The following is a 55,665-nucleotide window of genomic DNA, read 5'->3' as shown; positions in this document are numbered from 1 at the left end:
TTTGGCGAGGCGCTTTACGAGATCAATGGCGGACTCGCCTGGGCGATGGCTTTCATCGATATCCGGTGAGCTGCACGTGAATGGCAACTGCAAGCGGGCCAGTAATTCCCGGCGATAAACCGAGCTTGAAGCGAGTAATAAAGGCAGCATGCGCATCTCCGAAAGGCAGGCGCGAATTCTAGCGGGGCTTCCAAGTGACGGACAGGGCTGAATTTCCTTTGACATGGCCGGGTGCATCCCTATAATGCTGCGCCTATGTTGAATGACCCGATTCCACCTCACGTTGACCCGCGCAAATTGGCTGACCGTGGCACCACCCTTCAAGGTGAACTGCTGCTGGCCGATTTGGAGAGACTCTGCGACCCGCTTTCCGATACTGTCGGTACGGTGCAGGCTAAATTCATTTTTGAACGAGATGAACGTAAGTCTGTGGTAATCCACAGCTTTATCGACACCGAAGTCAAAATGGTTTGCCAGCGTTGTCTTGAGCTGGTCACCCTGCCGATCCATAGCGAATGCAGTTATGCTGTGGTGAAGGAGGGTGCGAATACCCAGTCGTTGCCGAAAGGTTATGACGTGCTGGAACTGGGCGAAGATCCATTGGATCTGCAGTCACTGATCGAGGAGGAGCTTCTGCTCGCCTTGCCCATTGTGCCTGCTCATCATCCGGAAGAATGCCAGCAGCCGGCGGGTCTCGATGAGCCCGAACCGAGCGAGGACGAGGTAACGCGGTCCAACCCGTTCAGTGTATTGGCGCAGTTAAAGCGTGACCCAAACGTTTAGGAGTTAATCAATTATGGCTGTTCAGCAGAACAAAAAATCCCGCTCTGCCCGTGACATGCGTCGTTCGCACGACGCCCTGACGGCAAGCACTCTGTCTGTAGAAAAAACCACCGGTGAAATTCACCTGCGTCACCACGTATCGCCAGAAGGCGTATACCGTGGCCGTAAAGTGATCGACAAGGGCGCTGACGAGTAATCCTTGTCTGCTCAAGTCATCGCGATTGACGCAATGGGCGGGGACTTCGGTCCCCGCAGCATTGTTCAGGCCAGCCTTGCTTGCCTGTCTGCTACACCCTCGCTGCACCTGACCCTCGTCGGTCAACCCTCCCTTCTTGAAGAATTGCTCTCTGGCCAATCGGCTGTGGATCGCTCGCGCCTGTCGATTGCTCCGGCATCCGAAGTCATCACCATGGACGAAAAGCCTGCCCAGGCCTTGCGTGGCAAGTCCGACTCTTCGATGCGCGTGGCGCTCGAGTTGTTGCGTGACGGCAAGGTCCAGGCGTGTGTCAGTGCCGGTAATACCGGTGCGCTGATGGCGTTGTCGCGGTTCGTGCTGAAGACGCTGCCGGGCATTGACCGGCCGGCGATGGTAGCGGCGATACCGACGCAGAAGGGTTACTGCCAATTGCTCGATCTGGGCGCCAACGTCGATTGCAGTGCCGAGCATTTGTTGCAGTTTGCAGTGATGGGCTCGGTGGCAGCGGAAACCCTCGGCATCGTTCGTCCTCGGGTGGCCTTGCTGAACATCGGCACCGAAGACATCAAGGGCAATCAGCAGGTCAAGCTGGCTGCAACCTTGTTGCAAAGTGCCCGTGGTATCAATTACATCGGCTTTATCGAAGGCGATGGTTTGTACCGTGGCGAGGCGGACGTGGTGGTGTGTGACGGCTTTGTCGGCAATATCCTGCTCAAATCCAGCGAAGGTCTGGCGACCATGATTGCCGGGCGGATCGAAGCCTTGTTCAAGAAAAACCTCGCCTCGAAAATGGTCGGCGCGCTGGCGCTGCCGCTGATGAAACGCCTGCAAGCCGATCTGGCACCGGCGCGGCATAACGGCGCAAGCTTCCTGGGATTGCAGGGGATTGTGGTGAAAAGCCACGGTTCGGCGGGAGTTCAGGGTTTCCAGAGTGCGATACAACGTGCGCTGATCGAGATCCAGGAAAACCTGCCGGAACGCATTCACGGTCGTCTGGAGGATTTGTTGCTTTAGGCGTTTTCGTCGGACAATGCTTAAATGTGACCGCTCAGTTCAATTGGCCATCCAACTGTCAGTTTCTTGCGTCCCCAAGCGGGGCGTCAAATTCTCCGACGACAAGATCATTAGGGGCTTGTTACATGTCTGCTTCCCTCGCATTCGTCTTTCCAGGACAGGGTTCGCAGTCCCTCGGCATGCTGGCCGAGTTGGGCGCGCAACATCCGGTTGTCCTTGAAACTTTCAAAGAAGCTTCCGATGCTCTGGGTTACGACCTGTGGGCACTGACCCAGCAAGGGCCGGAAGAGCAACTCAATCAAACCGATAAAACCCAGCCGGCCATTCTGACCGCCTCGATCGCCCTGTGGCGTCTGTGGCTGGCGGAAGGCGGTGCGCGTCCGGCTTACGTTGCCGGTCACAGCCTCGGCGAGTACAGCGCACTGGTCGCTGCTGGCAGTCTGAGCCTGGGCGACGCCGTCAAGCTGGTTGAGCGTCGTGGGCAGTTGATGCAAGAAGCTGTTCCGGCCGGGCAGGGCGGCATGGCCGCGATCCTCGGTCTGGACGATGCTGACGTCCTGGCGGCTTGCGCTGAAGCGGCGCAAGGCGAAGTGGTCAGTGCGGTCAACTTCAACTCCCCGGGCCAGGTGGTGATCGCCGGTGCCAAGGCGGCGGTCGAGCGCGCCATCGAAGGTTGCAAGGCCCGTGGTGCCAAACGCGCCATGCCGTTGCCGGTCAGCGTGCCATCCCATTGCGAGCTGATGCGTCCGGCGGCCGAGCGTTTTGCCGAGTCGATCGCTGCGATCGACTGGCAAGTGCCGCAAATCCCTGTTGTGCAGAACGTCAGCGCTACGGTGCCGGCCGATCTGGAAACCCTCAAGCGTGATCTGCTTGAGCAGCTCTACAAACCTGTGCGCTGGGTCGAGTCGGTCCAGGCACTGGCCGCCAAGGGCGCGACCCAACTGGTCGAATGCGGTCCTGGCAAAGTACTGGCCGGCCTGAACAAGCGTTGCGCCGAAGGCGTGTCGACATCCAACCTCAATACCCCAGACGCTTTCGCTGCCGCTCGTGCAGCGCTGGCCTGAATCAGGAGAAACTTGCATGAGTCTGCAAGGTAAAGTTGCATTGGTCACCGGTGCGAGCCGCGGCATTGGCCAGGCTATCGCCCTGGAACTGGGTCGTCAGGGCGCCATCGTTGTAGGTACCGCGACATCCGCTTCCGGTGCCGAGAACATTGCCGCTACCCTGAAGGAAAACGGTATTCAAGGCACTGGCCTGGAACTCAATGTCACCAGCGACGAATCTGTTGCCGCGGTGCTGGCGAGCATCTCAGAGCAGTTCGGTGCGCCGGCGATTCTGGTCAACAATGCCGGTATCACCCGCGATAATCTGGTGATGCGCATGAAAGATGACGAATGGCATGATGTCGTCGATACCAACCTGAACAGTCTGTTCCGCCTGTCCAAGGGTGTTTTGCGCGGTATGACCAAAGCCCGTTGGGGACGAATTATCAGTATTGGCTCTGTTGTGGGTGCCATGGGCAACGCAGGCCAAGTAAACTACGCAGCCGCCAAGGCCGGTCTGGAAGGTTTCAGCCGTGCGCTGGCGCGTGAAGTCGGTTCGCGTTCGATTACGGTAAACTCGGTGGCCCCAGGGTTCATCGACACCGATATGACCCGTGAACTGCCTGAGGCCCAGCGTGAAGCCATGCTGGCGCAAATTCCGCTGGGCCGTCTGGGGCAAGCTCAAGAGATCGCGTCTGTGGTCGCTTTTCTTGCTTCCGACGGTGCGGCTTACGTTACTGGGGCTACAATCCCGGTGAACGGCGGGATGTACATGAGTTAAATGTGACGGATTGCTTCAAAAAAATGTCATACGAGCTGTCTAAAATCCGTTATAAAGCTGCAATCTATTTATAGGCAGAGGGTCGTCGGGTTTGAGGAGTGAAGCTTTCAGTTGAAAAACTGAAAAGTCTTTCTATACACTTACCCACTGGCCAGCTGCCTGAATTTGTCCATTAGGAGTGAAAACAAGGTATGAGCACCATCGAAGAGCGCGTCAAGAAAATCGTTGCTGAGCAACTGGGCGTTAAAGAAGAAGAAGTGGTCAACACTGCTTCCTTCGTTGAAGACCTGGGTGCCGACTCCCTTGACACCGTTGAGCTGGTGATGGCTCTGGAAGAGGAATTCGAGACCGAAATCCCTGACGAAGAAGCTGAGAAGATCACTACTGTACAAGCCGCAATCGATTACGTTACTAACCACCAGGCTTAATAGCTTGTAATCGTTGCTTGCTGTCATGGAAAAACCGCACTGCCATCACGGCGTGCGGTTTTTTCTTTAGGCCTCATGCAAAGTCGTCATTTGAAAAAGGAGAGTGCTGTGTCGCGTAGACGCGTCGTAGTCACCGGTATGGGTATGTTGTCGCCACTGGGCACGGATGTGCCGAGCAGTTGGCAGGGCATTCTGGCTGGCCGCAGTGGCATTGGTCTGATCGAACACACCGACCTTTCTGCCTATTCCACCCGTTTTGGCGGCTCGGTAAAGGGCTTCAATGTCGAGGAATACCTGTCGGTCAAGGAAGCTCGCAAACTCGACCTGTTCATTCAGTACGGTCTGGCTGCCGGTTTTCAGGCTGTTCGTAATGCCGGTCTGGAAGTCACCGACGCCAACCGTGAGCGCATCGGCGTGGCCATGGGGTCGGGTATTGGCGGTCTGACCAATATCGAAGAAACCAGCCGCACCCTGCATGATTCCGGCCCACGACGGATTTCTCCGTTTTTCGTGCCTGGCTCGATCATCAATATGATTTCCGGTTTCCTGTCCATCCACCTGGGTGCACAGGGACCTAACTACGCCATCGCCACTGCGTGTACCACAGGTACGCACTGCATTGGCATGGCAGCCCGCAACATCATGTACGACGAAGCCGATGTGATGATTGCCGGTGGCGCCGAGATGGCAGCTTGCGGTCTGGGCATGGGCGGCTTCGGTGCCTCCCGCGCACTGTCGACCCGCAACGACGAGCCAACCCGCGCCAGCCGTCCATGGGACAAGGGCCGTGATGGCTTCGTCTTGTCCGACGGAGCCGGCGCTCTGGTGCTTGAAGAACTGGAACACGCCAAGGCGCGGGGCGCGACCATCTATGCCGAGCTGATCGGTTTCGGCACCAGTGGCGATGCCTACCACATGACTTCGCCTCCCGCCGATGGCGCCGGTGCTGCCCGTTGTATCACCAACGCCTTGCGCGACGCCAAGATCAATGGCGATCAGGTCCAGTACATCAACGCCCACGGCACCTCGACCTCGGCCGGCGACCTTGCCGAAGCCTGTGCGATCAAGTCGGTGTTTGGCGATCACGCCTACAAGCTGGCCGTCAGTTCGACCAAGTCCATGACCGGCCACTTGCTCGGTGCAGCGGGCGCAGTCGAGGCGATCTTCAGCGTGCTGGCGATCAACAGCCAGGTGGCGCCACCGACCATCAACCTCGATGAGCCGGATGAAGGCTGCGACCTCGATTTCGTGCCGCATACCGCACGCAACATGGATATCGATGTGGTGCTGTCCAACTCCTTCGGGTTTGGCGGTACCAACGGCTCGCTGGTGTTCCGCCGGTTCGCTGACTGATGGACAGCTGGGTCGACGGTCAGCCGGCTGACGCTTTGTCGCTGAAAGATCGCGGCCTGGCTTATGGTGATGGCCTGTTCGAAACCATTGCCGTGCGTGGCGGGCAACCGTTGCTGCTGGACCGACATTTGTCGCGTCTGGCCGATGGCTGCTCACGGCTGGCGATTACTGCCGATCACGAGCTGATCCGCAGCGAGCTGCTGACCTATGCCGTCGCACTGGGTGAGGGCGTGCTCAAGCTCATCATCACCCGCGGCGACAGTCTGCGCGGTTACGCTCCCGATCCTTCGGCTCAGGCCCGACGTATTCTGCAAGGCAATCCTCCCGCTGCTTATCCTGCCGTTCATGGCGAGCAGGGCGTTCGCCTGTTCCCCTGTGCGACACGACTGTCCAGGCAGCCGCTGCTTGCCGGTCTCAAACACCTGAACCGTCTGGAGCAAGTGATCGCCCGCGCGGAATGGCAAGATGCCGAACACGCCGAAGGCTTGATGCTCGATCAGGCGGGTCGCGTGATCGAAGGCGTGTTCAGCAACCTGTTCCTGATCCGCGATGGCGTGTTGATCACGGCTGATTTGAAGCGCTGCGGCGTCGCCGGTGTGATGCGTGCCGAATTATTGTTTCAAGCCGAGTCGTTGGGGATCCCCACGCAAACCACCGACATCAGCCTTGATCAGCTGCAATGGGCTGATGAAGTCTTTGTCTGCAATAGCGTGTATGGCGTTTGGCCGGTGCGCGCCTATGCTGCGCTGAGCTGGTCGGTTGGGCCGCTCACCCGTAAACTCCAAACCATTGCCCGCGCGCTACTGGATGCTTGATACGTGAGACGTAAATTCTTGCTACTGCTGGAAACCGGATTGGTTCTGGCAGGGCTGTGTCTGGGCGCCTCCGCCTGGAAGATTCATACGGCGCTGAATCAGCCGCTGAACATCACTCAGGAAGAACTGCTGGAAGTGCCCAAAGGCACGACACCGACCCGCACTTTCTATCGACTCGAAGCCGATGGCGTCATCAAGGACGCTTTCTGGTTGCGTGTGTATTGGCGTTTCAATCTGGCCGGACAACCCTTGCACAAGGGTGAATACCGCATGCAGCCCGGCATGACCGTCGAAGGGCTAATCGACCTGTGGAAGCGTGGGGACATCGTTCAGTACAGCCTGACCCTGGTCGAAGGCTGGAATTTTCATCAGGTCCGGGCCGCATTGGCCAAGGATGAAAAACTCGAGCAGACCCTCAACGGCTTGAGCGATAGCGAAGTGATGACCAGGCTCGGCCACACCGGGATCTTTCCCGAGGGCCGGTTCTTCCCCGACACCTACCGCTTCGTGCGCGGCATGACCGACGTCGAACTGCTGAAAAAAGCCTACGATCGCCTCGACGAAGTCCTGGCCAAGGAATGGGAGCAGCGCGCCGCGGATGTGCCGTACACCGAACCCTATCAGGCGCTGATCATGGCCTCGCTGGTGGAAAAGGAAACCGGCGTGCCGCAAGAGCGCGGGCAGATTGCCGGCGTGTTTGTGCGGCGCATGGCGATGGGCATGATGCTGCAGACCGATCCGACGGTGATCTACGGCCTCGGTGATCGCTACAGCGGCAAATTGACCCGTGCCCATCTCAAGGAGCCCACACCGTACAACACCTACATGATTTCAGGCCTTCCGCCGACCCCGATTGCCATGGTCGGCCGCGAAGCGATCCATGCCGCGTTGAACCCGGTGGCGGGCAACAGCCTCTACTTTGTCGCTCGCGGTGATGGCAGCCACGTTTTCTCTGATGATTTGGATGCTCACAATAGTGCGGTGCGGGAGTTCCAGCTCAAGCGGCGTGCCGATTATCGTTCGAGCCCGGCACCGGTCCCGGCGCCAGAAACCCTGAATGGTGAGGCGCCGGACGCCGAGGCGCCGATTCCGGCCGCTTCGCCCAACCCCGATCCCGAGGCTGTGCCGCCCGTAGCGCCGCAAGACCCTGCTGCGGCACCCGCTGCGGAGCCTCAACCCGAACCTGTGCCCGAGCCGGAAGCACCGGCTGCGCAAAGCACGCAATGACTCTGATTAAGGACCGCCTGTGACTGGCTTGTTTATTACCCTGGAAGGCCCGGAAGGCGCCGGCAAGAGCACCAACCGCGAATACCTGGCCGAGCGCCTGCGCGCCGCTGGTATCGAGGTAGTGCTGACCCGCGAGCCGGGTGGTACGCCTTTGGCCGAGCGGATTCGCGAAGTGTTGTTGGCGCCGGTTGATGAAGTCATGAACCCCGACACCGAGTTGTTGCTGGTGTTTGCCGCGCGTGCCCAGCATTTGGCCGAGGTGATTCGCCCGGCGCTGGCCCGCGGTGCGGTGGTCTTGTGTGATCGTTTTACCGATTCGACCTACGCCTATCAGGGCGGCGGTCGCGGTTTGTCGCTGGAGCGCATCGCGGCCCTGGAGACGTTTGTCCAGGGTGATTTGCGCCCGGACCTGACGCTGATCTTTGATCTGCCTGTGGAAGTGGGTCTGGCCCGCGCCAGTGCTCGCGGTCGCCTGGACCGTTTCGAACTCGAAGGCCGGATCTTTTTCGATGCCGTGCGCAGTGCGTTCCTCAAGCGCGCTGAAGCTGACCCGGCGCGTTATGTCCTGGTCGATGCCGCTCAGCCACTGGCGCAGGTTCAGCTGTCGCTGGACGCCTTGCTGCCACGTCTGCTGGAGTTGACCCGTGGCTGAAGCCTATCCGTGGCAGGACAGCCTCTGGCAGCAATTGGCCGGTCGCAAGCAACATGCCCACGCCTATCTGCTGCATGGCCCTGCCGGGATCGGCAAGCGGGCGCTGGCGGAGCGGTTGATGGCCAGTCTGCTGTGCCAGCGTCCGACCGCACAGGACGCCTGCGGCGAATGCAAATCCTGCCTGCTGCTCAAGGCCGGCAGCCACCCCGACAATTACATCCTGGAACCGGAAGAAGCCGACAAGGCGATCAAGGTCGATCAGGTTCGAGATCTGGTCAGCTTCGTGGTCCAGACCGCGCAGATGGGTGGGCGCAAGGTGGTGTTGATCGAGCCGGTCGAGTCGATGAATGTCAACGCTGCGAACGCCTTGCTCAAAAGTCTTGAAGAACCGTCCGGCGATACCATTCTGCTGTTGGTCAGCCACCAGACCAGTCGTCTGCTGCCGACCATCAAGAGTCGCTGCGTGCAGCAGGCCTGCCCGCTGCCGAGCGAAGCGATGAGTCTTGCCTGGCTGGCCAAGGCCCTGCCGGACAGCTCGGAAGAAGAACGTATCGAACTGCTGACCCTGGCGGCTGGCTCCCCGCTGGCCGCGGTCAAGTTGCAGAACCAAGGCGTGCGCGAGCAGCGAGCGCTGGTGGTCGAAGGTGTGAAGAAGTTGCTCAAGCAGCAACAATCGCCGACGCAGTTGGCCGAAGAATGGAAAACCGTCCCGCAGTTGCTGTTGTTCGACTGGTTTTGCGACTGGTCGAGTCTGATCCTGCGCTATCAATTGACCCAGGATGAAGAAGGCCTGGGGTTGACGGACATGCGCAAGGTCATTCAATACCTGGCTCAGAAAACCGCCCGGGATAAAGTCTTGAATATCCAGGACTGGATCCTCGCCCAGCGTCAGAAGGTCATGAGCAAAGCCAACCTGAATCCGGCGCTGTTGCTCGAAGCGTTGCTGGTGCAATGGGCATCCTTGCCTACCCAGAAGTGATCGTCTGCGCCTAGACTCTGATCAACAGCAATGGAGGTCAGCATGAATGAAGCCGTCAATCCGGGGCCGCGCAACGGCATTTTGTCCCTGACCATCAAGGACAAGTCCGTGCTTTATGCGGCCTACATGCCATTCATCAAGAACGGTGGGCTGTTTATCCCGACCAACAAAAGCTACAAGTTGGGCGACGAGGTGTTCATGCTGCTAAACCTGATGGATGAGGCCGAGAAGATTCCGGTCGCCGGCAAGGTTGCCTGGATTTCCCCCAAAGGCGCCCAGGGCAACCGGGCGGCTGGGGTCGGCGTACAATTCAACGACGGCGACAACACGGCGCGTAGTCGAATCGAAACCCATCTGGCCGGAACCCTGACGTCCGACCGTCCCACTCATACGATGTAAGTTGCAGCCCTTTTATGCTCGTAGATTCCCATTGTCACCTCGATCGTCTTGACCTTGCCGCCCACGACGGCTCCCTGGATGCCGCCCTCGATGCGGCTCGTGCGCGCGGGGTAGGGCACTTTCTGTGTATCGGCCTCAGCGTCGAAAATGCCGCGGAGGTCAAAGCCCTGGCTGAACGGTATGACGACGTCGACTGTTCCGTGGGCGTGCATCCACTGGATGTACAGCCGGGAGCCGCGCCGGCGCTGGATTGGCTGTTGCGTGAGCTCAATCATCCCCGTGTCGTGGCAATTGGTGAAACCGGTCTGGATTATCACTACGAGCCGGAAGCGGCAGAGTTGCAGCAGGAGTCGTTTCGCTTGCACCTGCAAGCCGCCCGGCAAACCGGCAAACCGGTGATCATCCACACCCGAGGCGCCCGAGCGGATACGCTGAGTCTGCTGCGCGAGGCGGCGTTGCCTCAGGCGGGCGTGCTGCATTGCTTCACGGAAGACTGGGACATGGCCAAAGCTGCGCTGGACATGGGTTATTACATTTCCCTGTCCGGCATTGTCACTTTTCGCAATGCCGATGCGTTGCGTGACGTGGCCAGCAAAGTACCGGCTGATCGGTTGCTGGTGGAAACCGACTCGCCGTATCTCGCGCCCATCCCTTATCGGGGCAAACCTAACCTGCCGCAGTACGTACGCGAGGTTGCGGAGTTTCTGGCAATGTTGCGGGGTGAGTCCTATGAGCGATTTGCCGAGCAGACCACTGAAAACTTCAAGCGGCTGTTCCCTCTGGCGCATGTGAAAGGCTGAATCGCAGGCAAAAAAAACCCGGGTTCTGGGGGGTGAATCCGGGTTAAGACCATTAGGAGTAAAACAAAGGCACGCGGTCCGTTGGTACCTATATCGACGCGACACTTGGGGGAGATGCCCCGCCGACAGTTCAAGTATTGATCAGTATTGCGCCGAGTCCAGTTTACCGGCCCCGGTTTTTAAACAATTTTGGAATACGGCCGCTTCAGAAGAGTTCTCATCAACTGGCGAACCTGTGTGAAATGATCAAGAAACACAGATATGGTCGGATGATCCGTGCATTTTTGCGCAAGTTAGGCATAATACGCGGCTTCGAATTTTGACCCCAACAGACCTTTTCTTATGCATAAAGAACCTCGTAAGGTCCGTGAGTTTCGTCGCCGCGAGCAAGAAATTCTCGATACCGCGCTCAAGCTGTTCCTCGACCAGGGTGAAGACAGTGTCACCGTCGAGATGATTGCTGATGCCGTCGGTATCGGCAAAGGCACGATTTACAAGCATTTCAAATCCAAGGCGGAGATCTATCTGCGCCTGATGCTCGACTATGAGCGTGATCTGAACGAGCTGTTGCATTCGGCCGATGTCGACAAGGACAAGGAAGCGCTGTCCCGGGCCTACTTCGAATTCCGCATGCGCGATCCGCAACGCTATCGCTTGTTCGATCGCCTGGAAGAGAAGGTGGTCAAGGGCAACCAGGTGCCGGAGATGGTCGAGGAGTTGCACAAGATCCGCGCCTCGAACTTCGAACGCCTGACCTTGCTGATCAAAGGCCGGATCAGCGAAGGCAAGCTTGAAGACGTGCCGCCTTACTTCCATTACTGCGCATCCTGGGCGCTGGTGCACGGCGCGGTGGCGCTGTATCACTCGCCGTTCTGGAGCAATGTGCTGGAAGATCAGGAAGGTTTCTTCCAGTTCCTGATGGATATCGGCGTGCGCATGGGCAACAAGCGCAAGCGCGATACCGACACGCCGAGCAGCTGAACCATTCAGTTGCCTTATTGCGCCATGATTTCGCTATATGGCGCAGTATCTCAGGAATATACTCAGGCATGGGACTTGCTAAAACTTGATTTGTGAGTCAAGTTTTACGCGTTCGAATTCCTTTCGCCGGAGTGCTCCATGATCGTTGATCGTCAAGGCAGGCGTTTCCGCAATTTGCGGATCAGTCTGACTTCAGCCTGCAATTACGCCTGTACCTACTGCGTGCCCAACGGCAAGCGGCTGGTGGCTGCGCAGGATGAACTGTCGGCCGAGGCCATGGCACGCGGCGTGGCGTACCTGATCGAAGCGGCGGGCATCGAGCGCTTGCGCATCACCGGTGGCGAGCCGCTGGTCAGCCCTAAACTCGAAGCCTTCATGACCGCCGTCGGCAAGATGGGCCTGGAAGATATCAGCCTGACCACCAATGGTCAGCTGCTGGCGAAAAAGCTGCCGTTGCTGGTGGACGCCGGCATCCGTCGCATCAACGTTTCCCTCGATACCCTGGATGCTGGCGCGTTCCGCAGCATTGCCCGTGGCGGCGATCTGGCGACCGTGCTCGACGGTATGGACCAGGCCAAGGCGGCCGGCCTGAAAATCAAGGTCAACATGGTGCCTCTGCGCGGGCAAAACCTTGATCAGGTGATGCCGCTGCTCGATTACTGCCTGGAACGTGGCTATGAATTGCGCTTCATCGAGTTGATGCGCATGGGCCACCTGGCCAGCGACAACAACGCCTTCCTGCAGCGGTTCGTCAGCCTTCAGCAGTTGCTGAGCCTGATTGGCGAGCGCTACGAGTACCTGCAAGCCGATGCGCCCGTAGACGCCACTGCCGTGCGCTACGAAATCCCGGGACTGGGGCATTTTGGTGTGATTGCCAATGAAAGCGTTCCCTTCTGCCGGACTTGCTCGCGACTGCGCCTGTCATCCACCGGTTGGCTGCATGGCTGTCTGTCGTCGAGCAACCGCCACTATGTCGGCGATCTGTTGGACAAGCCGCGCCATCAGGCATTGCCGGCGTTGCAGCGCCTCTTGGTGAAAGCCTTGGGGGACAAGCAGGAAGTGGCGTTCTCCGGTGGTGCGACCGTCATGAAGATTATTGGCGGCTGAACCGGCCTGTGGCGAGGGAGCTTGTCGGATCGCCGCACCGTCCCGCTGGGGCGCGAAGCGGCCCCGAATTATCAAAGTCACCGCATTCCTCAGTATTTACGACTGCTACGCAGCCGCGGACGGGAGCAAGCTCCCTCGCCACAAGTCGGCATAATCCATCTGAAATATCTGGGAGGCCGAGCTGGCGCGGAAGCTGCATCCCATGGCCATTCGCCGGTTTTCCGTCACCGGCCTCTGGAGGGTAGGATGCGTAGCCTGGTTTTGCTGCTGGCCGTTTTGGCGCTTGGTGGCTGCATGAATGTCAGCGATATGGCTGAAGGAACTCGCTACCACATGAGCGATGCAGGGCTGCTGGATCACAGCGACAGTCGTCGGGTGAACAACCTGCGCATCCAGCCGGATTCGTTCATCTACATCGCCCAAGGTGCCTTCGCACCGCCGGGCAGTGCCTATCCGCGACCGAACGTGGTCGCTGAAGAAGCCTTCAATGGCTTCATTGAATACTTTCCGATGGTCCGCCGCGCCCGCACTCCCGAAGGCCTCGACCAGGCCATGGGCGAAGCTCGCGCCGCCGGTGCCCATTACTTGCTTTACACGCGATTCGCCAAGGCGGATGACCGTATCGGTAACTCGGATGAATGGCTCGATCAGGAGTACGTGGATCGCCTCGGCATCGACAGCGGCGTGATTCAGATCATGTTGATCGAGACCAGCACCCAGTATTTGATTGATACTGCACGTATCAAGAGTCGTGGCGGTTTACTGACGTTCCACGATAACAAGCCACAAGACCTGATTGGCCCGCCGCTGGAGCAATACGCGCGCAGCCTGATCGGGCTCAGCGACCAGTAATTCAAGGAGAACGCCATGAGTGGCCCGCAAAAAGCCAACGACTTGTTGGGGCAAATCCCCAAAACCAAAGGCTTGCCGCCGGTCCACCTGTGGAACCCTGACTTCTGTGGCGACATCGACATGCGCATCGCCCGCGACGGCACCTGGTTTTACTTGGGGACGCCGATCGGACGCAAGCCGATGGTCAAGTTGTTCTCCACCATCATCCGCCGCGATGGCGATGATTATTTCCTGATCACCCCGGTCGAGAAAGTCGGCATCAAGGTTGATGATGCGCCGTTTGTGGCGATCGCTGTGGACGTGGAGGGCGAGGGCGAAGCACAGGTCTTGCGCTTCACCACTAACGTCGACGAGACCACGGAAGCTGGCACTGAACACCCGATCCGCGTGGTGATCGATCCGGACACGCAAGAACCAGCGCCGTATGTGCATGTGCGCACCAACCTCGAAGCCCTGATCCATCGCAACGTGTTCTACCAATTGGTGGAACTGGCCGTGACCCGCGAAATCGACGGGCAACGCTGGCTTGGTGTGTGGAGCGGCGGCGAATTCTTCCCGATAGGTCTCGAGCCGTAAATCGTACAAATGTGGGAGCGGGCTTGCTCGCGAAGGCAGAGTGTCAGTCGACATCACAGTTGAATGATCCACCGCCTTCGCGAGCAAGCCCGCTCCCACATTCGTTTTGTGTGTCGGCTCGGAAAAATCAAATTGACACCCAATCGTATGATGATTAGCGTGGGCATCCATCGCGAACGGCTTTGTGCCGTTCCTGTATCGAGGTGTCCATGTCCAGCAGTTTTCATGCGTCGACTGTCAATTGGCTGGGTTGCTGGATAGCCGCAGGCCAGGTCAGGCCCGGTGAAACCATCAAGGTCGAAGCCGACCTGGGTGAGCAGCTCGGTGTCAGTCGCACGGTCATTCGCGAAGCCATCAAGACCCTGGTCGCCAAAGGCATGCTCGAAGTCCGGCCGAAGGTCGGCACGCGGGTGTTGCCGGTGCGACGCTGGAATCTTTTTGATCCGCAGGTCGTGGGCTGGTTGTCGCGCAGTGGCTTGCCGGAAAACTTTGTCGACGACTTGCTCGATCTGCGCCGCACCATCGAACCGATGGCCGTGCGCTGGTCGTGCGAGCGCGCTACCGGCGAACAGGTTCAGGCAATATTGCAGGCCTACAACGCGCTGGAGCGGGCGGTTGACAGCGGCATCGATTACAACCACGCCGACCAGATCTTCCACGAATGCATTCTCGCCGCGAGCCACAACCAGTTCATCGAACAAATGGTCCCGGCCCTTGGCGCGCTGCTGGCGGTGTCTTTCGAAGTATCCGCCGCCGACCCGGACGAACTGCGCCGCACGCTGCCGATTCACAAAGACATGGCCGATGCCATCGCCGCCCGGGATGCCGCGCGGGGTGTCTGGGCCTGCATGACCCTGATCGATAACGCGGACCTGGCGATCAAACGCTTCTACCCAAAAGTCATGGCCGACAAAAAAGCCAGCTGACAATAAAGAACCCTGTGGGAGCGGGCTTGCTCCGGGCGGCGTTCCGACGAAAGCGGTTTAGCATTCAGCGACAAGGTGCCTGACACACCGTTATCGCGAGCAGGCTCACTCCCACATAAAGCAGCAAAGCAGGAGGTTTCATGACGTGGAATGCGGTTACCGGACACCGTGCGCAACTCGGCGAAGGCCCATTCTGGGATGCGCAGACCCAAGCACTGTACTGGGTAGACATCGCCGGCAAGCAAGCCTTGCGGCTGATCGGTGCCAACGTGCAGATCTGGGAAATGCCGGAACACGTCTCTGCGTTCATCCCCTGCGAAAGCGGCGATGCGCTGGTGACATTGAGCAGCGGCGTCTATCGGCTGGACCTTGAATCGCCAGGACTCGAACCGCGCCTGACCTTGCTCTGCGTCGCCGATCCGCAACCCGGCAATCGCGCCAACGAAGCCCGCTGCGATGCACAGGGCCGGCTCTGGCTCGGCACCATGCAAAACAACATTGGTGAAAACGGCGAAGACCTGCCCATCGTGCGTCGCTCCGGCGGCCTGTTTCGCATCGACCGCGACGCCCGTGTCACACCGCTGCTTCGCGGGCTGGGCATTCCCAATACGTTGTTGTGGAGCGAGGACGAGACCACGCTGTTCTTCGCTGACAGCATGGACAAAACGTTGTACCGCTATTTCGTCCATACCGACGGCAACCTGGACACGGCGTACGTCTGGTTCGGTCCCCATGAGCGAGGCGGCCCGGACGGCTCGGCGATGGATGCCGAGGGCTTCATCTGGAACGCCCGCTGGGATGGCAGTTGCCTGATCAGGCTGACACCGGACGGCTACGTTGACCGCGTGATCGAACTGCCGGTCAGCCGCCCCACCAGTTGCGTGTTCGGCGGCGAAGATTTGAAAACCCTGTACATCACCAGCGCCGCGAGCCCGCTCAACCATCCGCTGGACGGGGCGCTGCTGTCGATTCGAGTCGATGTGCCAGGAAAAACCTGCACTCGCTTTGCTGGATAAATCCCAAAATATGGGATGTAAAATTATATATTGAGATTATTTGGTGGTCGGGTTTATAGTCGGCCATCAGTTACAGGCACTCACACTTAAAAAAACAAAACAGGTGAAGTGATGCAGCGATTTTCCAACAAGTCTTTTGACCGGACATCGACAGATGCCCGGTTTTTGTCGTCTGTGCAAAAGGGGGCCCTGATCCATGGCTGAACCCCTCACCTTGCCACCCGTGCCCGAACCGCCCAGAGGCGAACGCCTGAAAAACAAGGTCGTGCTGCTGACCGGCGCGGCGCAGGGAATCGGCGAGGCAATCGTCGCCACTTTCGTGTCGCAGCAGGCCAAGCTGATCATCAGCGATGTCCAGGCCGAGAAAGTCGAGAAAGTCGCGGCGCACTGGCGGGACAAAGGTTTTGATGTTCAGGCGATCAAGGCCGACGTCTCCCGGCAACAGGATCTGCACGCGATGGCCAAATTGGCAGTCGAACTTCACGGACGAATCGACGTGTTGGTCAACTGCGCCGGGGTCAACGTGTTCCGTGACCCACTGGAAATGACCGAAGAAGACTGGCATCGCTGCTTCGCCATCGACCTCGACGGCGCCTGGTATGGCTGCAAAGCCGTGCTGCCGCAAATGATCGAGCAGGGCATCGGCAGCATCATCAATATCGCGTCGACCCATTCCACGCACATCATCCCGGGTTGCTTCCCGTACCCGGTGGCCAAGCACGGCTTGCTCGGCCTGACCCGCGCGCTCGGCATCGAATACGCGCCAAAGGGCATTCGTGTTAATGCGATCGCGCCGGGCTACATCGAAACCCAACTGAACGTCGATTACTGGAACGGTTTTGCCGACCCCCACGCCGAACGTCAGCGGGCCTTCGACCTGCACCCGCCGCGCCGTATCGGGCAGCCGATGGAGGTAGCAATGACCGCCGTATTCCTGGCCAGCGATGAAGCGCCGTTCATCAATGCCTCGTGCATCACCATCGATGGTGGTCGCTCGGTCATGTATCACGACTGAATAAAACCGGATTCAGACGCAGAGTTCCGTCTGAAATCCAATCATCATACGATATGACTATTGCGGTACCAGCTTTCAAAATAACGCTCAAAAAAAATAACAAGGAGTCAGCTTATGAATCGTCGTCGTGGGATCCGTTCCCTGTGCTGTGCCGCTCTGGCGGTCACTGCGGTCAGCCTGAGCAGTTCGCTGCTGGCGGCCGAGGAAGTGAAAATCGGCTTCCTGGTCAAGCAGGCGGAAGAGCCCTGGTTCCAGACCGAATGGGCATTTGCCGAAAAGGCCGGGAAAGAGAAGGGCTTCACCGTGATCAAGATCGCCGTGCCTGACGGCGAGAAAACCCTCTCGGCCATCGACAGCCTTGCTGCCAACGGCGCCAAGGGGTTCGTGATCTGCCCGCCGGACGTCTCCCTCGGCCCGGCCATCATGGCCAAGGCCAAGCTCAATGGCTTGAAAGTCATCGCCGTCGATGACCGTTTCGTGGATGCCAATGGCAAGTTCATGGAAGACGTTCCGTACCTCGGCATGGCGGCGTTCGAAGTCGGCCAGAAGCAGGGTGCGGCGATGGCCACCGAAGCGAAAAAACGCGGTTGGGACTGGAAAGACACCTACGCGGTGATCAACACCTTCAATGAACTCGACACCGGCAAGAAGCGCACCGACGGTTCGGTCAAAGCCCTGGAAGACGCCGGGATGCCGAAAGACCACATCCTGTTCTCGGCGCTGAAAACCCTCGACGTGCCGGGCAGCATGGACGCCACCAACTCGGCCCTAGTGAAACTGCCGGGCGCGGCGAAAAACCTGATCATTGGCGGCATGAATGACAACACCGTGCTGGGCGGCGTGCGCGCCACCGAAAGCGCCGGTTTTGCTGCGGCCAACGTGATCGGCATCGGCATCAATGGCACCGACGCCATCGGCGAGCTGAAGAAAGCCAACAGCGGTTTCTTCGGTTCGATGCTGCCAAGCCCGCACATCGAGGGTTACAACACCGCCAGCATGATGTTCGAGTGGGTCACCACCGGCAAAGAACCACCGAAGTACACCGCGATGGACGACGTGACGCTGATCACTCGCGAGAACTTCAAGCAGGAACTGGAAAAGATCGGCCTGTGGAACTGAGGGCTGGTTGATTTCATCGGCAGCCCTGGCGACGGGGCTGCCTGATCTGTGTGATGAGGTGGTTTTATGCACGCGCAAGTACAGACACATAAGCACAGCGTCGGCGGCAGCCTGCGCTTCAACGGGATCGGCAAGACCTTTCCCGGGGTGAAGGCGCTGGATGGCATCAGTTTCGTCGCGCATCCGGGGCAGGTTCACGCCTTGATGGGCGAGAACGGCGCCGGCAAATCGACCCTGCTGAAAATCCTCGGCGGTGCCTACGCGCCGAGCAGCGGCGACCTGCAGATCGGCGAGCAGACCATGGTGTTCAAGTCCACCGCCGACAGCATCGGCAGTGGCGTAGCTGTGATTCATCAAGAGCTGCACCTGGTCCCGGAAATGACCGTGGCCGAGAACCTGTTCCTCGGTCACCTGCCGGCCAGTTTCGGCCTGATCAATCGTGGCGCGTTACGACAACAAGCGCTGGCCTGCCTCAAGGGCTTGGCCGACGAAATTGATCCGCAGGAGAAAGTCGGGCGCCTGTCCCTCGGCCAACGGCAACTGGTGGAAATCGCCAAGGCGTTGTCCCGTGGTGCGCATGTGATTGCCTTCGACGAACCCACCAGCAGCCTGTCGGCGCGGGAGATCGATCGCTTGATGGCGATCATCGGGCGACTGCGCGACGAAGGCAAAGTGGTGCTTTACGTGTCCCACCGCATGGAGGAAGTGTTCCGCATCTGCAACGCGGTGACGGTGTTCAAGGACGGCCGCTATGTGCGCACGTTCGAGGACATGAGCGAACTGACCCACGACCAACTGGTGACGTGCATGGTCGGTCGCGACATTCAGGACATCTACGATTACCGCAGCCGCCAACGTGGCGCGGTGGCGCTCAAGGTTGACGGTCTGCTGGGGCCGGGCTTGCGTGAACCGGTAAGTTTCGAGGTGCACAAGGGCGAGATTCTTGGGTTGTTCGGCCTGGTCGGTGCCGGTCGTACCGAGCTGTTCCGGATGCTCAGCGGGCTGACGCGCAACACCGCCGGACGCCTGGAACTTCGAGGTCATGAGGTGAAACTGCGTTCCCCTCGCGATGCGATCGCGGCCGGGATTCTGCTGTGCCCCGAAGACCGCAAGAAGGAGGGCATCCTGCCGCTCGCCAGTGTCGCCGAGAACATCAACATCAGCGCACGCAGCGCCCACTCTACGTTCGGTTGCCTGTTGCGCGGCCTGTGGGAGAAAGGCAACGCCGACAAGCAGATCAAGGCGCTGAAAGTGAAGACGCCCAGTGCCGAGCAGAAAATCATGTACCTGTCCGGCGGCAATCAGCAGAAGGCCATTCTCGGCCGCTGGCTGTCGATGCCGATGAAAGTCCTGCTGCTGGACGAGCCCACTCGTGGCATCGATATCGGGGCGAAAGCCGAGATCTACCAGATCATCCATAACCTGGCCGCCAGCGGCATTGCGGTGATCGTGGTGTCCAGCGACCTGATGGAAGTGATGGGCATTTCCGACCGCATCCTGGTGCTCTGCGAAGGCGCGATGCGCGGCGAGTTGTCTCGCGCAGAGGCCAATGAATCCAACCTGCTGCAACTGGCTTTGCCGCGCCAACGCGCTGACGGCGTGGCGAACTGAGAGGTGACTATGACAATCCAAAACAACGCTCTGCCGACCCAGCGCAAACCTCTGGACTTGCGGCGTTTCCTCGATGACTGGGTGATGTTGCTGGCGGCCGTCGGGATCTTCGTGGCCTGCACGCTGCTGATCGACAACTTCCTGTCGCCGCTGAACATGCGCGGCCTGGGCCTGGCGATTTCCACTACCGGGATTGCCGCGTGCACCATGCTCTATTGCCTGGCGTCCGGGCATTTCGACTTGTCAGTGGGTTCGGTGATTGCCTGTGCCGGCGTCGTCGCGGCCGTGGTGATGCGCGACACCGACAGCGTGTTTCTCGGCGTCAGTGCCGCACTGGTGATGGGGCTGATTGTCGGGTTGATCAACGGCATCGTGATTGCCAAGCTGCGGGTCAACGCGTTGATCACCACGCTGGCGACCATGCAAATTGTTCGTGGCCTGGCTTACATTTTTGCCAATGGCAAAGCGGTGGGCGTGTCGCAGGAGTCGTTCTTCGTCTTCGGTAACGGCCAGTTGTTTGGCGTACCGGTGCCGATCCTGATCACCATCGTGTGCTTCCTGTTTTTTGGCTGGCTGCTGAACTACACCACCTACGGGCGCAACACCATGGCCATCGGTGGCAACCAGGAAGCGGCGTTGCTGGCCGGGGTGAACGTTGACCGGACCAAGATCATTATCTTTGCCGTGCACGGTGTGATCGGCGCATTGGCCGGGGTGATTCTGGCGTCGCGCATGACCTCGGGTCAGCCGATGATTGGTCAGGGTTTTGAGCTGACGGTGATCTCGGCGTGCGTGCTGGGCGGGGTGTCGCTGAGCGGCGGGATCGGCATGATCCGGCATGTGATTGCCGGGGTGTTGATTCTGGCGATTATCGAGAATGCGATGAACCTGAAGAACATCGACACCTTCTACCAGTACGTGATTCGCGGTTCGATCTTGCTGCTGGCCGTCGTCATCGACCGCCTGAAACAGCGCTGACACCGATTTATACCTGTGGGAGCGGGCTTGCTCGCGAAAGCGGTCTGTCTGGCACTTGGATGTTGGATGTGCTGATCCCTTCGCGAGCAAGCCCGCTCCCACAGTTGATTTATGTCGCGCACAGATTTTGTGTTCTCCGCAAATCCCATGTGGGAGCCTGCTCGCGATGACCGCGCAGCGGTCACCTCTCCTTCTGTCACCTCCCTTAAATATTCCTTGCTCGCCCCCGCCCGTTTCGGTTATCAATTTGTACATGATTAGACAGGTACGATTTGACAAGAAACAACGGGTGGTCGACGAACTCATCCGGCGCATCGAAAGCGGCCTCATGGAGGACGGCTTTCTGTTGCCGGGCGAGCATCAGTTGGCTCAAGAATTCAAAGTCAGCCGCGGCACGCTGCGCGAGGCCCTTGCCGAGTTGAAACGACGCAACTACATCGCGACCCAAAGCGGCGTGGGCTCCATCGTCACCTTCGACGGCATGGTGCTCGACCAACGCAGCGGCTGGGCGCAGGCGCTGGCCGACAGCGGGGCGCTGATCAATACCGAAGTGCTGCGGCTGGAGGCCGTCACTCGGCCGGACCTGATGTCGCGCTTCGGAACCGACCAGTTCATCACCCTTGACCGACGCCGCCGTTCCAACGACGGCAAGCTGGTTTCCCTCGAACGCTCATTGATGCCCGCCACCGGAGGCCTGGAAAGCCTGCCGCGTGTCGGCCTGATCGACAACTCCCTGACCATCACCCTGGCCGCCTACGGCTACATCGGCGAACGCGGTAATCAATGGATCGGCGCAGAACCCTTGAGCGCTGAAGACGCCGAGTTGCTCGGGCGCCCGGTCGGCACGGTTTTCCTCAAAGCCTTGCGCACCACCTACGACCGGCAAAACCGCTTCATGGAGCAGGTCGAAAGCTTGCTCGACCCGGTGCACTTTCGCCTGCACCTGCAATTTGGAGAATCAAAATGACCGCGCTCGACCGTGCGTTGGGCGCGTTCTACGGACTGGCCCTGGGCGATGCGCTGGGCATGCCGACTCAATCCCTGAGCCGCGCCGACATCAAGGCGCGCTTCGGTGCGATCACCGACTTGCAAGACGCCGGCCCCGATCAACCGATTGCCGCCAACATGCCCAAGGGCTCGATCACCGATGACACCGAACAGGCGATTCTGGTCGGTCAGTTGTTGGTGGACGGTGAGGGCCGGATTGAACCGGCCGTGCTCGCTCAACGGCTGATCGACTGGGAAGCCGAGATGCAGGCCAAGGGATCGCAAGACTTGCTCGGGCCTTCGACCAAACGGGCGATCGAAATGATCGTCGCCGGCCATTCACCGGAAGAAGCGGGGCGCTACGGCTCCACCAATGGCGCGGCGATGCGCATCACTCCGGTGGGCATCGCCGCGGATGTCACCAACCCTGAGCGGTTCATCAAGGCCGTGGTGCAAGCCTGCCAGGTTACTCACAACACCACGCTGGGGATTTCCAGCGCTGCAGCAGTGGCGGCGGTGGTTTCGGCCGGTATCAACGGCATGGACCTGGGCGAAGCCTTGAACCTCGGCCAGCAAATCGCCCAGCAAGCTGAAAGCCATGGCCACTGGGTCGCGGGCGGACGGATTGCCTCGCGCATCAGCTGGGCGCGCACCATCAGCGTCGACAGTGACAAGGCGTTGCTGGCGGATTTGCTGTACGACGTGATCGGCACTTCGGTGGCTTCCCAGGAATCGGTGGTGGTCTCGTTTGCCCTGGCGCAACAAGTGGCCGTCGGTGAAATGAACGCTTTCGAAGCGGTGTGCATGGCCGCGAGCCTGGGTGGTGACACCGACACCATCGCGGCGATACTCGGCGCGATGCTTGGGGCCTGTCTGGGGCTTGGGAGTTGGCCGGTGGAGATGATCGAAAAAATCAAAGCCGTTAATGATCTGGAGCTGGAGCCTTTGGTGCGGAGACTTCTCGCCCTGCGTTGACTGGACTGGCGCCTTCGCGAGCAAGCCCGCTCCCACACTTGATCTGTGCCATGCACAAGATTTGTGTACACAGGAGACCCTGTGGGAGCGGGCTTGCTCGCGAAGGTTGCGCCGCTTATTTGAATTGATAACCCCGCAATGGATCGCACGGACTTGGCCAGGATAGCCGGGCTGTTGTTTTCGTCTTCCGTCATTGCCCACAACCACAACAAAGGCAACAGGAGCATTTTTCATGAGTTCATCGAACGCCGGGCAAAGCGCCGGCCAACTGGAAACACGCGGCATCGAACCGGTGCCGGAAGCGGAGTGCAACGGTCATCCGCTGCAACTGTTCTGGGTCTGGTTCGCGGCCAATATTTCCATCCTCGGCCTGCCGCTGGGTGCCACGCTGGTGGCGTTTCGCGGGTTGGCGATCTGGCAGGCGATCATCGTCGCGATCCTCGGCGCTGCGGGTTCTTTCGCGGTGGTCGGGATCATCTCCATCGCCGGTCGTCGTGGTCGGGCACCGAGCCTGACCCTGTCGCGAGCGATCTTCGGCGTGCGCGGCAACATCGGCCCGACCCTGGTCTCGCTGATGTCGCGGCTCGGTTGGGAAACCGTCAACACCACCACCGCCGCCTTCGTGCTGCTGTCGCTGTGCTCGATCCTGTTCGGTTCGCCGGTGGAAGCGAAAAGCGCGCCGGTACTGACCCTGATCTTCATCGCGATTTTCGTGCTGCTGACCTTGTCGGTGTCCGGCCTCGGTCACGCCACGTTGCTGGTGATCCAGAAATGGGCGACTTACGTGTTCGGTGCGCTGAACATTCTGGTCGGTGGCTTCCTCTGCGCCACCATCGACTGGAGCGCCGTGTTCAACGCCACGCCCGCGCCGTTGAGCGCGATGATCATCGGCGTCGGCACCATGGCGGCCGGCACCGGGATCGGTTGGGCCAACGCCGGCGCCGACATGTCGCGCTATCAGCACCGCAGCGTCAAAGCCGTGCGCCTGGTGGCGTCGGCGGCTTTCGGTGCGGGGATTCCGCTGGTGTTGCTGATCACCCTCGGCGGCTTGCTGTCAGTGGGCAACAACGACCTGGCGTCGGCCACTGACCCGATCATCGCGATCCGCGACATGCTGCCGACCTGGATGGCCGTGCCGTACCTGATCACCGCGTTCGGCGGCTTGCTGCTGTCGAACAACCTGTCGGTGTATTCCGCCGGTCTGACCACGCTGACCCTCGGCCTCAAGGTCAAACGCGTCTACGCCGTGGTGGTCGACATCGTCGCGATCTTCGCCGGTTCAATCTACTTCATGCTGATCGCCGACAGTTTCTATGGTCCGTTCATTACCTTCATTTCGCTGCTGGCGGTGCCGATCACGGCGTGGGTCGGGATCTTCGTCGTCGACCTGATTCATCGTCATTACTACAGCCCCAAAGACCTGCTGGACGTCAGCCCGAGCAGCGCCTACTGGTACAGCGGCGGTATCGAGTGGCGCGCGTTTGGTGCGTGGGCGCTGGCGATCGTGCTGGGCTTCAGCTTCACCACCATTGGCACCACCGAACAAAACGTCTGGTTCCGGGGTTTCCTGTCTGATTCGTGGCTTGGCCATAACGGCCTCGGCTGGATCGTGACGTTCCTGGTGGCTGGCGGGATTTACTTTGTGCTTGGTGGGGCGAGGGATCGTCGCGCCGCGCTGACTGAGAACGCTCATGCCTAGATTGCTGCACACCGGCCAGGTCATCATCGACCTGGTCATGGCCGTGGACAAACTGCCCCAGCCCGGCGGCGACGTGTTGGCGCAATCCGCCAGTTTCGAAGCCGGCGGAGGTTTTAACGTGATGGCCGCCGCTACGCGTAACGGGCTGCCGGTGGTTTACCTCGGTCGTCATGGCACCGGTCGTTTCGGCGATCTGGCCCGTGAGGCGATGAAGGCTGAAGGCATTCGGATCGGCATCGCACACAAGGCTGAACGGGATACCGGGTTGTGCGTTGCGGTGACCGATGCGTCGGCCGAGCGCAGTTTCATTTCCTACATCGGCGCCGAGGGCGAGTTGACTGCCGAGGACCTGGCGAACGTGCCGGCCGAGGCGGGCGACTACGTTTACGTCAGCGGCTACAGTTTGCTGCACGCCGGCAAGGCGCAGGCGCTGGTGGAGTGGGTGTCGGGATTGCCGAAAGCGATCAACGTGGTGTTCGATCCAGGACCGTTGGTGGATTCGCCGGACCAGCCATTGATGCAGGCGTTGTTGCCACGCATTGATCTGTGGACCAGCAACAGTGTCGAGGCGTTACGGTTTACCGGGGCGTCGGACATTGCCGAGGCGTTGGACAGGCTGACCGATCATCTGCCGGCCGAGGTTTTGATCGTGGTGCGCGATGGACCGCAAGGGTGCTGGATCAGTCAGCGCGGCGACCGACAGCACGTGCCCGGTTTCAAGGTTGAAGCGGTGGACAGCAATGGCGCGGGCGATGCCCATGCGGGGGTGTTTCTGGCTGGGTTGGCGCAGGGGTTGCCTGCAGGTGAAGCGGCGCGGCGGGCAAATGCGGCTGCGGCGCTGGCGGTGACTCGGTGGGGGCCGGCGACTTCGCCTGGAATCGATGAAGTGGATGCTTTTGTCAGGAAGACCTTCGGCGTCTGAACTGACGCTTTCGCGGGCAAGCCCGCTCCCACAGGGTTTTGGGGTGTACGCAAAATAGTGAACGCCCTCGATCACTGTGGGAGCGGGCTTGCCCGCGAAGGGGTCATAAGATTCAGCATCCATTCTGATTCTTGGCCAGCCTTGCGCAGCGACTCAATCAACGCCTGCTGCTTGTAGAGTCGGTCAAACGGTCGCAGCCGCGCACGACTGCGACCTGGTTCATCGTGTTAAACGTCCAGCTTTCGCGCCGCCTCGACCCCAGCCGCGCTGAGTTTGATCGGCAGTTGCAGCGAGTGTTCGCCGGCTTCGTTACAGGTCACATGCCCATGCTGAATCAGCCCGCGATCCTGCAGCGTGGCGAGGGCGCTGGCCACGACTTTCTCTCCCCGGTAATTGTCCAGGACCTCTTTGCCCAAGCCACCTGGATGGGCGTGCAGCAGACGGGTCAGGACTTCTTTCTCAAGGTTTTTATCGACGTTCATGGTTACCTCTTCATGGATGTGGATAGATGCAACTCGCGTGGGCGAACTATTGGCTGGCGCCGCCTTCGGAACCCGAGCCACCGGTGGTGGTTTTCGAGCCGATGCCGGCACCGGCGTTATCGGGTGTCTGGGTGTCCGGCTGGTTCATTCCCCCTTGACGGCCCGCATCGTTGCCCTGAATCCGTGGGTCGGTGCCCGTGGACGCAGGTACGCTGTCGACGCCCGATCCATTAGTGTTCATGCCGGGTGAGCCTTGGGTGGTCGGGGTTTTTTGACCTTCGGCCGGGTTGGTTGGGCCGGTACCGGCGGCTGGGGTCGCCGCGAAAGCGGCAGAGGACAACAGCGTGGCGAGAGCGAGGGCAGTCAAGCGGGACGTGATCATGGTGTCGTCTCCATTCAATTAGAGTCCTTACCTGATGTTGGTCCGCCCCCGATTTGGATTGGTGCCTGATGAACGACGAACGGTCTAGACCTGCTGCAACGATCTGGCGCTGACGACCCGACGCCAGATCAAGCGGCTCACGGTGATCAGCCAGTTCAACAACGCTACGGCGAGAACGGTGAGCAGAAGTGTCGTCATACCGTGTTTGACGATGATCTTCCCGGCCAGCAACGGAAAACCGAACACGCCGATGAAGTACGACAAGCTGAACAGCAGCAACGATTGCGAGGTGGTGCCGTGCGGCGCTTCGTTCGCCGCCAGGCCATTGATCACCGAATATGTCAGCCCGTAACCGACTCCGAGCATCATCGCCGCCAGCACGTAGCTGAACCCGCTGTCGACCACGAAACCGAACAGCACAATCGAGCCCGTCATCAGCCCCGACAGCAGGCAGGAAGCGCGCAACGGATCTCGCTTGACCACGAAGCCGGCAATCAACATTCGGCTGCTGATCGCCGCGCCCATGAAGCCGAAAAAGAACAGTGAGTAATCCAGTGAGCGAGAGGCCGCGTAACTGGTTTGAAAGCTCGACAGGCCACCGAATACGCATCCGCCGAGGCCGACCATGATGATCGGAAACAGCGCTTTGGACGACAGCACCTGAGCGGTGGCGCGCCAGGAAATGCGTGCGACGGAAGTGGCAGGCGAGGGCGCTTTTTTCAGCTGAGTATCCAGCCGCCAAAACAGCACCACGCCAATCAGACTGGCCAGCGCCGCGAGGTAAAACGCCGCGGTCACCGGATAGCCCAGCGCACTGGCGGCGCGGCCCAACAACGGACCGCTGCCGATCCCGGTCATCATGCTGCCGGACAGCAGCGCGAAGTATTTGGCGCGTTGCGCGGGCGTTACCAGACTCGCGACGATAATCGGCCCCAAGGTGTAGAACACGCCCCAACCCAGCCCCAGCAGCAGTCCGAAAAACAGCAACAGATGGCCGAACCCCGGAGCCAGCGCGAAGCCCAGACTGGCGGCCACCAACAGCACGCCAAACAACGCAATCGAACGCGACGCGCCGAGCAGATCGGACAGGTGCCCGGAGACAATCACCGCCGCAAACGTACTGAGCATCGCCGCCGAAATCACACTGCCGGCGTCGTGTTCGTTGCCGCCCCGTGAGCCGATCAACAGCGACAACAAAAACGTCGAGCCGTAGGACAGCGACAGCAAATAACTGGCGAGGCAAAACAGGCCGAACAACCTGCTTGAGACGCGGGGCGGTGCAGTAGACATGGCGCGGTTCCTTGACCCGATAAAGGCGCTAACCCTCTATCTACCATGCGCGTCGTCAACGTTAAGTCCGAGGTTATCGATGCCAGGGTTAGCGCCGGCCGGAGTAATGGGTTCAGCCGATGCCGATTTCTTCCTTGAACAGCTCCATGAAACTCTTCAAACGCTCATGCCTGATCCGCGCCAGTCGTTGGCCGGTTGGCGTCTGGAAACCGTCCGCCAGGTGCAGCAGCTTGGTCTGAAAGTGATCGAGGCAAAAGCGTTTGTCATCGTAGTCCCGCGCCTTCGCTTCCGGATCTTGCGGGTCGTACAGCGCGCTGCCCATGCGCCCGGCGATGTAAAAAGTACGTGCTACGCCGAGCATACCCAGAGAGTCGAGACGGTCGGCGTCCTGCATGATCTTTGCTTCGAGCGAGGTCGGGGGGATGTTGGCGGAAAAGCTGTGAGCTTCAATGGCGTGGGTAACGGCGTTGATTTTTGCGCTTGGCCAATCCATGTCAGCCAACACGGCACATGCCTTCTCGGCGGCCAGTCTTGACGCCTGCGAACGCAGCGGCGAATTCTTCTCCACCGCCACGCAATCATGCAAAAGCACCGCTGCCAGCAACACGTTAAGATCGCCACCTTCTTGTGCATGCAACGTGCGCACGTTGTGCCAGACGCGCTGCAAATGCGACAGATCGTGAGCGCCATCTTCCGACGGCTCCAGCGCGTGGGGCAGTAGCTCGGCGGCGAGACTTTGCAGCGGCGCAAAAGCATCAGTGGTCATAAACTTCCTGCTAAGTGAATGCATTCGTGTCAGCTACACATGCTCCATGGATCAGCTTTGCATTTCCAGTGTGACGAGCGTGGCGCACCGACTTAGTATGGCGTTTTCAACTTTCGACAAAGGCCTGTCCATGACGATCGACATCCGCCCGGCGACCCCCAGCGATGCGCCGCAAATCCTCGGGTTCATCACCGAACTGGCCGACTACGAACGTGCCCGCCACGAAGTCATCGCCAGCGTCGCCGACATCGAACGCAGCCTGTTCAGCGAAGGCGCCACCGCCCACGGCCTGATCTGCCTGCGCGACGGCGTGCCGATCGGCTTCGCGGTGTTCTTCTTCAGTTATTCAACCTGGCTCGGCAGCAACTGCCTGTACCTCGAAGACCTCTATATCACCCCCGAGCAGCGCGGCGGCGGCGCAGGCAAAACCTTGCTCCGCCACCTTGCGAAAATCGCCTGCGCCAATGACTGCGGACGATTCGAGTGGAGCGTGCTGGACTGGAACAAACCGGCAATCGAGTTTTATAAATCGCTGGGTGCGCAGCCTCAGGAAGAGTGGGTTCGGTATCGGATGGATGGTGCGGTGTTGCGGGAGTTTGCCGAGGGGAGTTGATGCGCGTTTTGCCCTAACGCTGAATCCAGTTGTCGCCACCTGTTTAGTTCGTCATCCTGTGCGCCTCTGCGCGCTCACGGATGACACCTGCAATGCCTCTGGCATCTTCTTCTCTCGACATCCGTCACGATCGCCTTCGACTCACTGGTTTGGTTGAGCGTCGTTGGTGCATTTCTTTTGCACCCTGAATGTTTGCCGCCATCGCTTTAAAACTCAAAAGCAAGGAGCTTTGACTTGAGTGGAAAACCTGCTGCACGCGTTACCGACCCCACTTCATGCCCGTAGCCAGGGCATGGCACCAATCCAATTGTTTCTGGATCGCCAGATGTTTTCTTCGATGGCCTCGCCGCTGCTCGCATGACGGACAAATCTGCCTGTGGCAGCCCAATTACCGGCGCTGTTTCGGGTACGGTATTCATCAATGGTCTCAACGCCGCAACCCTCGATAGCACGGGTGGGCATGGCAACGTAATCATCGGGCAAAGCGGTGGCGGAGCAGCCTTTAGTGGGCTGCTTCCGATGCCGGTGCATTTCACCGACAGATTACAAGTGGTGAATGACGCGACCGGTGAGCCGATTCCTTATCACTCCTACACCATTCAGCGTGGTGACGGCAGCGAAGAGCATGGCGTTACGGATGCGTCCGGGTTTACTCACACTGTCAGTTCTCATTTGGCCGAGACCATTAAATTGTTTGTGGAGTGATTGCCATGGCTGGTGAAGCTGCAGCAGTGAAACAAGAGTTACCTAAAAGAGAAGTAAAAACCCATACATTGACTTGTAAAGCGGACCAATCTGTTAAGCAGGTACCTGTTGCCTTGCGAGACCTGGTTATATTTTTTATCGGTGGTGCGGGCGATCAGGAAAGTTACTACGGTACAGGCCCCAATAATAATATCGATTATGTGCGCCGGATTACTGTGGGCGACGCAAAACAATTGGAGATTTTGAAGCGCTGTCCGTCGTGGGCGCTCAGTTACAATTCGTTTATTAGTAATGATGATCTTGAGCGAAATGTGTTGAGCCGAATACCTAATTGCTCCACCGCGATTTACATTGTTGGCCACAGTCTCGGTGGTTGGAATGGTGCCCACCTTTCCAGTGTGCTGGCAGACAAAGGCTTCAAAGTAAAAATGCTTATTACACTGGATCCAGTAGGTGAAGGGAAAATCGTCTACGGCCTCTCAAGTATCTTTAGAAGAGAGCCAATCCCCAAGGCTGACTACTGGGTTAATATTCGGGCAGCAGCGGTCGATTGGAATGTGTCGGATCTGGTCGCGGACTTTGGTGAACAGTGGGAAGTAACACAGGGACCTAATGTCATGGGGCGGGTGGATGTGAATCATGCAGATGCCGACAGGATGTTCGTGCAGACATTGCCTGGTGGAAAGTCTGCTCGGCAAATATTCAATGAGTCGATTTTGAGCTACTTCAGGGAGTGATTCTGGATGCATAAGGTTTTTTTGTTTTTAGCAATCATAATGAGTGCATCTTGTTCTCTGAATCACGGAAGACCTATCGCAACACTTGAATACTCCAGTGTAAAGGAACTTCGTAGTACTGGGCTGTACCAGATTTATTTAACTTCCGATGTGGAGCTTCTTGGGTTGTTCAAGTCACGGATAGGTGAGGGGCTTGTCTGTTCTTTAGAAGATGATCTTGATTTTACCGAAGCACACCATATAAGGCGTTCTGGTTTTGGCTTGGTAGGAAAAGAGATGGAGTCGGGACCATTGCTCTATCGAGCTAATGTCATTTTTAGTGAGTCAGAAAGCGGGAAAGGAGGAGAGGATTATTTGGAGGGAGAGGCTCTGGTTCCGTTATTGAAGAAGCGTGATTTTATTTCGTGCGTGTTTCGAGTTCATACTACCAAGTACAATACATACTTCTCCCACATCATGCGTGTGCCGACCGCAGAGCTATTGAAGGCTGTTTCTAAACAGTAAAACAAGCCCAGGTTATGCGAGGTTGTTTACCGAGAGAAAGCAGCCTCACTCATTCATCGGCTTCCCAATTACTATTGATCAATCCGTCGAGGACTTGTCGAACGGTAATCTTGAAAACCCCGGCCTTCCCCTCATCAAAGGCCGCTCTCCATGCCGCATAACCCTGACTGAAATCCTGAATGTCAGAGGTATTTCCCACCCGATGGGTGATGCTGCGTTCTATGGCTTTTGCCTGGAAGGGCAGGTGAGGCATTTCGTTAAATTCATTCCCTGTCACCGGGTTGATCAGCCGAAAGCCGTCCACTCTGATGTGAACGACCTTACCCAACTTCGGATAATTCTCGATTTTCAAGATCGTCAGTGTCGATCCATCCTCGCCCGGCCGGTTTTTGTAAGCCCAGATATCGCCCACCTGCAGTTCCTTCGATGCGCTGAGTGCTGCAGCGGACCAGAAAGCACTGCAGAACAGCAGCGCCTTTAAAGCAATCTTCATTTTTCTTCCTTGAGGGTTGGGTGCCTTTCCGATGGGCCGGCATTTTAAAGCGTTGGCAAAGAAAATCCTGTCACACTTGTAAATCCCATAATATGGGAGTGATATTTATATATTGAGATTTGTCCGCGTCCGGGTTTATAGTCCAGCTCACTCACTGCCAATAAACAGAACAGGTGAAGCGATGCTGGCGCAATTGATCGCGCTCGATTGGGGGACGACCTCATTACGTGCTTACAAACTCGCCGCGGGTGGCCAGGTGCTGGAACAGCGTTCGCTATCGTCCGGGATCATGCAGTTGCCCCGGACACCGCGAATCATCAACGGTCAGGCATGTGCCGACGGTTTTGAACTGGCCTTCGATGAGGCGTGCGGTGACTGGCTCGACGCGCAGCCGGATTTGCCGGTGATTGCCTGTGGCATGGTCGGCAGTGCCCAGGGCTGGCGCGAAGCGGCTTACTGCGACACGCCGGCCAACGTCGCCAATCTCGGAACTTCCCTACAAACCATTCGCAGTCTTCGCGGTGTCGATGTGCACATCGTGCCGGGTGTGATTCAGCGTTCGCGCTTGCCGAACGTGATGCGCGGCGAAGAAACCCAGGTGCTCGGTGTCTTGCAGAATCTGCCGATCGAGCAGGGCCGTGATCTGTTGATCGGCCTGCCGGGCAGTCATTCGAAATGGGTGGAAGTGGCCGCCGGTTGCATCGTGCATTTCGATACCTTCATGACCGGCGAGATCTTCGCCGTGCTCAGCGAGCACAGCATTCTGGGGCGCACCCAGCAAAAGGGTGCGTCCTTCGATGGCCACGCGTTTGATCGGGGTGTGCAAGTGGCGCTGTCGGCGGAGGGTGAGATCGGGCCATTGTCGACGTTGTTCAGCGCTCGCAGCCTGGGCCTGACCGGTGAACTCAGCGCCACCGCGCAACCGGATTATTTATCCGGCCTGCTGATCGGTCATGAGCTGTCAGCACTGGCCAACGTTCAACGGCGCCGACGCAACAGCGTTCATCTGCCGTCGATCATCCTGATCGGGAATTCTCAACTCTGTGCCCGCTACAGCCGGGCCCTCGACGCCTGCGGATTTGCCCGCGTGACCCTGGCCGAACAAGCCACCGAACGCGGGTTGTGGCAGTTGGCGGTCGCTGCCGGACTGATCGCCGCACACCCACCCCGTTAAACCTGACTGGAGGTCTGACATGCTCAAGCAAGCACTGGCGCAAAACGGTCTGATCGCGATCCTGCGTGGCCTGCGCCCGCAAGAAGCGGCCGCCATTGGCGAGGTCCTTTATGCCGCCGGATTTCGCGTCATCGAAGTGCCGCTCAATTCCCCCGAGCCGTATGAAAGCATCCGCATCCTGCGCAGTACTTTGCCTGCCGATTGCCTGATCGGCGCCGGGACGGTGCTGACGCCGGAGCAGGTCGAGCAAGTGAAAGCGGCGGGCGGTCAGGTGATCGTCATGCCTCATAGCGATGCCAAGGTGTTGCGTGCGGCGAAAGCGGCGGGGTTATACCTGTCGCCGGGCGTGGCGACGCCGACCGAAGCCTTTGCCGCTCTGGCCGAAGGTGCGGATGTGCTGAAGATGTTTCCGGCCGAGCAGATGGGCCCGGCTGTCGTCAAAGCCTGGCTCGCGGTGCTGCCGGCCGGAACCATTCTGGCGCCGGTCGGCGGGATCACACCGGACAACATGCAGGTGTTTATCGACGCCGGTGTCAAAGGCTTCGGACTCGGTTCCGGGTTGTTCAAGCCGGGTATGACACTTGAAGAAGTGGCGGTGAACGCCAGGGCCTATGTCGCTGCATGGAACGCTCTGCGTTAAGACTTTTTTGGCGCCGAGCGCGCTGCATCTAACAAGAGAGACAACAGATGAAAATCACCAAACTCACCACCTTCATCGTTCCGCCGCGCTGGTGCTTCCTCAAGGTCGAAACCGACGAGGGCGTGACCGGTTGGGGCGAGCCCGTGGTCGAAGGCCGCGCGCACACCGTGGCGGCTGCCGTTGAAGAATTGTCCGACTACCTGATCGGCAAAGACCCACGCAACATCGAAGACATCTGGACCGTGCTCTACCGCGGCGGATTCTACCGGGGCGGCGCGATCCACATGAGCGCGCTGGCCGGTATCGATCAGGCGTTGTGGGACATCAAGGGCAAGGCTCTCGGTGTGTCGGTCAGTGACCTTTTGGGTGGCCAGGTGCGCGACAAGATTCGCGTGTATTCGTGGATCGGCGGCGACCGGCCGGCGGACACTGCTCGCGCGGCGAAAGAGGCTGTCGAACGTGGTTTCACTGCGGTGAAAATGAACGGCACTGAAGAGCTGCAATTCCTCGATTCCTTCGAGAAAGTCGACCTGGCCCTGGCCAACGTCGCTGCCGTGCGTGATGCAGTGGGGCCGAACGTCGGCATTGGCGTCGACTTCCATGGCCGGGTGCACAAACCCATGGCCAAGGTGCTGATGAAGGAACTCGACCCGTACAAACTGATGTTCATCGAAGAACCGGTGCTCAGCGAAAACTACGAAGCGCTGAAGGAATTGGCGCCGCTGACCAGCACCCCGATTGCCCTCGGCGAGCGGCTGTTCTCGCGCTGGGATTTCAAGCGCGTGCTGAGCGAAGGTTACGTCGACATCATTCAGCCGGACGCATCCCACGCCGGCGGCATCACCGAAACCCGCAAGATTGCCAACATGGCCGAAGCCTACGATGTGGCGCTGGCGCTGCATTGTCCGTTGGGCCCGATTGCCCTGGCGGCGTGCCTGCAACTGGACGCGGTTTGCTACAACGCGTTCATCCAGGAGCAGAGCCTGGGCATCCATTACAACGAGAGCAACGACCTGCTCGATTACGTGAAAGATCCGCGGGTGTTCGACTACGACAAAGGCTTCGTGAAAATCCCGCACGGCCCAGGCCTGGGCATCGAGATCAACGAGGAATACGTCATCGAACGCGCCGCTGTCGGCCACCGCTGGCGCAACCCGATCTGGCGCCATGCCGATGGCAGTTTTGCCGAGTGGTGAGTTCTCCCTGACCCAGCGCAAACCCCTGTGGGAGCCAGCCTGCTGGCGATTTGGTCGGCACATCCAGCATTCATGGTGACTGACACACCGCGATCGCCAGCAGGCTGGCTCCCACAGTTTGATCTCCATGGACAGGAGATTTGCGGCAAATCCCGATTTCACATCGACCTCAATAAACATAAGAAGAGGCATTCCCCATGCAACCGCAAACCCTTACCGGGCAGGCGTCGTTGGTGGCGCCCAGCCGCAAGCGGTTTTTCATCATGGTGCTGCTGTTCATCACCGTGGTCATCAACTACCTCGACCGCAGCAACCTCTCCATCGCCGCCCCGGCGCTGACCAGCGAACTGGGCATCGACCCGATCCACGTCGGCCTGATTTTCTCGGCCTTCGGTTGGACCTACGCCGCGATGCAAATCCCCGGCGGCTGGCTGGTGGATCGTGTCCCGCCACGGATTCTCTACAGCGTCGCGCTGCTCCTTTGGTCGATCGCCACCGTCATGCTCGGCTTCGCCGCCAGCTTCATCGCATTGTTCGTATTGCGCATGGCAGTCGGCGCGCTGGAAGCACCGGCGTACCCGATCAACAGCCGTGTGGTTACCACCTGGTTCCCGGAACGCGAACGCGCCACGGCCATCGGTTTTTATACCTCCGGGCAGTTCGTCGGGCTGGCATTCCTGACGCCGGTATTGGCCTGGCTGCAGCATCAATATGGCTGGCACATGGTGTTCGTCAGCACCGGTGCGGTCGGTATTCTCTGGGCGGTGATCTGGTACGCGGTGTACCGCGAACCACGTGATTTCAAGGGCGCCAACGACGCCGAAATCGAGCTGATCCGTGAAGGCGGCGGGCTGGTCGATATCCAGGCCGAACAAGCCAAGGTCAAAGCCAAATTCAGCTGGACCGATCTCGGTATCGTGCTGACCAAGCGCAAGTTGTGGGGCATTTACCTGGGGCAGTTCTGCCTCAACTCGACACTGTGGTTTTTCCTGACGTGGTTCCCGACCTACCTGGTGAAATACCGCGGCATGGACTTCATCAAGTCCGGCCTGTTGGCGTCGTTGCCGTTTCTCGCCGCGTTTATCGGCGTCCTGTGCTCCGGGTTCTTCTCCGATTTCCTGATCCGTCGCGGTTATACGGTGGGCTTCGCGCGCAAATTGCCAATCATTGGCGGCTTGCTGATTTCCACCTCGATCATCGGCGCCAATTTCGTTGAATCGACGCCGCTGGTGATTGCGTTCCTCGCATTGGCGTTCTTCGGTAACGGGCTGGCTTCGATCACCTGGTCGCTGGTGTCAACGCTGGCCCCGGCGCGGTTGCTGGGATTGACCGGTGGGGTGTTCAACTTCATTGGCAACCTGTCGGCGATTACCACGCCAATCGTCATCGGTTTCCTGGCGACCGGTGATTCGTTTGCCCCGGCGATCACCTACATCTCGGTTCTGGCATTGATTGGCGCGCTTTCCTACATCTTGCTGGTCGGCAAGGTCGAGCGTATCAAGTTGTAGTTGCGGCATGCGGGCGACCATAATGCCGCCCGTTCACTCGCTCAACGGTAAAGGCTGGATATGCAGGAAGACGCCCCAAAAATCGCCAAGGACGCCGCACCGACTGGCACCCAGACCCTGCTTCGTGGTTTGGGTGTGGTTCAGGCCGTGGCCAGTGGCGCCCGCGATCTCAAGGAAATCGCCCGGCTGATCGGCACGACGCGCAGCACCACCCATCGTCTGGCCAGTTGCCTGGTGGACGAGCGTTACCTGCGTGTGGTGCCGCAAGTCGGTTACCTGTTGGGGCCGAAGCTGATCGAGCTGGGTTTCCAGGCGCGTGAAGAGTTGCCGCTGGTTACCCTGGCCGGGCCGTATCTGGACGAGTTGTCGGCGCTGACCGGCGACACCATCCACCTGGCCATACGTGAAGGCGACGAGGTGTTGTACCTGCACAAGAATCCGGGGCGCAATGGCCCGGAAATGCGCTCGCGGGTCGGCCACCGCATGCCGTTGGCGCGCACCGGGATCGGCAAGGCGCTGATGCTGGATGACACGCAGGAAGAATGGCAGCGGCTGTACGAAGTCAGCCTGCCGGCGGGTGGGAAAAATCAGCTCTGGCCGCAGCACCCGGAGCAGTCCTGGGAGCAGTTTCAGCAGCGCATGATCGAGTATGTGGCGGGCGGTTATGCCTTCGATCTGGAAGACAACGAACCGTCGATCCGCTGTGTGGCGGCGCCGATCCGTGATGCCAGCAAACGCATCGTTGCCGGCATCAGCATCGCCAGCACCGTGCCTTACATGCCGCTGGAAAAAATGGCCGAGCTGATTCCCCTGATCAAAGGGGTCACAGCCCGGCTCTCGGCAGAACTCGGCGCTAAGGTCTGATTAGACCTTCAGTGTCGCCATGTCGATTACGAAGCGGTACTTCACGTCACCGGCAATCATGCGGGCGAAAGCCTCGTTGATCTGGCGGATGTCGAGCATTTCGATGTCGCAGGTGATGTTGTGTTCGGCACAGAAATCCAGCACTTCCTGGGTTTCGGCAATGCCGCCGATCAGCGAGCCGGCCAATACGCGACGGCTCATCACCAGTTTGCCGGCGTGGACCGGTGGATCGACCGGTTCGATCAACCCGACCAGAATGTGCACGCCGTCGAAACGCAGGGTGTCGAGGTAGGGATTGAGGTCGTGCTGCACCGGAATAGTGTCCAGCAGGAAGTCGAAATAGCCTGCTGCAGCCTTCATCTGATCGGCATCGGTGGACACGATCACGTGGTCCGCGCCCTGACGACGACCTTCTTCAGCCTTGCTCGCCGAACGGGTGAACAGCGTGACCTCCGCCCCCATCGCCTTGGCGAACTTGATGCCCATGTGGCCGAGGCCACCCATGCCAAGAATCCCGACCTTGTCGCCGGCCTTCACGCCGTAGTGCTTGAGTGGGGAGTAGGTGGTGATGCCCGCGCAAAGAATCGGCGCTGCGCTGGCCGGGTCGAGTTTTTCCGGAATGCGCACCACGAAGTGCTCGCTGACCACGATGCTGTCGGAGTAGCCGCCCATGGTGTTCCTGCCATCGACCCGGTCCGGGGTGGCGTAGGTCATGGTCGGGCCTTCCAGGCAATATTGCTCGAGGTTGGACTGGCAGGCTTCACAGCTGCGGCAGGAATCGACCATGCAGCCGACGCCAACGAGATCGCCGACTTTGTGCCGGCTGACATTCGCACCGACGGCGGTCACTTTGCCTACGATCTCGTGGCCGGGCATCAGCGGGTAGACGGCAATGCCCCACTCGTTGCGGGCCTGGTGGATGTCGGAATGGCAGACGCCGCAGTAGAGAATGTCGATCGCAACGTCGTCGGCCCTTGGGCTGCGGCGTTCGAATTTCACGGGGGCGAGGGGAGTGGTGGCCGACTGGGTGGCGTATCCGATGGCGGTGTACATGTTGAACCTCGCAGAAACAGTGACAAGTGAGGTGGCGCATTTTGGGCGCCGTGCCTGCCACCGGCCATGGCGATTCCTCCGGGTGTCATGCCTATTCCTCCGGCATCAGCGTTCGTTTGATCAAATGGGCGATCAGACCTGCGATGATGCTTTCATCCCCTTTTTCCAGAAGTTTTTCTTATGTTGTTAACGCGTCATCTCGATGCCAATGCCACGCTGGTTTCGCTGATTGAGCCTCTGACCACTCGCGATGGCTTCGCCCCTACGGCGTTGCCGGGCGTGCAGGTTTTACGGGCCAGTTGCGATGTGGCCCGTGGTCCGCAGATTTACGAACCAAGCCTGGTGATCATCGCCCAGGGCAGTAAATTGGCGTATCTGGGGCCGCGCACGCTGGAGTACGGCGCCGGGCATTATCTGATTCAGGCATTGCCGGTGCCGTTTGAGTGCGAAACGTTTTCGGCGCCGGACGGGCCGATGCTCGGGGTTTCTATTGCGATTGATCGGGTACTGCTCGGCGAGCTGGTGTTGGCCATGGGGCTGGTGCCGGGGCGCACGGTTCCTGCGCAAACACTGGAGTCCATGACGTCGGCGGTCCTCGACGATGCGATGCGCGGTTGCGTGGAGCGGCTGTTGCGTTGCCTGCACGATCCGCTGGAATGCCAGATCATGGGGCAGGCGCGGTTGCGCGAATTGCTGTTCGTCGCGTTGCGCGGACCGCAAGCTGATGTGTTGCGTGCGCTGGTAGAACAGCAGGGGCAGTTCGCCCGGATTGCAGCTTCGCTCAACCATCTGCACGGGCATTTCACCGAGCCGTTGAATGTGGAGACCCTGGCCAGTTGCGCGAACATGAGTGCGTCGACGTTCCATGAGCATTTCAAGCGCAGCACGTTGTTGTCGCCGGTGCAGTATTTGAAGCGCCTGCGATTGCTCAAGGCGCAGCAGCTGCTGCTCGCCGAGGGGTTGGGTGTGGCGCAGGTGGCGCATCGGGTCGGGTATCAGAGCACGTCGCAGTTCAGTCGCGAGTACAAGCGTTACTTCGAGCGTAACCCCGGAGACGAACGCGCTGCTTAATGTACCGAAGAACCCCTGTGGGAGCGGGCTTGCCCGCGATGGCGGTGTGTCAGTCGATATCAGTGTTGAATGATGAACCGCTTTCGCGAGCAAGCCCGCTCCCACATTGGTTTTGTGTTGTGGCTTGTATTGCGGGCAACAAAAAGGCCCCCATTCCGGGAGCCTTGATGTTCAGGCGTTCGGCTTACATGTTCGGGTAAGTCGGGCCGCCAGCACCTTCCGGCGCCACCCAGGTGATGTTCTGTGCAGGGTCCTTGATGTCGCAGGTCTTGCAGTGAACGCAGTTCTGGGCGTTGATCTGGAAGCGCTTCTCGCCGTCTTCCTTGGTCACCACTTCGTACACGCCGGCCGGGCAGTAACGCTGGGCAGGCTCATCGTACATTGGCAGGTTCTTGGCGATCGGAATGCTCGGATCGGTCAGCTTCAGGTGGCACGGCTGTTCTTCTTCGTGGTTGGTACCGGAGATGAACACAGAGCTGAGTTTGTCGAAGCTGATCTTGCCGTCCGGTTTCGGGTAGTCGATCTTCTTGCAGTCGGCCGCGAGCTTGAGGCAGGCGTAGTCCGGCTTGTTGTCGTGCAAGGTGAACGGCAGTTTGCCGCCGAAGATGTTCTGGTCGAGCCAGTTGAAACCACCGCCGACGATGGCGCCGAACTTGTGGATCGCCGGGCCGAAGTTACGGCTGGCGAACAGTTCGTCGTAGAGCCAGCTCTTCTTGAAGGCGTCGACGTAAGTGGTCAGCTCTTCGGTGCCGTCCTTTTCAGCGAACAGCGCCTCGGCCACGGATTCAGCGGCGAGCATGCCGGACTTCATCGCGGTGTGGCTGCCTTTGATCTTGGCGAAGTTCAGGGTGCCGAGGTCGCAACCGATCAGCGCGCCGCCCTTGAAGACCATTTTCGGCAGCGAGTTCAGGCCGCCTTTGCAGATGGCGCGAGCGCCGTAGCTGATGCGCTTGCCGCCTTCCAGGTACTGTTTGAGCACCGGGTGATGCTTGAGGCGCTGGAACTCGTCAAACGGTGACAGGTAGGTGTTGCTGTAGGAAAGATCGACGATCAGACCGACGACCACCTGGTTGTTTTCCAGGTGATAGAGGAACGAGCCGCCGGTGTTCTCGGTGCCCATGATGTCCATCGGCCAACCGGCGGTGTGGACCACCAGGCCTGGCTGATGCTTGGCCGGGTCGACTTCCCAGATTTCTTTCAGGCCGATGCCGTAGTGCTGGGCGTCGGCTTCGCTGTCGAGGTTGAAGCGCTTGATCAGTTGCTTGCCGATGTGGCCACGGCAACCTTCGGCGAACAGCGTGTACTTGCCGCGCAGTTCCATGCCCGGGGTGTACAGGCCTTCTTTCGGATTGCCTTCGCGGTCAACACCCAGATCGCCGGTGATGATCCCGCGAACCACGCCGTTCTCGTCGAACAGCGCTTCCTGAGCGGCGAAGCCCGGGTAGATTTCTACGCCCAGGTTCTCGGCCTGCTGGGCCAGCCAGCGGCACAGGTTGCCCAGGGAGATGATGTAGTTGCCATCGTTGTGCATGGTCTTGGGCACAAAGAAGTCAGGAATTTTTTGCGCGCTGTCGGCGTTTTTCAGAACGAAGATGTCGTCGCGGGTCACTGGCGTGTTCAGCGGCGCGCCAAGTTCTTTCCAGTCCGGGAACAATTCGTTCAGGGCGCGAGGTTCAAAGATTGCGCCGGACAAAATGTGTGCACCGACCTCGGAGCCTTTTTCGACCACGCAGACGCTGATTTCCTTGCCGGCTTCAGCAGCCTTCTGCTTCAAGCGGCAGGCGGCGGAAAGACCCGCGGGGCCGGCACCGACGATGACCACGTCGAATTCCATGTATTCGCGTTCCACAGGCTATCTCCTACTCAAGGCTCAACAGTTTTTTTTCTAATTGGAGGTTTGGTGTCGCATCCATGAATTCCTGCGCAATGCGCGGAACAGGACAATCGATTGACCACCTTTCTCTCTGGGTGGCGCATTATATCTACACCACTCCTAGCGTCCAATACAAACGTTTGTTTGAATTGGCTCAAAGCCAGAGAAATCAAAGTCACGCGGCTTATGAACGGCTATTTTGCCGTATTGACCGGAATAGGCGTTCCGGTCAAGATACGGTCGGTTTTGCGCTCGCCGTAGGCTGACTGTTGGTATCAAGAGCACCTCTAAAGACAGGGCGATGGCAGTACAAGGTGATTGGCTGCGCAGGTTTAGCGCGCAGTTTACACGCCGCGATAATGAATGACTCGTCGGTCACCACTGACGAACGGTCATCACACCTCGTGAGCAAGGTTCACCCGATACACCTGCCAGCGTTTTTAGAGGTGCCCTTGCGCCGATGAGCATCAAACCGCCAGGTTCGCCTAGGCGACTTTCTTTTCACCGGAGAGTAACGAGGAATCCATGAAGGTTCTTGTAGCTGTCAAACGCGTTGTGGATTACAACGTCAAGGTTCGCGTCAAGGCGGACAATTCCGGCGTCGACCTCGCCAACGTCAAGATGTCGATGAACCCGTTCTGCGAAATCGCAGTGGAAGAAGCCGTACGCCTGAAAGAGAAAGGCGTTGCGACTGAAATCGTCGTCGTCTCCATCGGCCCGACCACCGCTCAAGAGCAACTGCGCACCGCGCTGGCTCTGGGTGCTGACCGCGCCATCCTCGTCGAATCCGCCGAAGACCTGACATCGCTGGCCGTTGCCAAGCTGTTGAAAGCTGTTGTCGACAAGGAACAGCCTCAGTTGGTGATCCTTGGCAAACAAGCCATCGACAGCGACAACAACCAGACTGGCCAGATGCTCGCTGCATTGAGCGGTTACGGTCAGGGCACCTTCGCTTCGAAAGTCGAAATCAGCGGCGACAGCGTTGCCGTGACTCGCGAAGTCGACGGCGGCGCGCAGACGGTTTCCCTGAAACTGCCGGCCATCGTCACCACCGACCTGCGTTTGAACGAGCCGCGCTACGCGTCCCTGCCAAACATCATGAAAGCCAAGAAGAAGCCTCTCGAAGTGCTGACTCCGGACGCTTTGGGCGTTTCCACCGCCTCCACCAACAAGACCGTGAAAGTCGAAGCGCCTGCTGCACGCAGCGCGGGTATCAAGGTCAAGTCGGTGGCTGAACTGGTCGAGAAACTGAAAAACGAAGCGAAGGTAATCTAATCATGACTATCTTGGTAATCGCTGAACACGACAACAAGGTCGTGGCCCCGGCCACACTGAACACCGTGGCTGCTGCCGCCAAAATCGGCGGTGACATCCACGTTCTGGTTGCCGGCCAGGGCGTTGGCGCCGTGGCTGAAGCCGCTGCGAAAATCGCTGGCGTGGCTAAAGTGCTGGTGGCCGACAACGCCGCCTACGCTCACCAACTGCCGGAAAACGTCGCGCCGCTGGTGGCCGAATTGGGCAAGGGCTACAGCCACATCCTGGCTGCCGCGACCTCCAACGGCAAAAACATCCTGCCGCGCGTTGCCGCCCAGCTGGACGTTGACCAGATCTCCGAGATCATCTCGGTCGAAAGCGCTGACACCTTCAAACGCCCGATCTACGCCGGTAACGCCATCGCAACCGTTCAATCGAACGCTGCGGTCAAAGTGATCACCGTACGTGCCACCGGTTTCGATCCGGTTGCTGCTGAAGGTGGTTCCGCTGCTGTTGAAACGGTGGCTGCTGCTCACGACGCTGGCACTTCGAGCTTCGTTGGCGAAGAACTGGCCAAGTCCGATCGTCCGGAACTGACCGCTGCCAAGATCGTCGTTTCCGGCGGCCGCGGCATGCAGAACGGCGACAACTTCAAACACCTGTACGCCCTGGCCGACAAGCTGGGCGCTGCCGTCGGTGCTTCCCGCGCTGCGGTCGATGCAGGTTTTGTACCCAACGACATGCAGGTCGGTCAGACCGGCAAGATCGTTGCTCCACAGCTGTACATCGCCGTCGGTATCTCCGGCGCGATCCAGCACCTGGCCGGCATGAAAGACTCCAAGGTGATCGTTGCGATCAACAAGGACGAAGAAGCGCCGATCTTCCAGGTGGCCGACTACGGCCTGGTGGCAGACCTGTTCGAAGCCATCCCCGAGTTCGAGAAGCTGGTCTAATCCAGTCGCTTGACTTATAAAGAGCCCGGCCTTTTGGTCGGGTTTTTTTTTGTTCCGGATTTGAGTGGGAGAGTATTGCCATGGATCTGCGTCGCGTATGTGGCTGGTCATTACTGCTGGGGCTGACGGTGTTGCCGGCGCTGGCTGTGGCCGCAGGCAAGTGCGAGCGCCTGGTGGTGACCGGCAGCCCGGACGCGCCGCCGTACTTGTGGCAAGACCCGCAAAACCCCAAGCACTTGATGGGCGCCAGTGCCGACCTGTTGCAACACGTGGCAGGGGAGTTGGGCATCAAGGTCGAGCTGCTTTATGCCGGCAAGCGTGCTCAGGCCCTGGACGAAGTGCGCAGCGGACGCGTGGACATGCTGGCCGATGCGCCGTTGACCGTCAGCGATCTGGACACCCTGGATTACATCCATCCGCCGTTGCTGGAAAACGACTATCTGGTCTGGACCCGTAAAGACTCGGCATTGGTCTACAACCAGGCGCAAGACCTTCACGGTCATCCCGGCGCCGTGTCGGAAAAGTCTCGAATGACCCAGGCATTCGGCATTTTCGCCGAGCAGCAATTGAGCCTCGTGCGTACACCGAACCTGACCCAGGCCTTTCAGAAATTGCTCTTGGGCGAGGTGGAATTTGTCCTCGCGGGACGCTACTCGGGCATGGCCGCCGCGCAAACCCTGAGCATGGCCAACGACCTGATCGCTCGCCCCCAACCGGTGGACAAACCCGGCCTGTTTCTCGCGGTTTCCCATAACTCCGCCTGCAACGATCCGTGGTTGCGCGGACAGCTGGCCAAAAAGATGACAGAATTGCCCGCGTCCGGACTGACGGAGACCGTGCTGCAACGCAATATCGAACGCTGGAAAGCGCAGCAGCAACAGCAGCCACCGCAACAACCCGTCAGTACCCCAAAACAGTAGGGATTTTTAGTGAGTATTCGACCTCTTTTCGCTGCCCTGGCCGTTCTGGCTCTGGCGGGTTGTGCAGCCGATCCGGCGCCGAATGAACAAATACGCCTGACCGAACAGGCGCTCGTACAAGCCAAAGCCGTGGGTGCCACGGTCGACGACGTACCAGAACTGAAACTGGCCGAAGACAAGTTTTCCCGTGCTCAGGGCGACATGACGGATCAGTCCTACAGGCATGCGCGCATGCGGGCCGAACAGGCCGAACTGGACGCGCGCCTGGCCGAAGCCAAGGTGCTTACCCTCAAGAGCGAGGAGCAGCTGAACGTGCTCAACACCCGCATCACTCGCCTGCGCAAGCAACTGGGAGATGCCAAATGAGCCTCAAGTCCAAAGCACTCGGCGGTTTGATCCTGGCAGGTTGCGCGAGCCTTTATGGCTGCGCCGGCCAACACAGCGAGGCCGTGTTGCAGCAGGCCGGAACTGACTTCCAGAAGGTCAAGGAAGACTCCAATGTGCTGCGAATCGCACCCAAGGACGTGATCCGTGCCGGCGAATCCCTGGCTCGCGCCGATCGTCTTTCCAGCTACTGGGGCAGCGGCTCGGACGTGGTGCATTACGCCTACCTGAGTCAGCGCTACAGCGAAATCGCCCGTGAGCACACCAATCAGGTGCTCAACGAAGAGCGCGCCGCGAAGCTCGAACTGGAACGTCAGCGCCTGCAACTGGCCCTGCGTGAGTCCAAGTTGCTCAGCGTGCAGCAGCAGGGCAAATGGCTCGAAGAACAGATCGTTGCCCTGGCCACCACGCAGACCGACCGTGGTCTGGTGATGACCCTGGGCGATGTGCTGTTCGACACCGGCGAGGCGGAGCTAAAGAATTCGGCGAATCGCGTGGTCCTGAAGATCGTGCAATTCCTGCAGCTCAATCCCAAGCGCGTGGTCCGCATCGAGGGCTACACCGACAGCACCGGCGGCAAGCAGGACAACCTGAAACTGTCCCGTGACCGTGCGCAATCGGTGGCGGACGTGCTGATGGACCTGGGAATCGACGACAAACGTATCAAAGTCGAAGGCTACGGCGATGAATACCCGGTGGACGTGAACGCTTCCGAGCGTGGACGCGCACAGAACCGTCGGGTGGAAATTGTGTTCTCCGACGAAAAAGGCCAGCTCGGCGCCGCCCGTTAAGGGCTGCGCATTACTGGAAGCAGGCCTGCGGAAATTGCTGACGCCAGAGATCCTGTAGCAGCTGTCGAGTGAAACGAGGCTGCGTTCTTTTGATCTTGCGCTTTGAACTCAAGTGGATCTGAAAAAATCGCAGCCTCGTTTCACTCGACAGCTGCTACAAAACCCGGCCTGCTGACAGTGCCGGGTTTTTTTGCGCCTGCCGATCGCCTCTCAAAACAGTACAGTTTTTGCTGACACTGCACTGTACGGTCGACTATTGTGGCAACTGTCCCAGTACACTTCTAAACTGTTCCGGTATTGTTTCACACAAGAATAAAATGCCCGTGAAATCGAGTGCTGCGTCATGACCAATCTTTTGCTCTACCAACGTATTGCTCAGCAACTGGCCGAAGACATCCGCCGTGGTGTCTATCAACCGGGAGAACGCGTGCCTTCGGTGCGCAAGATGAGCTCGCAGCTCAACGTCAGCCATGCGACCGTGTTGCAGGCTTACGCTAATCTCGAGGATCAAGGGCTGATCCGCGCCCGGCCGCAGTCGGGCTACTACGTACACCAGACGCCAGCCCTGACGGCGCCGACACCGGACATCGCCCGGGTCGAGCGACCCGGTCTGGTCACCCGCAGCAGCATCATTCAGCAAGTGCTGGTCGAATCCCGTCGCGAAGGCGTTTTTCCCTTGGGCGCTGCGGTGCCGAGCGTCGATTACCTGCCAGTCCGCGCTTTGCATCAGCAATTGGCCAAGGTCACCCGTTTCCATAGCCCGCGTGCCTTCAGCTACATGTTCAGCCCCGGTTTTGAACCGTTGCGCCGACAGGTGGCGATCCGCATGCGTGATGCCGGCGTGGTGGTCGATCCTTCCGAAGTGGTGATCACCCACGGCTGCGTCGATGCGTTGCAGATGTCACTGCGCGTACTGACCCGGCCGGGCGACCTGATTGCTGCCGAGTCGCCGACTTATTATGGTTTGCTGCAACTGGCCGACCTGCTGGGTCTCAAAGTCATCGAGATCCCGAGCGACCCGGCGACCGGCATGAGCCTCGAAGCCCTGCAATTGGCGGCCAATCAGTGGTCGATCAAGGCGCTGGTCCTGACCACGCGTCTGAGCAATCCACTGGGCGGCACCATGCCCGAAGAGCGGCAGAAACAGCTGCTGCGACTGGCCTCGGATTTCGATATCCAGATCGTTGAAGACGATATCTACGGCGAGTTGATGTTCGAGCAAGGCCGGACGAAATCGCTTAAGGCCTACGACCGGCTGGATCGGGTGATCTATTGCTCGAGTTTCTCCAAGACCCTGTCACCGGGCGTGCGGATTGGCTGGATGATCGCTGGAAAATACCAGCAAGAGATTCAACGTTTGCAGACGTTCAGCACGCATTCAGCGTGCAGCGTCACGCAAATGGGCATCGCCGCCTACCTGGAGAATGGCGGTTACGACCGTCACTTGCGCTACATCCGTCAGGAATACCGCAAGAACCTCAGCGCCTTCCAACTGGCCGTGCAGCAGTATTTCCCGGAAGGCACGCAGATGACCCGGCCCACCGGCGGCTTCATTCTGTGGGTCAGTCTGCCGGGGCGGGTCAACACTCAGGAACTGCACGTGCGTGCGTTGCAGCAGGGCATCAGCATCGCGCCGGGGCTGATTTTCAGTAACACCGAGCAGTTCAATCACTGCATTCGCCTGAACTGTGGCACGCCCTGGAACCGTGAAGCCGAGCGCGCATTGATGACGCTGGGGATGCTGGCCACGCAGCTTTGCCAGGAGACGGCCAGCGGTTTCTGACAGGAACGCCAGTCGTTTCGTACACGTGCTTGTCATGTTGCGTGCAACAGGCGAGCATATGGCCCTCTGCCGTTCGCGTCGTTGGTTCCATGAAACCGATTTTTCCTGCCGTCTGCCTATCGATCTGCCTCTTCATGACCGTTCACGCCCAAGGTGTCATGGCGGCTTCGGCTCAAGAAAAACCGACAACCAGCAGCACAACCTCTAAAAAGCCAGCGCCCGTCAAGAAAACCGCTGCGGTCAAAAAGAACGCCACACCGATAAAAAAGAAAGCGGCGGTGAAAAAACGGCCGCCGATTGCCTCCAAGTCCAAACCCGCCAGTGAGGTGGTGAAAACCAGGCTTCCTTCGGCCGACCTGGATTTGAGCCTGCCCCAGGACATGGCGGAGGAGCTAAAACCGGTCGGTACGGTCCCATTGCCCCGGCGCGACGCTGTGTTGCCACAAATGTTCGGTGACAAGAGCGCGCCGTTTCAGCTCAACGGAAGGCTGATCAGCAACGAAATGCAGTTGCAACTGCGAAACGAAGAGCGCCGGGAAGTCGAAGGCGCGGCGCTGGAATTCGAGTTCAAGCAGTAAATCTCCGCCGATTCGTGACCCGCGCGCCAGACGCTTTGTCGGAGACTGGTCAGTCACGTCTGTTTGAGCGCAAAAACCCCGGCCCAGGTAATTTTAAACAACTGTTTTAGCGGTTACTCTGTGCCCCGTCCATTAACACATCGCCCGTCGCGAGGAGCTTGTCTTCATGAAATGCCGTGAAGGCTGTGGCGCCTGTTGCATTGCCCCTTCCATCAGTTCACCGATTCCCGGCATGCCCAATGGCAAAGCCGCGGGCGAACGTTGCGTACAACTGTCTGTCGATAACCTGTGCCGCATTTTCGGCGATCCGAAACGTCCTGCCGTGTGTTCGGCGTTTGAAGCCGACGTCGAGGTCTGCGGAAGCAGCAGTGACGAGGCGATCAAGTTGCTCGGATGGTGGGAGCAAATGACGGCTGCATGATGTGTTCACGAACGGAACTTCAACAATAAGGAATAAGACTATGGGTTCGCTGCATCGTATGGCTGTGCTGTGTGGTTTTACAGTGATGCTGGCCACCACGGCCGCACAGGCCGAGGACTGGAAAGTTGCCAAGAATGAAGACGGCATCAAGGTGTCCCTGAGTGAAGTGGCAGGTTCCGATTACAAGGCCTACCAGGGCGTTACCCTGATGAAAACCACCATGGCCAAATTGCGCGCGCTGCAGGAAGACGTGGCAGGCGCCTGCGCCTGGATTCACGAGTGCAAATCGCAGAAGCTGCTCAAGCACGAAGGCGATCAGAGCTGGACCTACACTCAATTCAATACCCCGTGGCCGGTGACTCCGCGTGATTCGGCACTGCATATCACCACCACCGAAGGCGCCGATGGCAGCCTGACCCGCAAGCTCGAAGGCGTGCCGAAGTACATTCCTGAGGAAAAGGGTTTCGTGCGGGTCACCAAGGTCGAAGGTTTCTGGAAGTTCGTCCCCAAGGGCGACCAGATCGAAGTGACCTACCAGGTGCACACCGAGCCCGGCGGCAGCATCCCGTCGATGGTCGCCAACAAGTTCGTGGTCGATGCGCCGTTCAACACCCTCAAAGCCTTGAAGGAACGCGCCGAGAAGTAATCGCACGCTGTTTCATAAAACGCCCCGACCTTTCGGGGCGTTTGTTTTTGTGATTATTTTGTTTCCGGATATACGTTGCACGAAATTTTCACAAGGCCTACAAGACAATTCGCCCGCGTCAGCCTGCCAAACAGTAATCAATGGCAATGAGGCGGGTGATCGTGCAACATTTGCGCACCGCGCAAGCCCCGGGGCCGAGAACTGGCCAACAGAGGGCAGGGCGCCGCTTTATTTTTGAAACTTCAACTTCCAATGGGTCCTAAAACGACATGGCAATCCCGGACGCCCTGAATCAGCAGCGAGCTTCTAGTCGCCTGCTGCAACCGACCGTCAAATCGCATCTGGCCTACACGCTGCTGTGCGCCTTGGTCATGATGGTCATGTTCAGCCTGCTGCGCGTTGCGCTGCTGGTCTACAACCGCGAAATGATTCTAGACACACCGGCGTCGACCTTTCTTGAGGCGTTCGCCAATGGCCTGCGTTTCGACCTGCGCCTGGTGGTCTACCTCAGCATTCCGCTGGTACTGGCACTGTTCAGCGCCCGGGCCATGGCCGCTCGCGGGTTCTTCCGCTTCTGGCTGACCATTGCCTCGAGCATCGCGCTGTTCCTCGGCCTGATGGAGATGGATTTCTACCGCGAGTTCCACCAGCGCCTCAACGGCCTGGTCTTCCAGTACGTGAAGGAAGACCCGAAAACCGTGATGAGCATGCTCTGGTACGGTTTTCCTGTGGTTCGCTACCTGCTGGCCTGGGCTTTCGGCACGTTGATCCTTACTCTGGCGTTCAAGGGCGCCGACCGTGCGACCCGTCCTCGCGGTCCGTTCAGCGGCGGTAGCATTGGTACGCGCCAAGTCGCCCCGTGGTACGCCCGAGGCGTCGTATTCGTGGTTTGCCTGCTGGTCTGCGTGGTCGCGGCCCGTGGCACTTTGCGTCAAGGCCCTCCATTGCGTTGGGGTGACGTCTACACCACCGATTCGAACTTCGCCAACCAGTTGGGCCTCAATGGCACACTGTCGCTGATCGCGGCGGCCAAGAGTCGGATGTCCGAAGATCGCGACAACATCTGGAAAGCTACCGTAGAACAGCCAGTGGCTCAGCAGACCGTTCGCGATATGTTGCTGACCCCGAGCGACAAACTGGTGGATGGTGAAACCGCAGCCGTGCGTCGCAACTATTCCCCGGCCGCCGACAAGACCTTGCCAATCAAGAACGTCGTCGTGATCCTGATGGAAAGCTTCGCCGGTCACTCGGTGGGCGCACTGGGTCGTCCGGGGAACGTCACGCCGTACTTCGACAAACTGTCGAAAGAAGGCCTGCTGTTCGACCGCTTCTTCTCCAACGGCACCCACACCCATCAGGGCATGTTTGCCACCATGGCCTGCTTCCCGAACCTGCCAGGTTTCGAATACCTGATGCAGACTCCGGAAGGCAGCCACAAACTGTCCGGCCTGCCGCAGTTGCTCAGCGCCCGTGACTACGACGATGTGTACGTCTATAACGGCGACTTCGCCTGGGACAACCAGTCGGGCTTCTTCAGCAACCAGGGCATGACCAACTTCATCGGGCGTAACGACTTCGTTAACCCGGTATTTTCCGACCCGACCTGGGGTGTGTCCGACCAGGACATGTTCAACCGCGGCCTGGAAGAGTTGAAAGCCCGCGATGGCAAGGACAAGAAACCGTTTTATGCCTTGCTGCAAACCCTGTCCAACCATACGCCGTACGCCTTGCCGACACCATTGCCGGTCGAGCGCGTAACCGACCGTGGCAGCCTCAACGAACATTTGACCGCCATGCGTTACTCCGACTGGGCGCTGGGTCAGTTCTTCGAGCAGGCGCGTAAAGAGCCGTACTTCAAGGAAACCCTGTTTGTCGTAGTCGGCGACCACGGTTTTGGCAACGAGCAGCAGATCACCGAAATGGACCTGGGCCGTTTCAACGTACCGATGCTGCTGATCGGGCCGGGCGTGCAGGAAAAATTCGGCCAGGTTGACCACACCGTGGGCACTCAGATCGACATCGTGCCGACCATCATGGGCCGTATCGGCGGCGACGTGATTCACCAGTGCTGGGGTCGTGACTTGCTGAACCTGCCGGAAGGCGACAAGGGCTTTGGCGTGATCAAGCCATCGGGCAGCGATCAAACCGTAGCGTTGCTGACCGCGGATCGCGTGTTGGTACTGCCTAAGGAAATGCCGCCCAAGCTGTATCAGTACGAACTGGGCGCCAATTCGAAAGGTGAAGTGATCCCGGCGTCGGCTGACGAAGCGGCCCTCAAGCAGAAACTCGAGTCGTTTATCCAGACGGCCACCAAGAGCCTGATCGACAACACCGCCGGTGTGGTTGACGGCAAGCCGGACTAAGTATTCGGCGCAATAAAAAAGAGGCCCTTCAAGGGCCTCTTTTTTTTGCCTGTTAAACCTTTAAATCTTGCCAAGTAACAGCAGAATCAACAGCACCACCAACACCACGCCGATGATACCCGACGGGCCATAACCCCAACTTCTGGAGTGTGGAAAGACCGGCAAACCACCTACCAGCAGGAGAATCAGAATTACGATAAGAATTGTGCCCATGTCTATTTCCTTGTTGGAAGTGTTCTGGAATGACCTAGCTTTTAACTGTCAGCTGGACTGCAATAAACCCGAGCTGCTTACAAAATCCGACTATGGCTCGTGGCAGAAAATTCCAAGTTTTTTTAATGTTTTTCGAAGAAAGCCTTATTTCGTTTTTTGCAGTGTTAGTTGATTGAGGCGCTCCCGCGGTTTGCTCGGACCATTCAGCAATCTGATGGAGCGTGGGTCGCGCAATGTCCTTCGCTACACTCAGCGCATCTTCCCCGGAACAACAAGGCTGTTTGCTATGCAAAATCGCATGATGATCACTGGCGCGGGCTCAGGCTTAGGTCGCGAAATCGCGCTGCGCTGGGCGCGTGAAGGCTGGCAGCTGGCCTTGTCGGATGTCAGCGAGCCCGGTCTGCAGGAAACCCTGAAACGGGTTCGCGATGCGGGCGGCGACGGTTTTATCCAGCGTTGCGATGTACGCGATTACAGCCAGCTGACGGCCTTCGCCCAAGCGTGCGAAGAGAAACTGGGCGGCATCGATGTCATCGTCAACAACGCCGGCGTGGCCTCGGGCGGGTTCTTCAGTGAACTGTCCCTGGAAGACTGGGACTGGCAGATCGCGATCAACCTGATGGGCGTGGTCAAGGGCTGCAAGGCCTTCCTGCCGCTGCTGGAAAAAAGCAAAGGCAAGATCATCAACATCGCTTCGATGGCGGCCCTGATGCAAGGCCCGGCCATGAGCAACTACAACGTGGCCAAGGCCGGCGTAGTGGCCTTGTCCGAAAGCCTGCTGGTCGAACTGGCGCAGCAGGAAGTGGGCGTGCACGTGGTTTGCCCGTCGTTCTTCCAGACCAACTTGCTGGACTCTTTCCGCGGCCCGACGCCGGCCATGAAAGCCCAGGTCGGCAAGTTGCTGGAAAGCTCGCCGATCACCGCGACTGACATTGCCGATTACATCTACGAGCACGTCGCCGCCGGTGAATTCATGATCCTGCCCCACGAACAGGGGCGCATGGCTTGGGCACTCAAGCAGAAAAACCCGCAACTGCTCTACAACGAAATGACCACCATGGCCGACAAAATGCGCGCCAAGGCCAAACAAAACGCAGGCTGAACTTGCCCGAGCACAACACCGTCGTTAGGGTGGCCGCAACCGGCCATCCTCACGAGACGTCTGCATGCTCAATTACCTGTGGTTTTTTCTCGCGGCGCTGTTCGAAATCGCCGGCTGCTTCGCGTTCTGGATGTGGCTGCGCCAAGGCAAGAGCATTTGGTGGGTAATGCCGGCATTGCTCAGCCTGACGTTGTTCGCGTTGCTGCTGACCCGTGTCGAGGCGACTTACGCCGGTCGCGCTTATGCCGCCTATGGAGGCATTTACATCGTTGCGTCGATCGGCTGGCTGGCGGTGGTCGAGCGGATTCGCCCCTTGAACTCGGACTGGCTGGGTGTGGCGCTGTGCGTGATCGGGGCCAGCGTGATCCTGTTCGGCCCGCGTTTCTCCGCTTCCTGACGCGACATTCAATGGTTTGTCAGACGTTTCCGTAAGGGGTGATCGTCCAGCGCTGTAGGGCGGGACTGATTTGTCGTTGTTGCATTGAAGAGCGGCAGTGCGACGGGCATCTTCAAGGGCCGGTAACCCTGAAGGATGAATGCCATGCTTGTACTCAGTCGCGTTGTGGGTGAGATGATTTCTATCGGTGACAACATTTCAGTGCGCATCATCGCTGTCAACGGAGGCAGTGTGCGCTTCGGTGTCGAAGCGCCACAGAACGTCAATGTGCATCGGGCCGAGGTCTACGAGCGCATCCAGGTCAAACTGGCCAAGACCAAAGGACGCTGAGCGCCTCAGTCGAACAGGTGCTTGGGCACATCATGCTTGAGCATCAACTGGCATTGCTCGCTGTCCGGATCGAAAACAATCAGCGCCTGCCCCTTGGTCAATGCCTGTCGAACACGCAGAACACGGGTTTCCAGCGGGGTGTCGTCACCGTTGTCCGTACCGTCGCGGGTCACGAAATCCTCGATCAGGCGGGTCAGGGTGTCGACTTCAAGTTGGTCGTACGGAATCAGCATAGGCACCTCGGCTAAACAATGGCGCGATGCTACGGCGAATGATGGGTTGCGGCTAGCCCGAAGCTCATGTGGTGCCTGATCTGACGCCTTCGCGGGCAAGCCACGCTCCCACAAGGTAGGTGTCGATCCGGAATATTGTGATTCACACAAAACCTGTGGGAGCGTGGCTTGCCCGCGAAGGCGTCAGACCAGGCAATGAAAAGCCAGGATCAGCTATCTGTTCGTTGCCCCACCAGACTATCCACCGACGGCACCCGCGTATCGCTTTCCATCTGCGTGTCATGCTCGATCTGATGACTGAACCGGTCGAGCGAACCCTTCGCCGGCTGGGCATCACTGGCAAATACCGGCGGGCTCAGAATGTAGGCGCCGAGCAGGCGACTCAGCGCCGCCAGGCTGTCGATGTGCGTACGTTCATAACCGTGAGTGGCATCGCAACCGAACGCGAGCAGGGCAGTGCGGATGTCGTGCCCGGCCGTGACCGCCGAATGCGCATCACTGAAGTAATAGCGAAACAGGTCGCGACGCACCGGCAGTTCGTTTTCACTGGCCAATCTGAGCAAGTGCCGCGACAGGTGATAGTCGTAAGGCCCGCCGGAATCCTGCATCGCTACGCTCACCGCGTGTTCACTGGAATGCTGGCCGGGCGCAACCGGTGCGATGTCGATGCCGACGAATTCGCTGACGTCCCAAGGCAAGGCGGCCGCCGCGCCGCTGCCGGTTTCCTCGGTAATGGTGAACAGCGGATGACAATCGATCATCAACTCTTCACCGCTGTCGACGATCGCTTTCATCGCCGCCAACAGCGCCGCAACGCCGGCCTTGTCGTCAAGGTGACGGGCGCTGATGTGGCCGCTTTCGGTGAACTCCGGCAACGGGTCGAAGGCGACGAAATCGCCCACGCTGATCCCCAGGGAATCGCAGTCGGCGCGGGTGGCGCAGTAAGCGTCCAGACGCAATTCGACGTGATCCCAGCTGATCGGCATTTCATCCACGGCGGTGTTGAACGCGTGCCCGGACGCCATCAGCGGCAATACGCTGCCGCGAATCACACCGTTGTCGGTGAACAGGCTGACGCGGCTGCCCTCGGCGAAACGGCTGGACCAGCAACCGACCGGGGCGAGGGTCAGGCGTCCGTTGTCTTTCACCGCGCGGACTGCCGCGCCGATGGTGTCGAGGTGAGCGGAAACCGCACGGTCCGGGCTGTTTTTCTTGCCCTTGAGCGTCGCGCGGATCGTGCCACGCCGGGTCATCTCAAAGGGGATGCCCAGCTCTTCAAGCCGTTCGGCGACGTAACGCACGATGGTGTCGGTAAACCCGGTCGGGCTGGGAATGGCGAGCATTTCCAGCAGGACTTTTTGCAGGTAATTGAGATCTGGTTCCGGGATCTTGCTGGTCATGGAAACTCCTGATGAGTTGAGCGCTGATCGTTCCCACGCTCTGCGTGGGAATGCAGCCAGGGACGCTCCGCGTCCCAAGAGCGGACGCGGAGCGTCCGGTGAGGCATTCCCACGCGGGAGCGTGGGAACGATCATGGAGGGAGCTAACCCGCCGGCTGACTATGCGGAAACAACAAATCCACAAACCGCTCGGCCGTCGGCTGCGGTTCATGGTTGGCCAGCCCGGCGCGTTCGTTGGCTTCGATAAACACATACTCCGGTTGATCGGCGGCAGGCACCATCAGGTCGAGCCCGACCATGGGAATATCCAGCGCCCGCGCAGCGCGCACGGCCGCATCGACGAGGGTCGGATGCAATATCGCCGTGACATCCTCAAGAACGCCGCCGGTATGAAGATTCGCCGTACGCCGTACGAACAGATGTTCACCGGCCGGCAGAATGCTGCTGTAGTCATAACCCGCCGCCTGCAACGTGCGCTCGGTTTCATGGTCCAGCGGGATTTTGCTTTCACCGCTGGTGGCTGCCTGCCGGCGTCGGCTCTGCGCTTCGATCAAGGCACCGATGGAATGCTGACCATCGCCCACCACTTCGGCAGGACGACGGATCGCTGCGGCCACCACCTCGAAACCGATCACCACAATCCGCAGATCGAGACCTTCGTGGAAGCTTTCCAGCAGCACGCGGCTGTCGAACTGACGGGCTGACTCAACGGCTTGCTGAACCTCATCGATGGTCCGCAAATCCACCGCGACGCCCTGGCCCTGCTCGCCATCCAATGGCTTGACCACCACCCGTTCGTGCTCGTCGAGAAACGCCAGGTTGTCATCGGCGTTGCCGGCCAGTTGCTGCGAGGGCAGATTCAAACCGGCAGCCTTGAGCGCCTTGTGCGTCAGGCTTTTGTCCTGGCACAGGGTCATGCTGATGGCGCTGGTCAGGTCGCTCAGGGATTCGCGGCAACGCACCCGGCGCCCGCCATGGCTGAGGGTGAACATCCCGGCGTCGGCGTCATCGACGTGCACATCAATCCCGCGTCGATGAGCTTCCTCGACAATGATCCGCGCATACGGGTTGAACTCGGCTTCAGGGCCAGGCCCAAGGAACAGCGGCTGATTGATGCCATTCTTGCGCTTGATGGCGAAGGTCGACAGGTTGCGAAAACCCAGCTTGGCGTAGAGGTTTTTCGCCTGCCGGTTGTCGTGCAACACCGACAGGTCGAGGTAACTCAGCCCACGGCTCATGAAGTGCTCGATCAGATGCCGCACCAGCACTTCACCGACACCGGGTCGTGAGCAGTGGGGGTCGACTGCCAGGC

The 55,665-nt window shown here is 59.2% G+C and carries 61 protein-coding genes and 1 pseudogene (2 of these 62 running past the window's edge); 50 read left to right on the top strand and 12 right to left on the bottom strand.

What is annotated here, in order from left to right; translation table 11 throughout:
* Positions 1–150, bottom strand: the 5' end (the start) of a protein-coding gene (locus tag ACA072_RS21100; protein WP_497620340.1) for a Maf family protein. The gene continues 429 nt to the left of window position 1, outside the view; the window shows 150 of its 579 coding nt (coding positions 1–150); it begins with the start codon at positions 148–150; the stop codon falls past the left edge of the window.
* A gap of 105 nt (positions 151–255) precedes the next feature.
* On the opposite strand from ACA072_RS21100, the gene ACA072_RS21095 reads away from it, so the two are divergent.
* The 27 genes from ACA072_RS21095 to ACA072_RS20965 all read left to right on the top strand — a co-directional run bounded on the left by ACA072_RS21095 (position 256) and on the right by ACA072_RS20965 (position 25,234).
* Positions 256–783 carry a YceD family protein gene (locus ACA072_RS21095; protein ID WP_010165880.1) on the top strand — a complete coding sequence of 176 codons (528 nt, stop codon included), beginning with the start codon at positions 256–258 and terminating at the stop codon, positions 781–783.
* Between the two features lie 13 nt (positions 784–796).
* Positions 797–979, top strand: coding sequence for a 50S ribosomal protein L32 (gene rpmF / locus ACA072_RS21090; RefSeq protein WP_008152339.1), 183 nt, complete (start codon positions 797–799; stop codon positions 977–979).
* Positions 980–982: 3 nt separating this feature from the next.
* Complete coding sequence (plsX, locus tag ACA072_RS21085) at positions 983–1,993, top strand: phosphate acyltransferase PlsX (RefSeq protein WP_497620338.1); 1,011 nt, start codon at positions 983–985, stop codon at positions 1,991–1,993.
* A 125-nt stretch (positions 1,994–2,118) separates the two neighbouring features.
* Positions 2,119–3,057, top strand: coding sequence for an ACP S-malonyltransferase (gene fabD / locus ACA072_RS21080; RefSeq protein WP_497620336.1), 939 nt, complete (start codon positions 2,119–2,121; stop codon positions 3,055–3,057).
* A 16-nt stretch (positions 3,058–3,073) separates the two neighbouring features.
* On the top strand, positions 3,074–3,817 hold the full coding sequence (fabG, locus tag ACA072_RS21075) for a 3-oxoacyl-ACP reductase FabG (RefSeq protein WP_497620335.1): 744 nt from the start codon (positions 3,074–3,076) through the stop codon (positions 3,815–3,817).
* A 191-nt stretch (positions 3,818–4,008) separates the two neighbouring features.
* On the top strand, positions 4,009–4,245 hold the full coding sequence (gene acpP / locus ACA072_RS21070; RefSeq protein ID WP_003442511.1) for an acyl carrier protein: 237 nt from the start codon (positions 4,009–4,011) through the stop codon (positions 4,243–4,245).
* Between the two features lie 108 nt (positions 4,246–4,353).
* Positions 4,354–5,598 (top strand): beta-ketoacyl-ACP synthase II, encoded by a 1,245-nt coding sequence (gene fabF, locus ACA072_RS21065; RefSeq protein ID WP_010461853.1) that lies wholly within the window; start codon positions 4,354–4,356, stop codon positions 5,596–5,598.
* Entirely contained in the window at positions 5,598–6,413 is an 816-nt protein-coding gene (gene pabC / locus ACA072_RS21060; RefSeq protein ID WP_497620334.1) for an aminodeoxychorismate lyase, read from the top strand. Before fabF ends, pabC begins: the two co-directional genes overlap by 1 nt.
* A 3-nt stretch (positions 6,414–6,416) precedes the next feature.
* A complete protein-coding gene (gene mltG / locus ACA072_RS21055) occupies positions 6,417–7,640 on the top strand; it encodes an endolytic transglycosylase MltG (RefSeq protein WP_497620333.1) in 1,224 nt (407 codons plus the stop codon).
* A 19-nt stretch (positions 7,641–7,659) separates the two neighbouring features.
* Entirely contained in the window at positions 7,660–8,292 is a 633-nt protein-coding gene (gene tmk, locus ACA072_RS21050) for a dTMP kinase (protein ID WP_497620332.1), read from the top strand.
* Positions 8,285–9,271 carry a DNA polymerase III subunit delta' gene (locus tag ACA072_RS21045; protein WP_497620331.1) on the top strand — a complete coding sequence of 329 codons (987 nt, stop codon included), beginning with the start codon at positions 8,285–8,287 and terminating at the stop codon, positions 9,269–9,271. Before tmk ends, ACA072_RS21045 begins: the two co-directional genes overlap by 8 nt.
* Before the next feature lie 42 nt (positions 9,272–9,313).
* Positions 9,314–9,670, top strand: a complete 357-nt coding sequence (locus ACA072_RS21040; RefSeq protein ID WP_497620330.1) for a PilZ domain-containing protein — start codon at positions 9,314–9,316, stop codon at positions 9,668–9,670.
* A 14-nt stretch (positions 9,671–9,684) separates the two neighbouring features.
* Entirely contained in the window at positions 9,685–10,470 is a 786-nt protein-coding gene (locus ACA072_RS21035) for a TatD family hydrolase (protein ID WP_497620329.1), read from the top strand.
* A 342-nt stretch (positions 10,471–10,812) separates the two neighbouring features.
* Positions 10,813–11,451 carry a TetR/AcrR family transcriptional regulator gene (locus ACA072_RS21030; RefSeq protein ID WP_008152317.1) on the top strand — a complete coding sequence of 213 codons (639 nt, stop codon included), beginning with the start codon at positions 10,813–10,815 and terminating at the stop codon, positions 11,449–11,451.
* A gap of 138 nt (positions 11,452–11,589) precedes the next feature.
* The gene (locus tag ACA072_RS21025) at positions 11,590–12,558 is read left to right on the top strand and encodes a GTP 3',8-cyclase MoaA (RefSeq protein WP_497620328.1); all 969 of its coding nucleotides are present in this window, start codon (positions 11,590–11,592) and stop codon (positions 12,556–12,558) included.
* A gap of 246 nt (positions 12,559–12,804) precedes the next feature.
* Positions 12,805–13,410 carry a DUF4823 domain-containing protein gene (locus ACA072_RS21020; protein ID WP_438657882.1) on the top strand — a complete coding sequence of 202 codons (606 nt, stop codon included), beginning with the start codon at positions 12,805–12,807 and terminating at the stop codon, positions 13,408–13,410.
* Positions 13,411–13,425: 15 nt separating this feature from the next.
* Entirely contained in the window at positions 13,426–13,986 is a 561-nt protein-coding gene (locus ACA072_RS21015; protein ID WP_497620327.1) for a DUF1285 domain-containing protein, read from the top strand.
* Between the two features lie 209 nt (positions 13,987–14,195).
* Positions 14,196–14,912: a FadR/GntR family transcriptional regulator gene (locus ACA072_RS21010; RefSeq protein WP_497620325.1), complete on the top strand. Its 717-nt coding sequence runs from the start codon at positions 14,196–14,198 to the stop codon at positions 14,910–14,912.
* 140 nt (positions 14,913–15,052) lie between these two features.
* Entirely contained in the window at positions 15,053–15,928 is an 876-nt protein-coding gene (locus ACA072_RS21005; RefSeq protein WP_497620324.1) for an SMP-30/gluconolactonase/LRE family protein, read from the top strand.
* A 196-nt stretch (positions 15,929–16,124) separates the two neighbouring features.
* Positions 16,125–16,943: an SDR family oxidoreductase gene (locus ACA072_RS21000; RefSeq protein WP_497620323.1), complete on the top strand. Its 819-nt coding sequence runs from the start codon at positions 16,125–16,127 to the stop codon at positions 16,941–16,943.
* A gap of 114 nt (positions 16,944–17,057) precedes the next feature.
* Positions 17,058–18,062, top strand: coding sequence for a substrate-binding domain-containing protein (locus tag ACA072_RS20995; protein ID WP_497620321.1), 1,005 nt, complete (start codon positions 17,058–17,060; stop codon positions 18,060–18,062).
* Between the two features lie 66 nt (positions 18,063–18,128).
* Positions 18,129–19,673, top strand: coding sequence for an L-arabinose ABC transporter ATP-binding protein AraG (gene araG, locus ACA072_RS20990; RefSeq protein WP_497620319.1), 1,545 nt, complete (start codon positions 18,129–18,131; stop codon positions 19,671–19,673).
* Positions 19,674–19,682: 9 nt separating this feature from the next.
* Positions 19,683–20,651 carry an L-arabinose ABC transporter permease AraH gene (araH, locus tag ACA072_RS20985; protein WP_438658493.1) on the top strand — a complete coding sequence of 323 codons (969 nt, stop codon included), beginning with the start codon at positions 19,683–19,685 and terminating at the stop codon, positions 20,649–20,651.
* Between the two features lie 253 nt (positions 20,652–20,904).
* Positions 20,905–21,618: a GntR family transcriptional regulator gene (locus tag ACA072_RS20980; RefSeq protein WP_497620318.1), complete on the top strand. Its 714-nt coding sequence runs from the start codon at positions 20,905–20,907 to the stop codon at positions 21,616–21,618.
* Positions 21,615–22,613, top strand: coding sequence for an ADP-ribosylglycohydrolase family protein (locus ACA072_RS20975; RefSeq protein WP_497620317.1), 999 nt, complete (start codon positions 21,615–21,617; stop codon positions 22,611–22,613). Before ACA072_RS20980 ends, ACA072_RS20975 begins: the two co-directional genes overlap by 4 nt.
* Positions 22,614–22,845: 232 nt before the next feature.
* Complete coding sequence (locus ACA072_RS20970; RefSeq protein ID WP_497620316.1) at positions 22,846–24,312, top strand: purine-cytosine permease family protein; 1,467 nt, start codon at positions 22,846–22,848, stop codon at positions 24,310–24,312.
* The gene (locus ACA072_RS20965; protein ID WP_497620315.1) at positions 24,305–25,234 is read left to right on the top strand and encodes a PfkB family carbohydrate kinase; all 930 of its coding nucleotides are present in this window, start codon (positions 24,305–24,307) and stop codon (positions 25,232–25,234) included. Before ACA072_RS20970 ends, ACA072_RS20965 begins: the two co-directional genes overlap by 8 nt.
* A gap of 227 nt (positions 25,235–25,461) precedes the next feature.
* On the opposite strand, the gene ACA072_RS20960 is transcribed toward ACA072_RS20965, so the two are convergent.
* The 4 genes from ACA072_RS20960 to ACA072_RS20945 all read right to left on the bottom strand — a co-directional run bounded on the left by ACA072_RS20960 (position 25,462) and on the right by ACA072_RS20945 (position 28,154).
* Complete coding sequence (locus ACA072_RS20960) at positions 25,462–25,716, bottom strand: hypothetical protein (RefSeq protein WP_094468480.1); 255 nt, start codon at positions 25,714–25,716, stop codon at positions 25,462–25,464.
* Positions 25,717–25,762: 46 nt separating this feature from the next.
* Positions 25,763–26,098 carry a hypothetical protein gene (locus tag ACA072_RS20955; protein ID WP_497620314.1) on the bottom strand — a complete coding sequence of 112 codons (336 nt, stop codon included), beginning with the start codon at positions 26,096–26,098 and terminating at the stop codon, positions 25,763–25,765.
* A gap of 84 nt (positions 26,099–26,182) precedes the next feature.
* Positions 26,183–27,388, bottom strand: a complete 1,206-nt coding sequence (locus tag ACA072_RS20950) for an MFS transporter (RefSeq protein ID WP_497620312.1) — start codon at positions 27,386–27,388, stop codon at positions 26,183–26,185.
* 112 nt (positions 27,389–27,500) lie between these two features.
* Complete coding sequence (locus tag ACA072_RS20945) at positions 27,501–28,154, bottom strand: HD domain-containing protein (RefSeq protein ID WP_497620310.1); 654 nt, start codon at positions 28,152–28,154, stop codon at positions 27,501–27,503.
* Between the two features lie 130 nt (positions 28,155–28,284).
* Between ACA072_RS20945 and ACA072_RS20940 the strand changes: the two genes are divergently transcribed.
* From ACA072_RS20940 to ACA072_RS20925, 4 genes and pseudogenes are all read left to right on the top strand, one after another.
* Positions 28,285–28,767, top strand: a complete 483-nt coding sequence (locus ACA072_RS20940) for a GNAT family N-acetyltransferase (protein ID WP_461959364.1) — start codon at positions 28,285–28,287, stop codon at positions 28,765–28,767.
* Positions 28,768–29,001: 234 nt separating this feature from the next.
* Positions 29,002–29,472 (top strand): annotated as a pseudogene (locus ACA072_RS20935) (PAAR domain-containing protein).
* 5 nt (positions 29,473–29,477) lie between these two features.
* On the top strand, positions 29,478–30,209 hold the full coding sequence (locus tag ACA072_RS20930; RefSeq protein ID WP_497620308.1) for an alpha/beta hydrolase: 732 nt from the start codon (positions 29,478–29,480) through the stop codon (positions 30,207–30,209).
* 6 nt (positions 30,210–30,215) lie between these two features.
* Positions 30,216–30,713 (top strand): hypothetical protein, encoded by a 498-nt coding sequence (locus ACA072_RS20925; protein WP_497620306.1) that lies wholly within the window; start codon positions 30,216–30,218, stop codon positions 30,711–30,713.
* Positions 30,714–30,762: 49 nt separating this feature from the next.
* Here ACA072_RS20925 and ACA072_RS20920 read toward each other — a convergent pair whose 3' ends face one another.
* Positions 30,763–31,206, bottom strand: a complete 444-nt coding sequence (locus ACA072_RS20920) for a hypothetical protein (protein WP_497620304.1) — start codon at positions 31,204–31,206, stop codon at positions 30,763–30,765.
* A 181-nt stretch (positions 31,207–31,387) separates the two neighbouring features.
* Between ACA072_RS20920 and ACA072_RS20915 the strand changes: the two genes are divergently transcribed.
* The 5 genes from ACA072_RS20915 to ACA072_RS20895 all read left to right on the top strand — a co-directional run bounded on the left by ACA072_RS20915 (position 31,388) and on the right by ACA072_RS20895 (position 36,588).
* On the top strand, positions 31,388–32,380 hold the full coding sequence (locus ACA072_RS20915; protein WP_497620302.1) for a 2-dehydro-3-deoxygalactonokinase: 993 nt from the start codon (positions 31,388–31,390) through the stop codon (positions 32,378–32,380).
* Between the two features lie 19 nt (positions 32,381–32,399).
* On the top strand, positions 32,400–33,020 hold the full coding sequence (locus ACA072_RS20910; RefSeq protein WP_497620300.1) for a 2-dehydro-3-deoxy-6-phosphogalactonate aldolase: 621 nt from the start codon (positions 32,400–32,402) through the stop codon (positions 33,018–33,020).
* A gap of 47 nt (positions 33,021–33,067) precedes the next feature.
* Positions 33,068–34,216 (top strand): galactonate dehydratase, encoded by a 1,149-nt coding sequence (gene dgoD, locus ACA072_RS20905; protein ID WP_497620298.1) that lies wholly within the window; start codon positions 33,068–33,070, stop codon positions 34,214–34,216.
* Between the two features lie 197 nt (positions 34,217–34,413).
* Positions 34,414–35,724: an MFS transporter gene (locus ACA072_RS20900; RefSeq protein WP_131061328.1), complete on the top strand. Its 1,311-nt coding sequence runs from the start codon at positions 34,414–34,416 to the stop codon at positions 35,722–35,724.
* Between the two features lie 60 nt (positions 35,725–35,784).
* The gene (locus tag ACA072_RS20895) at positions 35,785–36,588 is read left to right on the top strand and encodes an IclR family transcriptional regulator (RefSeq protein WP_497620297.1); all 804 of its coding nucleotides are present in this window, start codon (positions 35,785–35,787) and stop codon (positions 36,586–36,588) included.
* On the opposite strand, the gene ACA072_RS20890 is transcribed toward ACA072_RS20895, so the two are convergent.
* Complete coding sequence (locus ACA072_RS20890; RefSeq protein ID WP_497620295.1) at positions 36,589–37,641, bottom strand: NAD(P)-dependent alcohol dehydrogenase; 1,053 nt, start codon at positions 37,639–37,641, stop codon at positions 36,589–36,591. It lies immediately after the preceding gene.
* A gap of 180 nt (positions 37,642–37,821) precedes the next feature.
* Here ACA072_RS20890 and ACA072_RS20885 point away from each other — a divergent pair, with 180 nt between their 5' ends.
* A complete protein-coding gene (locus ACA072_RS20885; protein ID WP_497620293.1) occupies positions 37,822–38,712 on the top strand; it encodes an AraC family transcriptional regulator in 891 nt (296 codons plus the stop codon).
* A 184-nt stretch (positions 38,713–38,896) separates the two neighbouring features.
* On the opposite strand, the gene ACA072_RS20880 is transcribed toward ACA072_RS20885, so the two are convergent.
* Positions 38,897–40,561, bottom strand: coding sequence for an electron transfer flavoprotein-ubiquinone oxidoreductase (locus tag ACA072_RS20880; RefSeq protein ID WP_461975748.1), 1,665 nt, complete (start codon positions 40,559–40,561; stop codon positions 38,897–38,899).
* Positions 40,562–41,110: 549 nt separating this feature from the next.
* On the opposite strand from ACA072_RS20880, the gene ACA072_RS20875 reads away from it, so the two are divergent.
* From ACA072_RS20875 to ACA072_RS20830, 10 genes are all read left to right on the top strand, one after another.
* Positions 41,111–41,860: an electron transfer flavoprotein subunit beta/FixA family protein gene (locus ACA072_RS20875; protein ID WP_064676439.1), complete on the top strand. Its 750-nt coding sequence runs from the start codon at positions 41,111–41,113 to the stop codon at positions 41,858–41,860.
* Between the two features lie 2 nt (positions 41,861–41,862).
* Positions 41,863–42,792 carry an electron transfer flavoprotein subunit alpha/FixB family protein gene (locus tag ACA072_RS20870; protein WP_497620290.1) on the top strand — a complete coding sequence of 310 codons (930 nt, stop codon included), beginning with the start codon at positions 41,863–41,865 and terminating at the stop codon, positions 42,790–42,792.
* An 80-nt stretch (positions 42,793–42,872) separates the two neighbouring features.
* Complete coding sequence (locus ACA072_RS20865) at positions 42,873–43,712, top strand: substrate-binding periplasmic protein (RefSeq protein WP_497620288.1); 840 nt, start codon at positions 42,873–42,875, stop codon at positions 43,710–43,712.
* Positions 43,713–43,721: 9 nt separating this feature from the next.
* Positions 43,722–44,078 (top strand): DUF4398 domain-containing protein, encoded by a 357-nt coding sequence (locus ACA072_RS20860; protein ID WP_497620286.1) that lies wholly within the window; start codon positions 43,722–43,724, stop codon positions 44,076–44,078.
* Entirely contained in the window at positions 44,075–44,887 is an 813-nt protein-coding gene (locus ACA072_RS20855) for an OmpA family protein (RefSeq protein ID WP_497620284.1), read from the top strand. The genes ACA072_RS20860 and ACA072_RS20855 overlap by 4 nt, the downstream gene beginning before the upstream one ends.
* 343 nt (positions 44,888–45,230) lie before the next feature.
* Positions 45,231–46,670, top strand: coding sequence for an aminotransferase-like domain-containing protein (locus ACA072_RS20850; protein ID WP_109633782.1), 1,440 nt, complete (start codon positions 45,231–45,233; stop codon positions 46,668–46,670).
* An 89-nt stretch (positions 46,671–46,759) separates the two neighbouring features.
* Entirely contained in the window at positions 46,760–47,248 is a 489-nt protein-coding gene (locus tag ACA072_RS20845; RefSeq protein WP_497625025.1) for a translation initiation factor 2, read from the top strand.
* Positions 47,249–47,414: 166 nt separating this feature from the next.
* The gene (locus ACA072_RS20840) at positions 47,415–47,669 is read left to right on the top strand and encodes a YkgJ family cysteine cluster protein (RefSeq protein WP_497620282.1); all 255 of its coding nucleotides are present in this window, start codon (positions 47,415–47,417) and stop codon (positions 47,667–47,669) included.
* Positions 47,670–47,709: 40 nt separating this feature from the next.
* Positions 47,710–48,315 carry an START domain-containing protein gene (locus tag ACA072_RS20835; RefSeq protein WP_497620281.1) on the top strand — a complete coding sequence of 202 codons (606 nt, stop codon included), beginning with the start codon at positions 47,710–47,712 and terminating at the stop codon, positions 48,313–48,315.
* 269 nt (positions 48,316–48,584) lie between these two features.
* Complete coding sequence (locus ACA072_RS20830; RefSeq protein ID WP_497620279.1) at positions 48,585–50,678, top strand: LTA synthase family protein; 2,094 nt, start codon at positions 48,585–48,587, stop codon at positions 50,676–50,678.
* A gap of 60 nt (positions 50,679–50,738) precedes the next feature.
* Here the strand turns inward: ACA072_RS20830 and ACA072_RS20825 are convergent, their stop codons facing one another.
* The gene (locus tag ACA072_RS20825) at positions 50,739–50,897 is read right to left on the bottom strand and encodes a DUF3309 family protein (protein WP_169858239.1); all 159 of its coding nucleotides are present in this window, start codon (positions 50,895–50,897) and stop codon (positions 50,739–50,741) included.
* Between the two features lie 280 nt (positions 50,898–51,177).
* Here ACA072_RS20825 and ACA072_RS20820 point away from each other — a divergent pair, with 280 nt between their 5' ends.
* The 3 genes from ACA072_RS20820 (at position 51,178) to csrA (ending at position 52,720) form a co-directional block, all read left to right on the top strand.
* The gene (locus ACA072_RS20820; protein ID WP_497620277.1) at positions 51,178–51,993 is read left to right on the top strand and encodes an SDR family oxidoreductase; all 816 of its coding nucleotides are present in this window, start codon (positions 51,178–51,180) and stop codon (positions 51,991–51,993) included.
* A gap of 64 nt (positions 51,994–52,057) precedes the next feature.
* Complete coding sequence (locus ACA072_RS20815) at positions 52,058–52,390, top strand: YnfA family protein (RefSeq protein WP_497620275.1); 333 nt, start codon at positions 52,058–52,060, stop codon at positions 52,388–52,390.
* Between the two features lie 144 nt (positions 52,391–52,534).
* Positions 52,535–52,720: a carbon storage regulator CsrA gene (gene csrA / locus ACA072_RS20810; protein WP_461955140.1), complete on the top strand. Its 186-nt coding sequence runs from the start codon at positions 52,535–52,537 to the stop codon at positions 52,718–52,720.
* A gap of 5 nt (positions 52,721–52,725) precedes the next feature.
* On the opposite strand, the gene ACA072_RS20805 is transcribed toward csrA, so the two are convergent.
* From ACA072_RS20805 to ngg, 3 genes are all read right to left on the bottom strand, one after another.
* Positions 52,726–52,953 (bottom strand): YheU family protein, encoded by a 228-nt coding sequence (locus ACA072_RS20805; RefSeq protein WP_010461751.1) that lies wholly within the window; start codon positions 52,951–52,953, stop codon positions 52,726–52,728.
* Positions 52,954–53,162: 209 nt separating this feature from the next.
* Positions 53,163–54,353 carry an osmoprotectant NAGGN system M42 family peptidase gene (locus tag ACA072_RS20800; RefSeq protein ID WP_497295304.1) on the bottom strand — a complete coding sequence of 397 codons (1,191 nt, stop codon included), beginning with the start codon at positions 54,351–54,353 and terminating at the stop codon, positions 53,163–53,165.
* Between the two features lie 143 nt (positions 54,354–54,496).
* Positions 54,497–55,665: the 3' portion of an N-acetylglutaminylglutamine synthetase gene (gene ngg, locus ACA072_RS20795; RefSeq protein WP_497620272.1), read on the bottom strand. Its footprint extends 577 nt past the window's final position; the window shows 1,169 of its 1,746 coding nt (coding positions 578–1,746); its start codon lies off the right edge, out of view — the gene reads right to left on this strand; it ends in the stop codon at positions 54,497–54,499.

The organism is Pseudomonas sp. LBUM1656, from assembly GCF_059716065.1.
Note: the sequence above shows the minus strand (reverse complement) of the source record. Positions and strands in the feature narration are given on the sequence as shown.

Excerpts from the sequence above, each read along its gene's own strand:
- ACA072_RS21015 (WP_497620327.1), top strand. The coding sequence starts at position 13,426 with ATGAGTGGCCCGCAAAAAGCCAACGACTTGTTGGGGCAAATCCCCAAA.
- ACA072_RS20870 (WP_497620290.1), top strand. The coding sequence starts at position 41,863 with ATGACTATCTTGGTAATCGCTGAACACGACAACAAGGTCGTGGCCCCG.
- ACA072_RS20980 (WP_497620318.1), top strand. The coding sequence starts at position 20,905 with ATGATTAGACAGGTACGATTTGACAAGAAACAACGGGTGGTCGACGAA.
- ACA072_RS20955 (WP_497620314.1), bottom strand. The coding sequence starts at position 26,098 with ATGATCACGTCCCGCTTGACTGCCCTCGCTCTCGCCACGCTGTTGTCC.
- araG (WP_497620319.1), top strand. The coding sequence starts at position 18,129 with ATGCACGCGCAAGTACAGACACATAAGCACAGCGTCGGCGGCAGCCTG.
- ACA072_RS21000 (WP_497620323.1), top strand. The coding sequence starts at position 16,125 with ATGGCTGAACCCCTCACCTTGCCACCCGTGCCCGAACCGCCCAGAGGC.
- acpP (WP_003442511.1), top strand. The coding sequence starts at position 4,009 with ATGAGCACCATCGAAGAGCGCGTCAAGAAAATCGTTGCTGAGCAACTG.
- ACA072_RS20820 (WP_497620277.1), top strand. The coding sequence starts at position 51,178 with ATGCAAAATCGCATGATGATCACTGGCGCGGGCTCAGGCTTAGGTCGC.
- ACA072_RS20890 (WP_497620295.1), bottom strand. The coding sequence starts at position 37,641 with ATGTACACCGCCATCGGATACGCCACCCAGTCGGCCACCACTCCCCTC.
- ACA072_RS20865 (WP_497620288.1), top strand. The coding sequence starts at position 42,873 with ATGGATCTGCGTCGCGTATGTGGCTGGTCATTACTGCTGGGGCTGACG.
- ACA072_RS20830 (WP_497620279.1), top strand. The coding sequence starts at position 48,585 with ATGGCAATCCCGGACGCCCTGAATCAGCAGCGAGCTTCTAGTCGCCTG.
- ACA072_RS21035 (WP_497620329.1), top strand. The coding sequence starts at position 9,685 with ATGCTCGTAGATTCCCATTGTCACCTCGATCGTCTTGACCTTGCCGCC.
- ACA072_RS20900 (WP_131061328.1), top strand. The coding sequence starts at position 34,414 with ATGCAACCGCAAACCCTTACCGGGCAGGCGTCGTTGGTGGCGCCCAGC.
- pabC (WP_497620334.1), top strand. The coding sequence starts at position 5,598 with ATGGACAGCTGGGTCGACGGTCAGCCGGCTGACGCTTTGTCGCTGAAA.
- ACA072_RS20950 (WP_497620312.1), bottom strand. The coding sequence starts at position 27,388 with ATGTCTACTGCACCGCCCCGCGTCTCAAGCAGGTTGTTCGGCCTGTTT.
- ACA072_RS20925 (WP_497620306.1), top strand. The coding sequence starts at position 30,216 with ATGCATAAGGTTTTTTTGTTTTTAGCAATCATAATGAGTGCATCTTGT.
- csrA (WP_461955140.1), top strand. The coding sequence starts at position 52,535 with ATGCTTGTACTCAGTCGCGTTGTGGGTGAGATGATTTCTATCGGTGAC.
- ACA072_RS20815 (WP_497620275.1), top strand. The coding sequence starts at position 52,058 with ATGCTCAATTACCTGTGGTTTTTTCTCGCGGCGCTGTTCGAAATCGCC.
- ACA072_RS20945 (WP_497620310.1), bottom strand. The coding sequence starts at position 28,154 with ATGACCACTGATGCTTTTGCGCCGCTGCAAAGTCTCGCCGCCGAGCTA.
- araH (WP_438658493.1), top strand. The coding sequence starts at position 19,683 with ATGACAATCCAAAACAACGCTCTGCCGACCCAGCGCAAACCTCTGGAC.
- ACA072_RS20875 (WP_064676439.1), top strand. The coding sequence starts at position 41,111 with ATGAAGGTTCTTGTAGCTGTCAAACGCGTTGTGGATTACAACGTCAAG.
- ACA072_RS20885 (WP_497620293.1), top strand. The coding sequence starts at position 37,822 with ATGTTGTTAACGCGTCATCTCGATGCCAATGCCACGCTGGTTTCGCTG.
- ACA072_RS20995 (WP_497620321.1), top strand. The coding sequence starts at position 17,058 with ATGAATCGTCGTCGTGGGATCCGTTCCCTGTGCTGTGCCGCTCTGGCG.
- ACA072_RS20845 (WP_497625025.1), top strand. The coding sequence starts at position 46,760 with ATGAAACCGATTTTTCCTGCCGTCTGCCTATCGATCTGCCTCTTCATG.
- ACA072_RS20970 (WP_497620316.1), top strand. The coding sequence starts at position 22,846 with ATGAGTTCATCGAACGCCGGGCAAAGCGCCGGCCAACTGGAAACACGC.
- ACA072_RS20805 (WP_010461751.1), bottom strand. The coding sequence starts at position 52,953 with ATGCTGATTCCGTACGACCAACTTGAAGTCGACACCCTGACCCGCCTG.
- ACA072_RS21095 (WP_010165880.1), top strand. The coding sequence starts at position 256 with ATGTTGAATGACCCGATTCCACCTCACGTTGACCCGCGCAAATTGGCT.
- ACA072_RS20800 (WP_497295304.1), bottom strand. The coding sequence starts at position 54,353 with ATGACCAGCAAGATCCCGGAACCAGATCTCAATTACCTGCAAAAAGTC.
- fabD (WP_497620336.1), top strand. The coding sequence starts at position 2,119 with ATGTCTGCTTCCCTCGCATTCGTCTTTCCAGGACAGGGTTCGCAGTCC.
- ACA072_RS21005 (WP_497620324.1), top strand. The coding sequence starts at position 15,053 with ATGACGTGGAATGCGGTTACCGGACACCGTGCGCAACTCGGCGAAGGC.
- dgoD (WP_497620298.1), top strand. The coding sequence starts at position 33,068 with ATGAAAATCACCAAACTCACCACCTTCATCGTTCCGCCGCGCTGGTGC.
- fabG (WP_497620335.1), top strand. The coding sequence starts at position 3,074 with ATGAGTCTGCAAGGTAAAGTTGCATTGGTCACCGGTGCGAGCCGCGGC.
- rpmF (WP_008152339.1), top strand. The coding sequence starts at position 797 with ATGGCTGTTCAGCAGAACAAAAAATCCCGCTCTGCCCGTGACATGCGT.
- ACA072_RS20915 (WP_497620302.1), top strand. The coding sequence starts at position 31,388 with ATGCTGGCGCAATTGATCGCGCTCGATTGGGGGACGACCTCATTACGT.
- ACA072_RS20835 (WP_497620281.1), top strand. The coding sequence starts at position 47,710 with ATGGGTTCGCTGCATCGTATGGCTGTGCTGTGTGGTTTTACAGTGATG.
- ACA072_RS20895 (WP_497620297.1), top strand. The coding sequence starts at position 35,785 with ATGCAGGAAGACGCCCCAAAAATCGCCAAGGACGCCGCACCGACTGGC.
- ACA072_RS21030 (WP_008152317.1), top strand. The coding sequence starts at position 10,813 with ATGCATAAAGAACCTCGTAAGGTCCGTGAGTTTCGTCGCCGCGAGCAA.
- ACA072_RS20960 (WP_094468480.1), bottom strand. The coding sequence starts at position 25,716 with ATGAACGTCGATAAAAACCTTGAGAAAGAAGTCCTGACCCGTCTGCTG.
- ACA072_RS20840 (WP_497620282.1), top strand. The coding sequence starts at position 47,415 with ATGAAATGCCGTGAAGGCTGTGGCGCCTGTTGCATTGCCCCTTCCATC.
- ACA072_RS20965 (WP_497620315.1), top strand. The coding sequence starts at position 24,305 with ATGCCTAGATTGCTGCACACCGGCCAGGTCATCATCGACCTGGTCATG.
- ACA072_RS20910 (WP_497620300.1), top strand. The coding sequence starts at position 32,400 with ATGCTCAAGCAAGCACTGGCGCAAAACGGTCTGATCGCGATCCTGCGT.
- ACA072_RS20855 (WP_497620284.1), top strand. The coding sequence starts at position 44,075 with ATGAGCCTCAAGTCCAAAGCACTCGGCGGTTTGATCCTGGCAGGTTGC.
- ACA072_RS21025 (WP_497620328.1), top strand. The coding sequence starts at position 11,590 with ATGATCGTTGATCGTCAAGGCAGGCGTTTCCGCAATTTGCGGATCAGT.
- ACA072_RS20930 (WP_497620308.1), top strand. The coding sequence starts at position 29,478 with ATGGCTGGTGAAGCTGCAGCAGTGAAACAAGAGTTACCTAAAAGAGAA.
- ACA072_RS21020 (WP_438657882.1), top strand. The coding sequence starts at position 12,805 with ATGCGTAGCCTGGTTTTGCTGCTGGCCGTTTTGGCGCTTGGTGGCTGC.
- ACA072_RS20975 (WP_497620317.1), top strand. The coding sequence starts at position 21,615 with ATGACCGCGCTCGACCGTGCGTTGGGCGCGTTCTACGGACTGGCCCTG.
- ACA072_RS20850 (WP_109633782.1), top strand. The coding sequence starts at position 45,231 with ATGACCAATCTTTTGCTCTACCAACGTATTGCTCAGCAACTGGCCGAA.
- ACA072_RS21040 (WP_497620330.1), top strand. The coding sequence starts at position 9,314 with ATGAATGAAGCCGTCAATCCGGGGCCGCGCAACGGCATTTTGTCCCTG.
- ACA072_RS21010 (WP_497620325.1), top strand. The coding sequence starts at position 14,196 with ATGTCCAGCAGTTTTCATGCGTCGACTGTCAATTGGCTGGGTTGCTGG.
- ACA072_RS20920 (WP_497620304.1), bottom strand. The coding sequence starts at position 31,206 with ATGAAGATTGCTTTAAAGGCGCTGCTGTTCTGCAGTGCTTTCTGGTCC.
- ACA072_RS20940 (WP_461959364.1), top strand. The coding sequence starts at position 28,285 with ATGACGATCGACATCCGCCCGGCGACCCCCAGCGATGCGCCGCAAATC.